The sequence below is a fragment of the Stenotrophomonas sp. Bg11-02 genome (assembly GCF_002836635.1).
In the GTDB taxonomy this organism is placed as follows: Bacteria; Pseudomonadota; Gammaproteobacteria; order Xanthomonadales; family Xanthomonadaceae; genus Stenotrophomonas; species Stenotrophomonas lacuserhaii.
Map to the genome: position 1 here is coordinate 171,944 of NZ_PJAY01000050.1, position 44,765 is coordinate 216,708.

A 44,765-nucleotide genomic window follows, 5' to 3' on the forward strand; every position below is an offset into this window, starting at 1 on the left:
GACTCTGCCACGGCGCTGGCGGGCCAGCTGGAAGGCACTGCGCAGCACCCGCTCGATTTCCACCACGCTGTAACTGCACAGGTCACTGGCGGTGTCCGCAGTGCGGGTCTTTTCGCCGAAGTAGATGCCACCGGTCAGTTCGCGCACCACCACGAAGTCGACGCCGCGCAGCAGTTCGGCTTTGATCGGCGAGGCGCCCAGCGCCGCTTCATGGGTGCGCACCGGGCGCAGGTTGGCGTACAGGCCGAGTGCGCGGCGGATCGCCAGCAGACCCTGTTCCGGACGTACCTTCGCATTCGGGTCGGACCACTTCGGGCCGCCCACCGCGCCCAGCAGGATCGCGTCCGCCGCCCGGCAGGCGTCCAGCGTGCTGATCGGCAGCGGTTCGCCATGGCGGTCGATGGCGATGCCGCCGATGTCATGTTCGTTGAAGTTGAAGGTGTGGTTGAAGCGGGTGGCGACGGCTTCCAGCACGGCCACGGCGGCGGCGGCCACTTCCGGGCCGATGCCATCACCGGGCAGTACGACGATCTCAGCGTGCATGTTCGTTCTCGTAACGTTCGATTTCGGGGACGCGGCCCAGCAGGTAACCCAGCTGGTCGACACCTTCCAGCAGGCAGGTCTGCGAAAAACCATCCAGCGGGAAAGTGTAGACGCGGCCATCGGGCGTGCGCAGCTCGCGCGCGGCGATGTCCAGGGTCAGCACGTCATCCGGGCGCTGCATCAGCGCCTGTACGTCGGCCTCGTCGAGCACCACCGGCAGCAGGCCGTTCTTCAGCGAATTGCCACGGAAGATATCGGCGATCTCACTGCTGACGATGGCGCGCAGGCCGAGGTCGGTCAGTGCCCATGGCGCGTGTTCGCGCGAGGAGCCGCAGCCGAAGTTGCGGCCCGCCAGCAGGATGCTGCGACCGGCGTTATGCGGCTGGTTGAAGGCGAAATCGGCATTGGGCGTGTCATCGGCGGTCCAGCGCCAGTCGTTGAACGCGTTGCGGCCCAGGCCGGCACGTTCGGTGGTGGACAGGAAACGCGCCGGGATGATCTGGTCGGTGTCGATGTTGGTCTGGCGCAACACCACGCTGGCCGACGCCAGGGTGCGGAAGCCGCTCATCAGGCCACCTCCTGGTTGAACAGGTCGCGGGTATCGGCGACGCGGCCATTGACGGCCGCCCACGCGGCGGTCATCGGCGAGGCCAGCAAGGTGCGCGAGCCCGGGCCCTGGCGGCCCTCGAAGTTGCGGTTGCTGGTGCTCACCGCCAGCTGGCCCGGCGCCACCAGATCGCCGTTCATCGCAATGCACATCGAGCAGCCGGGCTCGCGCCATTCGGCACCGGCGGCGCGCACGATGGCATCGATGCCTTCGGCCTCAGCCTGGCGCTTGACGATTTCCGAGCCCGGTACCACCAGCATGCGCACGTGATCGGCCACCTGCCGGCCACGCAGCACCTGGGCGACTTCACGCATGTCACTCAGCCGCCCATTGGTGCAGGATCCCACGAACACCACGTCCACCGGCGTCCCCTGCAGGGTGTCGCCGGCACGCAGCTGCATGTAGTCCAGGCCCTTCTGTGCAGCGGCATCGTTGGCCGCCGGGATCGGCGCGTCCACAGCGATCGCGGTACCCGGATGGGTGCCCCAGGTCAGGGTCGGACGGATGTCGGCCGCGTTGATCGAAACCTCTGCATCGAAGCGCGCACCGTCATCGCTGCGCAGCTGCGACCAGCGCGCCACGGCGGCATCGAAGTCGGCGCCCTTCGGCCCGCGCGGGGTGGCGGCCACCCAGTCGAAGGTGACCTGGTCCGGGGCCACCATGCCGGCGCGAGCACCGGCTTCGATGGACATGTTGCACAGGGTCATGCGCTGCTCCATGTCCATCGCCGCGATGGTGCTGCCGCGGAACTCCAGCACATGGCCGGTGCCGCCGTTGACTCCGATCACGCCGATGATGTGCAGCACCACGTCCTTGGCGCCGACGCCGGCCGGCAGCGCGCCGTCCACGGTGATCGCCATGGTCTTCGCCTTGCGCTGCAGCAGGCACTGGGTGGCCAGCACATGGCCGACTTCACTGGTGCCGATGCCGAACGCCAGCGAACCGAACGCACCATGGGTGGAGGTATGGCTGTCGCCGCAGACGATGGTCATGCCGGGCAGGGTGAAGCCCTGTTCCGGAGCGATGACATGCACGATGCCGCGGTCGGCCGAAGCCATGTCGAACAGTTCCACGCCGTACTCGGCGCAGTTGCTGGCCAGCATCGCCACCTGGGCTTCGGAGGCCGCGCTGGCATAGGGCAGGGAGCCATCGGCGCGCGCGGGCAGCGTCGGCGTGGAATGGTCCATGGTGCCCTTGGTGCGGTCCGGCCGGCGCGGCGAAAGGCCGCGTTCGCGCAGCTCGGTGAAGGCCTGTGGCGAAGTCACTTCGTGGATCAGGTGGAGGTCGATGTACAGCACGGCGGGCGCGCTGTCGGATTCGGGGACGACCACGTGGGCGTCCCACAGTTTGTCGTACAGAGTGCTGGGTGCGGGGGTCATGCGATGGCCTGGCAGGAAGGTGCGATGAAGAACATCAGGGGTAATCGGGACGGGGTCAACACTCAGCGGCGACGTGCAAGCACGCGCAGCCGCACATGGTCGGCGAGCGGCAGCCCCGACGCATCACGTGGCAGGTCGGCCAGCAGTGCTTCGGCGGCATCACGCATGCGGCAGGCAGTCGCGCTGTCCAGGTCGGCCAGCAACGGCGCGGCGAACACCCGCAGCCAACCTGCGATGCCGGTGGGCAGCGGCGTGGGGCGCTCCACGCGCTCGGCGAACTGCACGTGGAAGCCATGCTGGCGCAGGCGATCGCTGTACGCTTCCACGGTGGGGAAGTACCAGTTGAACGCGCTTTCGCCGTGGCCGTGCGCCACGCGGGCGGCCTGCACGGCACCGACGATGGCGGCGACGTTGCCATCGCCACCGAACTCGGCGACCAGGCGTCCGCCGGGTTTCAATGCACGCCGCACACCGGCCAGTACGCGGTCCGGCTCGCGCATCCAGTGCAGCGCGGCGTTGCTGAACACTGCATCGAATTCGCCATCGAAGGCCAGCGCATGGCCGTCCATGACCTGCGCATCGACCCCGCGTGCGCGCGCGGCGATCACCAGCTCGGGCGAGGCGTCCACGCCGATCACCTGCGCGCCGGTCAGTGCCAGTTCGGTGCTGAGCACGCCGTCGCCACAGCCGAGGTCGAGGACCCGTTCACCCCGGCGCGCATCGAGCAGGCGCGCGATCGCGCTGCCCAGCACCGGCACGAAGCCGGCGTCGATGGCGTAATCCTGGGCATTCCAGGCCTGGCCGGCGTCGATGCCGACGGAGGTGAAAGCGCTCATGCTGGAATCCTCAGGCGTGGGCCGCCGCAGCGGCGGTGTCAGGGGCGGCAGTGGCTTCGCGCTGGCGCAGCAGGCGGTTGGCGACGTCCAGCCAGGCCAAGGCCGAGGCCTCGATGATGTCGCGGCTGGTGCCGGTGCCTTCGAAGACGTCCTCGCCACTGCGGACGCTCAGGTTGGCCTCGCCGCGTGCGTCCGCGCCGATGCCTACGCTGTGCACCTGGTAGCTGTCCAACTGCAGGCTGACGCCGGTGGCCGAAGACAGGGCACCGAACAGCGCATCCACCGGGCCATCGCCCTGTGCGGTTTCGGCCACCCGGTTGCCATCCGGATCGGACAGTTCGACCAGTGCATTGGCACGGCTGCCGACATCGCTGATGGTCATCGAGGCCAGACGGTAGCCCGGGGTGCTGGCGCCGCCCTGCATCAGGGTCTGCAGGTCCGCATCGGTGACCACGCGCTGCTGCTCGCACAGCGACTTGAACTGCTCAAACACCAATTTCAGTTCTTCTTCTTCCAGCCAGAAGCCCAGTGCGCGCAGGCGCGCCTCGACCGCGGCGCGGCCGCTGTGGCGGCCCAGCACCATCTGCGAGTCCTCCCAGCCCACGTCTTCCGGGCGCATGATTTCGTAGGTGCCGCGGTGCCGCAGCATGCCGTGCTGGTGGATGCCGGATTCATGGGCGAAGGCGTTCGCACCGACGATTGCCTTGTTGCGCTGTACCGGCATGCCGACCAGCCGCTGCAGCAGCTGCGAGGTGCCGACGATGCGCGGGGTGTTGATGGATGTGTCCTGCTCGTAGAAGGCCTGGCGCACCTTCAGCACCATGGCGATCTCCTCCAGCGAGCAGTTGCCGGCGCGCTCGCCGATGCCGTTGACGGTGCATTCGACCTGGCGGGCGCCGCCTTCGATGGCGGCCAGCGAATTGGCCACGGCCAGGCCCAGGTCGTTGTGGCAGTGCGCGCTGAAGATCACCTGCCCGGCACCGCTGACATCGGCGACGCCGGCGATGACCTGCTGGAACATCGCGCGGATTTCCTCCGGCGTGGTGAAACCGACCGTGTCCGGCAGGTTGATGGTGGTGGCGCCGACGGCGATCGCCACGCGTGACACTTCGATCAGGTAGTCCAGTTCGGTGCGGGTGGCGTCCTCGGCGGAAAACTCGACGTCATCAATGTACGAACGCGCCAGCGCGACGTGCTTGTGCACCGATTCCAGCACCTGCTCGCGGCTCATGCGCAGCTTGTGCTCGCGGTGCAGCGGGCTGGTGGACAGGAATACGTGCAGGCGCGGGTGCGCGGCTGCGTCCAGCGAGCGCGCCGAGGTTTCGATGTCGCCGGCCAGGCAGCGCGACAGCACCGCCAGGATCGGGCGCTGTACTTCGCGGCCGATCATCGTCATCGCCTCGCGGTCGGATTGGGAGCTGGCCGGGAATCCGGTTTCGATCACGTCCACGCCCAGCTCGTCCAGCGCACGCGCCATGACCAGCTTCTGCTGCGGGCTCATGCTGCAGCCGGGCGACTGTTCGCCATCGCGCAGGGTGGTGTCGAAGATGCGGATGCGCGGCGGGGTAATTCGTTCGATGGTCGGCGTGGTCATGGGGAAGTCTCCTCGACAGCGGGCAGTGCGGCGTGCAGGTGGGAAGGGGAAGAAGCAGGTTTCAAGGCGGGTGGTGCGACCGCCACGGCGGGCGTTCGCAGGGTTTCGGGGCGGCGCCGGCGCGGTTTGCGCGGGGCGCGTGGGCGCACGTCGGTGAGCAGGCCGGCAAGCACCGAAGCATCGATGTTGCCGCCGGAGACGACCGCGAACTTGCGGCGTCCGGCGACCCGGCGACCGGCGGCCAGCGCCAGCGCGCCGGCGCCTTCGGCGATCAGGTTTTCTTCCAGCGCCAGCCGCACCAGCGTCTCGCGCAGCTCCGCTTCGCGCACGATCACCACGTCGTCCAGCAGCGAGGTGCACAGGCGGCGGGTCAGGAAGCCGGGGATCTTCACCCGCACGCCGTCGGCCAGCGAGGGCACCGGGGCGATCGGACGGACGTCGCCGCGGATGGCGCGGGCCATCGAGTCCACCCCTTCGACCTGCGCGCCGACGATGCGCACGCCCTGCGATTTCAGCGCCAGGGCGACACCGGAAGCCAGGCCGCCGCCGCCGATCGGCACGATCACCACGTCCGGCGAATGCGGCGCCAGTTCGATGCCGACCGTGCCCTGGCCGGCGATGACATCGGCATCGTCGAAGGCCGACAGGAAGCGGTAGTCATGGCGCTGGGCCAGTTCCACCGCGAAGGCCCAGGCGTCGTCGTAGCTCTCGCCATGCTGGCGCACGGTGGCGCCCCAGTGGGCGACGCCGGCGATCTTGTTGGCCGGCGCGCCGTGCGGCATGACGGTGATCGCCTGCACGCCCAGCCGATGCGCGGCCCAGGCCACGCCCTGGGCGTGGTTGCCGGCAGAGGCGCAGATGATCGGACGCAGGTCGCCGCGCTCGCGGCCGGCCAGCAGTGCATTGAGCGCGCCGCGGACCTTGTAGGAGCCGGTACGCTGCAGGTTTTCCAGCTTCAGCCAGGTGCCGAAGCGTTCGGCGTGATGCAGCGGCGTGGGCGGCAGGAAGCGGCGCAGGCGGGCCTGCGCGGCCAGCACGTCGGCGACGGTTACATCGCCTACGTCAGGTTCGGTGCCGGCGCGGTCAGCGGCAGGCATGGTGGACCACGCGTTGTGCGCACGGCCACGACGACGGGCGCCGAAGAAGACGCCTCCGTGCCGGCACCGCTTGCACGGTACGGGCGTTCATGCGGCTGCTCCCTGCAGTTCGGTCACCTGCACCGATACGCAGTCGTAGATTTTTTCGATCTGCCGGCACAGGGTTTCCGGCGGACGGGTACCATCCACCACCAACTGCAGGTGCCAACGGCCCTGGTCATCGGCATCGGGTGCACCGTGGATGGCGCGCGGGGCGAAGCCGCGTCGCTCGGCCATGCCGATCACGCGCAGCAGCGCGCCTTCGGCCGGATGCAGCACCAGGTCAAGCCGGTATTGCATTGGGAGCCTCCTGGCTGACATGGGCGGGGTTGGCTTCCAGCATCGTGCTGTTGGCGGTGTTGGGCGGCACCAGCGGCCACACATTGGCGCGCGCATCGATGGCCACGTGCAGCAGCGCCGGGCCGGGTTCGGCCAGCAGCGCCGCCAGCCCACCTTCCACGTCGTCACGCGCGTCGATGCGGGTGGCGGCGATGCCGAACACCTTGGCCAGCGCGACGAAGTCCGGGTTGTCGGACAGGTCGATCTCGCTGTAGCGCTCGGCAAAGAACAGTTCCTGCCACTGCCGGACCATGCCCAGCGAGCTGTTGTCCAGCAGCACGATCTTCACCGGCAGGCGACAGCGCGCGATGGTGGTCAGCTCCTGCACGTTCATCATGAAGCTGCCATCGCCGGAGACCAGCACCACGGTGCGCTCGGGGCAGGCGAACTGCGCGCCCATTGCCGCCGGCAGGCCGAAGCCCATCGTGCCCAGCGCGCCGCTGGTCAGGTGGTTGCGCGGGTGGTTGAAGCGGCAGTGCTGGGCCACCCACATCTGGTGCTGGCCGACATCACAGGCGATCACCGCATCGGCCGGCGCCAACTCGCTCAGTCGCTTCAGCAGCGCGGGCGCGTAGATGTGCTTGCCCGGTGCGTCGTAGCGGGCGATGAACTTCTCGCGGTGCTGCGCGCAGCGGTTGCGCCAGGCGGACTGGGTGGCCGGCGGTGCCGGGAAGGCGGCGTGCAGGGCGCGGATGGCCTGGGCCACATTGCCGGGGACGGCGACGTCGGCGGTACGCAGCTTTGAGATTTCATAGGCGTCGGCATCGATGTGCACAACGCGCGCGAAGGGCGCGAACTCGGTCAGCTTGCCGGTGGCGCGGTCATCGAAGCGCGCGCCCAGCACCAGCAGCAGGTCGGCTTCCTGCACGGCCATGTTGGCCGCGCGGGTGCCATGCATGCCCAGCATGCCCAGCGATTGCGGGTGTCCTGCCGGCAGTGCTCCCAGGCCACGCAGGGTCAGCACGGTGGGTATGCCGCTGGCCGCGGCGAAATCGCGCAGCGCATCGACGGCGTCACCCAGTGCGATGCCGCCGCCGGCGTAGATCACCGGCTTTTCCGCGCCTGCAATGGCGGCGATGGCATCGGCGATGGCCTGCCCGGTCGGCGCAGGCGGTGCCTCCACCGTGGCCGGGACATGGGCCGGCAGATGGCTGGCATCGGCGACCTGGACATCCTTGGGCAGATCGATCAGCACCGGGCCGGGGCGGCCTTCGCGCGCGATGCGGAACGCCTCGGCGACCACGCGCGGCAGGTCATCCACGCTGCGCACCAGCCAGCTGTGCTTGACGATCGGCAGGGTCAGTCCGAACACGTCCAGTTCCTGGAACGCATCGGTACCCAGCAACGGCGTGGCGACCTGGCCGGTGATGCAGACCATCGGCACCGAATCCAGCATCGCATCAGCGATGCCGGTGACCAGGTTGGAAGCGCCCGGGCCGGAAGTGGCGATGCACACGCCGACCCGGCCACTGGCGCGCGCAAAGCCGTTGGCAGCCAACGCGGCGCCCTGCTCGTGGCGCACCAGCACGTGCTTCAACCGCGAATCCACCAGGGCGTCGTAGAACGGCATGATCGTACCGCCTGGATAGCCGAACAGCGTCTGCACGCCTTCGGCCTCCAGTGCCTGGGTCAGCCAGCGCGCGCCGTTGGGCGGCGCGCTGCGTTGTGCGGGGATGTTCATGGGGAACCTTGCAGAGCGGGTGGGGGAGGGCTGCGTGGATTACGCAGCCTGGCCTTGCAGCCAGACCATCTTGGCGCGCAGTTCCTTGCCTACCTTCTCGATCGGATGGTCCAGGTCGGCCTGCTTGAACTTGTTGTAGTTCGGCAGCCCCGCTTCGTACTCGGCAACCCAGTTCTTGGTGAACGTACCGTCCTGGATGTCCTTCAGGACCTCCTTCATGCGCTCCTTGGTGCCGGCGTCGATGACCCGCGGGCCGCTGACGTAGTCCCCGTACTGCGCGGTTTCAGAGATGAACTCCAGCATCCGCGAGATGCCGCCTTCGTAGAACAGGTCCACGATCAGCTTCAGTTCGTGCAGCACTTCGTAGTACGCGATTTCCGGCTGGTAACCGGCTTCCACCAGCGTTTCGAAACCGGCCTGCACCAGCGCCGAGGCGCCGCCGCACAGCACTGCCTGTTCGCCGAACAGATCGGTTTCGGTCTCTTCCTTGAAAGTGGTCTGGATCAGGTTGGCACGCGCGCCGCCCAGGCCGGTGGCATAGGCCAGCGCATGCTTGGCGGCGTTCCCGCTCTTGTCCTGGTGCACGGCCCAGATGCACGGCACGCCGCGGCCGATTTCGTATTCGCGGCGGACCAGCGCGCCCGGGCCCTTCGGCGCGACCAGCACCACGTCCAGGTCGTCGCGCGGGGTGATCATGTCGAAGTGGACGTTCAGGCCGTGCGCGAACAGCAGCACCGCGCCCTGCTTCATGTTCGGTGCCAGCACGTCTTCGTACAGCTTCTTCTGCACCATGTCCGGGGTCAGCACGGCGACCAGGTCGGCATCCTTCACTGCCTCGGCCGGTGCCTTGACGGTGAAGCCATCGGCCTGGGCCTTGACTTCGGTCGGGCCGCCGGGCCGCAGGCCCACCACCACGTCGAAGCCGGATTCACGCAGGTTCAGTGCGTGCGCGCGGCCCTGGCTGCCGTAGCCGACGACAGCGATCTTGGTCTGGGGCAGGTCGTTGGTGCTCATCGTGGTGGTTCCTTGCAGAGGGGTCGGGTGAGGAGGAAGGGTGCTGCCATGTTCTGAAACGAAAAAACCCGCGCCGGGACCGGTGCGGGTTTTGATCGAGTACCTGTGTGTCTGTTGCTTACACGCTGGCTCGTCCCGCTCCGGTGGGCTGGCTAATAAGTACGAGTACGAGGAGCGAACGCAGCGAGGCGGCGCCGATGGCGGCGGGCTCGAAGTTCGTTGGCGGTGGCGTGTGGCGCTGCAACATGGGTCCGAGGAAAACATGCGGGCCAAGGTGTGTCAACCCTTGTCGACGGATGCGGATTGGTTGCCAATGAATCCACGCGGAAGCCTTGTGCCACCAGCATTGTTGCGCATGAAACCAGCACCGCGCTGCGCTGCGTAGCGAGCCGTTGGCGCCATTCGCGCAGTCGCGGGCGAGCCCGCGCGGCACGTCCATGACCTATGCCGGATACCCGGCAACGCGCAGACAGGCGACTATCGCGATATCCCTTTCCAGGAACTCCCCGACGTGACCCGACGACTGACCCGCTGCCTGCTGGCCGCTGCCCTGCTGGCGACGCTGCCCGCGCTTGCCCTCGCCGCTGATCGCGTGACGGGCCACGGTTTCGCCACCCGTTCGGAAGTGATCGCACCGCATGCGATGGCGGCGACGTCGCAGCCGCTGGCTACCCAGATCGCGCTGGACGTGATGAAAAACGGCGGCAGCGCAGTCGATGCCGCAATCGCCGCCAACGCGGCACTGGGGCTGATGGAACCCACCGGCAATGGCATCGGCGGCGACCTGTTCGCCATCGTATGGGATCCGAAAACCCAGCAGCTGCATGGCTACAACGGCTCCGGCCGCTCGCCGCGATCGCTCACCCTGGCCGAGTTCCAACGCCGCGGGCTGAAGGAAATCCCGGCCACCGGTCCGCTGCCGGTGTCGGTGCCTGGTGCGGTCGATGGCTGGTTCGCCCTGCACGAGCGTTTCGGCCGCAAGCCGATGGCCGACAACCTGGCGCCGGCCATCCGCTACGCACGCGAAGGCCATCCGGTGGCCGAGGTCATCGCGTATTACTGGGATCGCTCGGTGCCGCGCCTGTCGCAGTATCCCGGTTTCAAGGAACAGTTCACGATCAACGGCCACGCCCCGCGCAAGGGCGAGCTGTGGAAGAACCCGAATCTGGCCAACACGCTGCAGCAGATCGCCGATGGCGGCCGCGATGCGTTCTACAAGGGCGATATCGCGCGCACCATCGGCAGCTACTTCAAGGCCAACGGCGGTTACCTGAGCTTCGATGACATGGCCGCCCACCATGGCGAATGGGTCGATCCCGTGAGCAGCAACTACCGCGGTTACGACGTGTGGGAGCTGCCGCCCAACAGCCAGGGCATCGCCGCGCTGCAGATCCTCAACGTGCTGGAGGGCTACGATTTCTCGAAGATCCCCTTCGGCTCGGCCGAGCACGTGCACCTGTTCGTGGAAGCCAAGAAGCTGGCCTTCGCCGACCGCGCGCGCTTCTATGCGGACATGGCGTTCCAGCCGGCCGCGCCGGTGGCCAAGCTGATCTCGAAGGAGTATGCGGCCGAGCGCCGTGCGTTGATTTCGATGGACAAGGCACTGAAGGAAGTGCAGCAGGGCACGCCGAGGCAGCTGGAAGAGGGCGATACGATCTACATGACCGTCGCCGATGCCGACGGCATGATGGTGTCGCTGATCCAGTCCAACTACCGCGGCATGGGCAGTGGCATGGCGCCCCCGGGGCTCGGTTTCATCCTGCAGGATCGTGGTGAGATGTTCGTGCTGCAGAAGGGCCACCCGAACGGTTATGCGCCGGGTAAGCGTCCGTTCCAGACCATCATCCCCGGCTTCATCACCAAGGACGGCAAGCCGTATGCGAGCTTCGGCGTGATGGGCGGGGCGATGCAGCCGCAGGGGCATGCGCAGATCGTGATGAACCTGGTGGACTTCGGCATGAACCTGCAGGAAGCCGGTGATGCGCCGCGCATCCAGCACGAGGGGTCGACCGAGCCGACCGGCCAGGCCACGGCGATGAGCGACGGCGGGGAGGTCAACCTGGAAACCGGGTTTGCGTATGACACGATCCGCGCGCTGATGCGCAAGGGCCATCGCGTGGTGTTCGCCGACGGTCCGTATGGCGGCTACCAGGCGATTCTTCGCGATCCGGAAACGGGCGTGTACTACGGCGCATCCGAGAGTCGCAAGGATGGGCAGGCGGCGGGGTATTGAGGGATCGGTCGAACGGGTGGGACCCCCTCGCGGGTGGCTGCTTACAGCTCGCTACGTGTGGTTGGGGCCGGGCGGTGGGGCTGGTCGGGGGGCGGCAGAAGCTGCATCCATGCGGGCCTCGTTTCGCGCCATCCATGGCGCGGGTCCACGTCATCGCATTCGCGCTGCCGCTCCCACGCTTTGCTGCGCAAACCGCGGGCCCCGTCTCACCAACACCCACACCCCGCCGCTTCGCGGCCGCCCCTGACTCAGGGGCTCCCTCCACCCGACACCACACGGGCGCTCTGGTAGCGCCGAGCCATGCTCGGCGGAAATCATCAGATCCCATTCCCCCCACCATCCGCCGACCATGGGTCGGCGCTACCGAAGGTCCCATGGCCACCATGGACCTGTCGAAGGTGGGGCGGGGTGGGTTGGCGGGGACGCTCATCCGCATGGATGCGGATGGCGAGCCTCCATGGACGGATTCACGGCGATTCCCGCCAACCTACCCCGCCCCGCCCACAATCAGCCCTGCAGCTGTTGCTGTTGCTGTTGCTGTTGCTGTTGCTGTTGACGTCGCCTGAAGAGCAGGTGCCGGGCGCAGCCCGGCAACACACCACCTACCGTGGCTGCTTGATCGGCAGCACGATCCGGAACGTGGACCCCACCCCCGGCGTGCTGTCCAGGTCGATCCGGCCGTTGTGCTTGTTGATGATGCTGTAGGAGATCGACAGCCCCAGGCCGGTGCCGCTGCCCACCGGCTTGGTGGTGAAGAACGGATCGAAGATGCGCTGGCGCAGCTCCGGCGAAATGCCACCGCCGCTGTCCTGGAACTCCACCCACACGTGCTCGCCTTCCACCCCGGTACGCACGGTGATGACACCCCGTTCGGCAATCGCATGGCCTGCGTTGAGCAGCAGGTTCATGTAGACCTGGTTGAGCTCCGAAGGCAGGCACTCCACCAACGGCAGCTGGCCGAACTCACGGTGCAGTTCCACCTTGTACTTGAGTTCGTTCCAGATGATGTTGATGGTCGACTCCAGCCCGGAGTGCAGGTCGACCAGCTTCCACGACTCGTCACGCCCGGAATAGGAGAAGTCCTTCAGGTCGCGCACGATGCGCGTCACCCGCTCGATTCCCTCGCGCGACTCAGCCATCAACTGCGGCAGATCCCGGCTGATGAAGTCGATGTCGAGGCGATCGCGGATGTCATCGATTTCCGGGATCAACGTCTTCGGATCCGGCGCACGCAAAGCGCGCTCGTAGGCCTCGATCACCGTGAACAGGCTGCGCAGGTATTCCTGCAGGCTGCCCAGATTGGAATGCACGTAACCGATAGGGTTGTTGATCTCGTGCGCCACGCCCGCGGCCAGCTGGCCGATCGAAGCCATCTTCTCCGACTGCAGCAGCTTTTCCTGCGCGCCATTCAGCCGCAGATAGGCCTGGCGCAGCTCCGCGTGCCGCTGCTGGAGTTCGCGTTCGTAGTCTTCCTGGCCTTCGACCCGGCGGAACAAGCCCAGGTAATACCCTGCACCCTGATCACGGTGGTGGTAAAGCTGGGCGGTGACGACCGCTTCGCCCATCACCAGGCTGCCACTCCACTGCCCCTCGCGCCGCGCAACAGCCATCGCATCGGGCGGCAGCAGGGCGCGCAGCCGCTGCGCCGGACCGGCACCACTGGCCGGACCGGTGGCCAGCAACGCCTCCACCGCCGGATTGGCCAGGATCACTGAATCATCGTCGGTGAAAAGCAGCAGGCCTTCGCGCACCGGCGCAAGCAGCGCCTGCAGAAGCGCGGGCGAAGGGAGGGACGGCGTCGGGTTCGGGAAGGCGGCAGGCACGGGTGCTCGGCGTGGCAAGGATGAGTGCCACTATACGATGCCTGCAGATGCGGGCGAGCCGCAACACGGGTCGCCGTGCCGCCGGCCCGGATCAGGCGACGGCGAGCGGACGCCCGGCGGTCATCTGCTGGGACTGGCCCTTGCTGTCGTAAGCCGGCGCATCTTCGCTGCGGCCGAGCTGGCGCAACGCCCAGTTGACCTCGCGGCGTCGGCGCGACAGCAGCACACCGTTGGCGCGGTTGCGTTCGGCCAGTTCCTGCAACTGGCTGGATTCGCCGACCGGAAGCGCCTTGTCCAGTGCGCGCAGGGCGTCCAGCTTGGCCCCGGTGGCACGGATCAACGCATGCACATCGTGCGCGACCAACGCTTGGCGCTCGGCATCCAGGGCTTCGCTCAGCCGTTGCATGGGCTCGCTCATGGGCGTGCTCATCCCTGCAGCTGCTGGTCCAGATCAAGCATGCGCGATGCAATCGCTTCTGGATTGATCCGGTAGCTGCCGTTCTGCAGTGACTCACGCACCGCGGCCACGCGCTCGGCATCGATCGCCGGGGCGGCCGAAAGGCTGCGTTCCAGGGCTTGCAGGTTGGTGGCTTCACCGGTCAGCTTCAAGCTGTCGGCTGCCTGCACCGGACGCGCGGGCGCATCGGTACTGATGCCGGGCCGACTGGCCGGACCCACCGCGCGCAGGGTCTGCGCCGCCTGCAGGGTACCGTCGATTTTTTGGCTCATTGGAGCTCCAAGGGTTGCCGTACTGTAACGATAACGGCCACCGGACCGTGATCTTTAGGGGGTTTTGCGATTTTTTTCAGCGCGTCACTAAAACGTCGCCACTGGCGTCCACGGTGCCCTGCACTATCTTGCGCGAGGTCAGGTTCTCCACCGACAGGCGTTCGTTCTCGCCGGCATCGCCCAGCGCCTTGCCGGCCACCCGGACTTCCACCGATCCGCGCCGGGACACCAGCGCCACGCTGTCGCCGCGCCGGACCAGCCGCTGTGCGACCAGGTCAGAGGCGGACAGCAGGCTGCCCGCCTGCAGCGTCCGGCGTGCCACCCGGCCGACGGCAGCGGCGGGGTCGGCCAGCACGGCGCCGGCGATCCGCGCTGCATCACGCTGGGCAGTGGTCATATCGGCAGCAGCCAGCGTTTCTCCAGCGGCAATACCACGCGCCAGCACCAGCACGGTCTGCTCGCGGCGCACCTTCACCGGCACGAACAGGCGCCAGCCGCCGGCATCGGGGCAGCTCACTTCCACGGTGGTACTGGCGGTGGGCTGCGCGACCAGGCCCTGCGCGCAGGCCGGCAGGCGCAGCGCGTCGGCCACCACGGCCTCGCCCTGCTCGCCCGCGCCCAGTGTGGACAGTGCGGCCGTGCGGATGCTGTCCACCGGCTGCCACGAGGGCGCGGCCCCGGCGGGCGCGGCCATCGCCAGCATCAGCCAGCACATCGTCTTGAAGGATGGCATGCCACCTCCGGTCATGGGATCACCCGCCCTGCTGCAAGCGCCGTGCCAATGGCAACGCAGCCGCGCCGCTCAAGTCCATCGCCGGCGCGCCGATACAGCCTGCATGTCACATGACCTGCTCAACCGCATCGACCAACGCACCCGGCTGGCTGGACACAACCGGCTGGCCCTCCTGTTGTTCCGCCTGGGCGGACGCCAGCTTTTTGGCGTCAACGTGTTCAAAGTGCAGGAAGTGCTGCGGCGCCCTGCCCTGTTCCAGGTGCCAGGCCTGCCCAGCCAGTTCTCCGGCGTGGCCGATGTGCGCGGCCGCTCGGTGCCGGTGCTGGACCTTGGCGTGGCCATCGGCCATCCCGAGCGGGGCAACAACGGTGACGGCCCGGGCTATCTGGTGGTGACCGAGTTCAACCGGTCCATCCAGGGCTTCCTGGTCAGCGGGGTGGAGCGCATCGTCAACATCGCCGTACAGGACATCCATCCACCGCCGGAGCTGGGGGCCGAATCCAGTTATCTCACCGCGGTGACCCGCTTCCAGGGCGAGCTTATCCAGGTGATCGACGTGGAAAGCGTGCTGGCCGACATCGCCCAGACCCGCAGCGAAGCGGTACTCGACCCGGCGATGGCCCTGCCCGCCGACGCCCCGCCGATGCAGGTGCTGGTGGTGGACGACTCGCGCGTGGCGCGCCAGCAGATCCGCAGCGTGCTGGACCAGCTGGGCGTCGGCGCCACCCTGCTGTCCGACGGCAAGCAGGCGCTGGACCACCTGCTGCAGATCCACGCCGCCGGTGAAGACCCGGCCCAGCGCTACGCGATGGTGATCTCCGACATTGAAATGCCGGCGATGGACGGCTACACGCTGACCACAGAAATCCGCCGCCACCCGGGCCTGTCCGGGTTGTTCGTGCTACTGCACACCTCCCTTTCCGGCGTGTTCAACAACGCGATGGTCGAACGCGTGGGGGCCAACGCCTTCGTCGCCAAATATTCCCCGCACGAACTGGCCGACTTCGTCCTGGACCGCCTGCGCCGCGTCGCCGAAGCCGCCTGACCCCACGCCCCCCTGGCATCACCGCCGAGCACGGCCAAGCGCTAGCGTTCCCGCGTTCGATTAAATAATGCGGGGTGGCGGGCAGGCCTGGGCAGGACGCTGAGCCGCATGGATGCGGCGATGCAGCCTACACGGACGTACTTGCGGCGTGTCCTGCGCAGGCCTGCCCGCCACCACGCCCCCAGCCCAACGCCGCCGCTTTGGCACAAAGGTTGCAGCCTCCCCGGCACAGTTCCGTGGGAGCGCGCCATGTCCAACCTGATTTCCGACTACCTGGGTGTCCATGCCCAGGCCATGCCGTTGCGCGAGCAGCGCATGAAGCTGATCGCCAGCAACCTCGGCAACGCCGACACCCCCGGCTACAAGGCCCAGGACCTGGACTTCGACGCCGCCCTGCGCAGCGCCCAGGGCCAGTCCGGCAACGGCCTGATGGCCACCACTAACGAACAGCACCTGGCGATCGGCGGCGGCCTGAACCCGTTCCAGATCTCCCGTGAAGGCATCCAGCCCAACCTCGACGGCAACACCGTGGACCCGGACACCGAGCGCGCCGCCTACGGCCGTGCCGCGCTGGAATACCGGGCCTCGCTGAGCTTCGTCGAATCCAAGGTGCGCTCCATGCTCACCGCGATCACGGGGCAATAAACCATGAGCAACCTGCCGATCTTCGACATCGCCGGTTCCGCCCTGCAGGCGCAGTCGGTACGCATGAGCACCATCGCCTCCAACCTGTCCAACGCCGATTCGGTGGCTGGCTCGGCCGAAGCGGTCTACAAGCCGCTGGAACCGATCTTCCAGGCCGTCACCAGCCGCACCGATCCCAACATCACCACGGTGCAGGTCAAGGAAATCAGCCAGAGCAACGCGGCGCCGATCAAGCGCTACGAGCCCGGCCATCCACTGGCCGACGGCGATGGCTACATCTACCAGGCCGACGTCGACCCGGTCGCGCAGATGGTCAACCTGATCTCCACCTCGCGCAATTACCAGGCCGGCGTGGAAATGCTGAGCACCGCCAAAGAACTGGCCCTCGCCACGCTGACGATGGGCCGCTGAGGCGCGCCCGCAAGGATCTCTCCATGAGTACTGCCATCACCACCCAGTCCAGCCAGGACGTGTACGCCGCCCTCGGCCTTAACTCACCCAACAGCAGCGCCAGCAAGAAAAAAGACACGCTGGAGCAGGCCGACTTCCTGCGCCTGATGACCGAACAGCTGCAGCACCAGGATCCGCTGAAGCCGATGGACAACACCCAGATGGTCGCGCAGATGGCGCAGATGTCCACCGTGCAGGGCATCACCGACCTCAACACCACCGTGCAGGGCTTCCAGACCTCGATGGCCAGCGACCAGGTGCTGCGTGGCGCCGCGCTGGTGGGCCACGACGTGCTGGTGCCGTCGGAAAAGATGGTGCTGGAAGCTGAAGGCAGCGTCGGCGGCGTGGTCGCCGCGCCCAGCGCCGGCATGATCAACGTGGACATCACCGATGCCAACGGCTTGAAGGTCGCCCAGATCAGCGTGGAAGCCAGCGCCGCCGGCGAGACCAGCTTCGAATGGGACGGCAAGGACAGCAGCGGCAACCGCCTGCCACCCGGCAACTATTCGCTGGTGGCCAACCACACCGATGCCGCCGGCGCGCAGACCAAGCTCGGCACCTACGTGGAGGCGCCGGTGGAAAGCGTGACCGTCGGTTCCGACGGCCTGTACCTGAATCTCAAGGGATTGGGCGCCGCCCCGATCGACTACGTGCTCCGCATCAGCTGAGCCCCCAGACCGAATAATCGAGGAGTCCACCATGGCTTTCAATGTCTCGCTGTCCGGCATCAACGCCGCCAACACCGACCTCAGCGTCACCGCCAACAACGTCGCCAACGTCAACACGACCGGCTTCAAGCAGTCGCGCGCCGAATTTGCCGATCTGTTTTCGGCCACCAGCTATGGCCTGTCACGCAACGCGGTGGGCTCCGGCGCACGCGTGTCCAACGTGGCCCAGCAGTTCAGCCAGGGCAACAACAGCCAGACCGGGCGCAGCCTGGACCTGGCCGTGTCCGGCGAAGGCTTCTTCACCATGAGCATGAACGGCCAGCGCACCTACTCGCGCGCCGGCAATTTCCAGACCGATGCGCAGGGCTTCGTGATCAACCCGGCCGGTGCACGCCTGCAGGTGTTCACCCCCAACGCCGATGGCACGACCTTCGATTCCGGTCGCCTGACCGACCTGCGCCTGCTGACCACCGACAGCCCGCCCAAGCAGACCGGCAGCGTGCAGCTGGCCTTCACCCTGCCGGCCAACAGCAGCCAGCCCACCGTGACCCCGTTCGACCCGACCGATTCGAACAGCTACAGCCAGTCCAGCGGCGGCGTGACGGTGTATGACTCGCTCGGTGTCAGCCACACCCAGACCTCGTATTTCGTCAAGGGCACCGCTGCCAACGAGTGGCAGGTGTACAACTACGTCGACGGCCAGGCCGCCGGCGCACCGACCACGCTGCAGTTCAACGAGAGCGGCGCGCTGGTTGCCCCGGCCAACGGCAGGATCACCCTGGACGGCTTCACCCCGGCCACCGGCGCCGGCCAGCTCAACCTGACCCTGGACGTGGCCGGGTCGACCCAATACGGCGAGAAGTTCGCCCTGCGCAATTTCCAGCAGGATGGCTACGCGGCCGGCAAGCTCAACGAGATCAGCGTCTCCGAACAGGGCGTGGTCTATGCGCGCTATTCCAATGGCGATGACAAGGCGCTGGGCCAGGTCGCACTGACCAACTTCAACAATGCCCAGGGACTGCAGTCGACCGGTGACAACATGTGGGTGGAAACCTTCGCCTCGGGCTCGCCGCGCACCGCCGCTCCGGACACCTCCGACCTCGGCAAGATCCAGGCCGGCGCCCTGGAATCGTCCACCGTGGACCTCACCGAGCAGCTGGTGAACATGATCGTGGCCCAGCGCAACTTCCAGGCCAATTCGCAGATGCTCAGCACCCAGGACCAGGTCACCCAGACCATCATCAACATCCGTTGATGATGGCCGGCTGACCGCAGCACGGAGCTTCCCCCATGGACAAGGCCCTCTACGTCGCGATGACCGGCGCCCGCGCCTCCCTGCAGGCACAGGGCACGGTGTCGCACAACATCGCCAACACCGATACGCCGGGCTTCAAGGAAGCGCTGGCCAACACCGAGGCCTTCGCGATCCGCGGGCAGGGTTTCGCTTCGCGCGTGGACGCCATCCATGTCGATGCCGGCTTCAACCGGCGCGTCGGTGCCCAGCACATCACCGGCAATCCGCTTGACCTGTCCCTGCAGGCCGGCAGCTGGCTGACCGTGCAGGCACCGGGCGGTGGCGAGGCCTACACCCGCGGTGCGGCGCTGTCGCTGACCCCGAACGGCCAGCTGGTCACCGCCGGCGGCCACGCGGTGCTGGATGAAAACGAAAACCCGATCGCCATTCCGCCGCACCAGGCGATGGAAATCGGCAACGACGGCACCATCTCGATCATCCCGCTCGGCGAGGGTCCGCAGACGATGGCGGTGATCGGCCGGATCAAGGTGGTGGCGGCAGATGACGCGCGGCTGGAACGCGGGCTCGATGGCCTGTTCCGCAACACCGATCCGCAGCAGCCGTTCGTGCAGACCCAGGGCAAGGCACTGGAAAGCGGCCAGCTGGAAGGCAGCAACGTGGACGCCGCCGGTGCGCTGGTGCAGATGATCCAGCTGCAGCGGCAGTACGAAATGCAGGTCAAGGTGATCAAGCACGGCGACGAAAACGCACGCAGCGCCAATAGTCTGCTGCGGCTGAACGGCTGAGTTCACGCCGACGACGGAATACCGGCGCGCCGCAATGGCACGCCGCTTGCAGTACCCCTGGTGAAGCACCTGCGAGCGTTCGCAGGTACCTGCCCCGCCCCGCTGGGCCGGACACCACGCAGAGGACCCGACCATGAACCAGGCACTGTGGATCGCCAAGACCGGACTGGACGCGCAGCAGACGCGCATGTCGGTGGTATCCAACAACCTCGCCAACACCAACACGACCGGCTTCAAGCAGGACCGTGCCAGTTTCGAGGACCTGCTGTACCAGCAGGTGCGCCAGCCTGGCGGTGCCACGTCGGCGCAGACGCAGTTGCCGACCGGCCTGCAGCTGGGAACCGGCGTGCGCGTGGTGGCCACCGCCAAGAACTTCGAACAGGGCAGCCAGCAGCAGACCGGGCGCGCACTGGACGTGATGGTCAACGGCCGCGGCTTCTTCGAAGTATCCATGCCCGATGGCAGCTCGGCCTATACCCGCGACGGCTCGTTCAAGGTCAACCAGGACGGCGAGCTGGTCACCAACAGCGGTTACCCGGTGCAGCCGGGCATCCAGATCCCGGAAGGCGCACAGACGCTGACCATAGGCAGCGACGGCACGGTCAGCGTGAAGATGGCCGATGACGCGGCCACCGTGGAGATCGGCGCGCTGACCCTGACCGACTTCATCAACCCCGCCGGCCTGCAGTCGCGCGGCGAGAACCTGTACCTGGAGACCACCGCATCCGGTCCGGCACAGAACGGCAATCCCGGCCTCAACGGGCTGGGCAACGTGGTCCAGGGCGCACTGGAAGGCAGCAACGTCAACGTGGTGGAAGAGCTGGTTTCGATGATCGAAACCCAGCGCGCCTACGAAATGAATGCCAAGGCCATTTCCACGACCGACTCGATGCTCGGCTACCTCAACAACAACGTCTGATCGGACCGCCATCATGCTGCCAGCCGCTACCCTCGCCCGCCTGACCTCCGCTGCCGCCGCCATCGCGATGCTGGGCGGCTGCGTGATCGCCGGCGACGTGCGCCCCTACCCGGCCCTGGCGCCGGTACAGCCGGTGATGCCGCCGCAGGCCCAGGCAACGGCCGGGGCGATCTACGCCGCCGGTCCCTCGCTGCAGCTGTATTCGGACCGCCGCGCACGCGATGTCGGCGACCTGCTGACGATCACCCTGCTGGAAAACACCCAGGCACAGATGAGCGCGAACACCGCCACCAGCAAGGAATCCGAGCTGGCCATCGGCACCCCGACCATCTTCGGCGCACCGGTCACCCTGGGCGGCAAGGACATCCTGTCGGCCACCGCGAATGGGTCGCGGGATTTCACCGGCCGCGGCAACAGTGCACAGAGCAACCGCCTGCAGGGCAACGTGACGGTCACGGTGATGCAGCGCCTGCCCAACGGCAACCTGGTGGTGCAGGGCCAGAAGAACCTGCGCCTGAACCAGGGCGATGAGCTGGTGCAGGTGCAGGGCATCGTACGCGCCGCCGACATCGCACCGGACAACACCATTCCCTCCAGCCGCGTGGCCGATGCCCGCATCGTCTACGGCGGACGTGGCGCGGTGGCGCAGTCCAATGCGATGGGCTGGCTGAGCCGCTTCTTCAACTCCGGCCTGGCGCCGTTCTGAGCATGCCTGCCATGAACCTCCTCACTTTTTCTGCCCGCCTGTTGATCGCGGCCCTGGTCGTTGCCGGTGCCGCGTTGCCGGCGCATGCCGAACGCATCAAGGACCTGGCCCAGGTCGGCGGCGTGCGTGGCAATGCGCTGGTGGGCTACGGCCTGGTGGTCGGCCTGGATGGCAGCGGTGACCGCACCAGCCAGGCACCGTTCACCGTGCAGAGCCTGAAGAACCTGCTCGGCGAGCTGGGCGTCAATGTTCCGGCGAACGTCAATCCGCAGCTGAAGAACGTCGCCGCCGTGGCGATCCACGCCGAGCTGCCGCCGTTCGCCAAGCCGGGCCAGCCGATCGACATTACCGTCTCCTCGATCGGCAATGCGGTGTCGCTGCGCGGTGGTTCGCTGCTGATGGCCCCGCTGAAGGGCGCCGACGGCCAGGTCTACGCGATCGCCCAGGGCAACCTGATCGTCGGCGGTTTCGGCGCACAGGGCCGCGACGGCTCGCGGGTGTCGGTCAACGTGCCCAGCGTGGGCCGCATCCCCAATGGCGCCACCGTCGAGCGCGCGCTGCCGGATGTGTTCGGCGCGGCCGGCGAGATCACCCTGAACCTGCACAAGAACGACTTCACCACCGTCTCGCGCATGGTCGCCGCACTCAACAACGCCTTCGGCGAAGGCGCTGCCCGCGCCGTCGACGGCGTCACCGTCGCGGTCAACGCGCCGACCGATCCGGGCGCCCGCATCGGCCTGCTGGCACGCATCGAAAGCCTGGAGCTGACCCCGGGCGCGGCATCGGCGAAGGTGGTGGTCAACTCGCGCACCGGTACGGTGGTGATCGGCCAGCAGGTCCGCGTGGGCGCTGCCGCGATCTCGCACGGCTCGCTGACAGTCACCATCCAGGAAGGCACCAATGTCAGCCAGCCCAATGCGCTGGCGGGCGGCCAGACCGTGGTGAGCCCGCAGTCCACCATCACCGCCACCAACGATGGCAGCCGCATGTTCAAGTTCAACGGCGGCACCTCGCTGGATGAAATCGTGCACGCGGTAAATGCCGTGGGCGCCGCCCCGGGTGACCTGATCGCGATCCTTGAAGCCCTCAAGCAGGCCGGCGCGCTGAGCGCCGAGCTCGAGGTGATCTGACATGCGCATCCAGCCCTCCTTCGAGCTCAATCCTTCGCAGCGCAACGATCCGGCCCAGGTCGACAAGGTCGCGCGCCAGCTTGAAGGACAGTTCGCGCAGATGCTGGTCAAGAGCATGCGCGATGCCAGTTTCGGTGACTCGCTGTTCCCCGGCGAAAACACCATGTTCCGCGAGATGTACGACCAGAAGATCGCCGAGTCGATGACCCGCGGCAAGGGCCTGGGGCTGTCGGCGGTGATCAGCCGCCAGCTTTCCGGCGCTGCGGCGGACGGCCCGGCACTGGATGGGCGCATCAACGCCACCGAAGCCACCCGCGCCTACCAACTCAACGCCCCGGCCGCCGACGCGCCGGCGATGCCGCTGGAAGACGCCGACCAGGCCGTGCGCATGCTGCAGCAGATGGCCGCGGGCAGCTCGCCGCGCCTGTTGCAGCCGATGGAGCAGACCCTGGACCTGATCGCCGGGCGCGACAGCAGCAGCATGCACCAGGCGCTGGGCAGCAGCGATCCGTATGCCGCGCAGACGCTGGCCGCGCCGGCACCGGTGGCGGCCGAAGACCAGTGGGCGGCAACAGCAACCAACCGCGGCACCGGCCCATCGGCGATCGATACGCTGGCCAGCAGTTCGGCCGTGGCGCGCCTCGGCTCGCACACCCCCGAAGGCTTCGTCGCCGGCATCTGGGCACACGCACAGACCGCGGCCAAGGAACTCGGCGTGGATGCGCGTGCGCTGGTCGCGCAGGCCGCGCTGGAAACCGGCTGGGGCAAGCGCCAGATCACCCACGGCGATGGCCGTACTTCGCACAATCTGTTCGGCATCAAGGCCACCGGCTGGAGCGGCGACCGCGCCACCGTGGGCACCCACGAATATGTGAATGGCGCACGCCGCAACGAAACCGCCAGTTTCCGCAGCTACAGCTCGCCGGCCGAAAGCTTCGCCGACTACGTGCGCCTGCTGAAGAGCAACCCGCGCTACCAGAAGGCACTGGAAGCCGGCACCGACGTGCGCGGCTTCGCGCGCGGGCTGCAGCAGGCCGGCTATGCGACCGACCCGTCGTACGCCAACAAGATCGCCAGCATCGCTGGCGGCCCGACCATCGAACGCGCGGTCGCCGCCATCGGCGATGCCGGCGCGCAGTTGGGTCGCACCTTCGCCAGCACTGCCCAGGCAGCGCTGGGCACCGCCCGTCGCTGAGGAACCCCATGACCAGCGTGCTCTCTACCGGTACCAGTGCCCTGCTCGCCTTCCAGCGCGCACTGGCCACCACCAGCCACAACGTGGCCAACATCAACACCGTTGGCTACAGCCGGCAGCGCGTGGACTTCGCCACCGCCGATCCGCAGCAGATGGGCTACGGCACCGTTGGCAACGGCACCCGAATCGCCGATATCCGGCGCGTTGCCGACCAGCTGGCGATCTCCCGGCTGCTCGACGGCAGCGGCGAACTGGCCCGGCTGAAGCAGCTGTCCACCATGGCCGACCGCGTGGATTCGCTGTTCTCCGATGCCTCCACAAACGTAGCCGGGGTGTGGTCGAACTTCTTCGATTCGGTCAGCGGACTGTCTTCCAACGCGTCGGCCACCGCTGACCGCCAGAACGTGCTGGACAGCGCCAACACGCTGGCCAATCGCTTCCGCCAGCTCAATACCAGCCTGGACAGCCTCAACAGCGAGGTCAACAACGGCATCAGCGCAGCAGCCACCGAGATCAACCGGCTGGCCGCGGAAGTGGCGCAGATCAACGGCGCCATCGGCAGCAACGCCGCCAATGCCGCACCGGACCTGCTGGATCGCCGTGACCAGCTGATCGCCAGCCTGGTCGGCTACACCGGCGGCAACGCGGTGATCCAGGACGGCGGCTTCATGAACGTCTACACCGCCGGCGGCCAGGCGCTGGTGGTCGGCAGCACCGCCAGCAAGGTCACCACGGTTACCGATGCCTACCAGCCCGAGCGCCTGCAACTGGCGCTGGAAACCCAGGGCGCCAAGGTGGTGCTGGATTCGAAGGCACTCGGCGGGCAGGTGGGCGGGCTGATGGAGTTCCGCGAAACCGTGCTGACCCCGGCCCAGGCCGAACTGGGCAAGCTGGCGGTGGGCCTTGCGACCACCTTCAACGACACCCACCGCAACGGCGTGGATCTGTACGGACAGATGGGCACCGACCTGTTCAACATCGGCAGCCCGCGCATTACCGACAACACCGCCAACACCGGCAATGCGACGATCCAGGCCAGCTTCGGCGACCTGTCCAAGCTGGATGCGCAGAACATCGTGCTGCGCTTCGACGGTACCCAGTGGCAGGCCAACCGCGCCGACACCGGTGCGGCAATCCCGCTGACCGGCAGCGGCAGTGCGGCCGATCCGCTGGTGATCAACGGCGTGCAGATGGTGGTCGGTGGCACCCCGGCGGCCAATGACCGCTTCCTGCTGCAGCCGACCGCCAACGTGGCCGGCAGCATGAGCGTGGCGATCACCGATCCGTCGCGGCTGGCCGCGGCCGCGCCGATCAAGGGGGCGGCGGCGACCGCCAACACCGGCACCGGCAAGCTCACCGACGTCAAGGTGGCCGACGCCGCCAATGCAGCGCTGCGCAACCCGGCCGCGATCGTGTTCACCGCCGCCGGCCAGTACACCATCGACGGCGCCGGCCCGTTCGCCTACACCGCTGGCCAGACGATCACCGCCAATGGCTGGAGCTTCGTGCTGGATGGCGCGCCCAAGCCGGGCGACACCTTCAACATCACCCCGGTCGGTGCCGGTTCGTCTGACAACAGCAACGCGCTGGCACTGGCAAAGGTGGAGGACGCCAAGACCTTCAACAGCGGCACCGTCACCCTCAATGGCGCGTTGGGTGGGCTGACCACGCAGGTCGGCGCGGCCGCACGTTCGGCGCAGTACTCGCTGGATGCGCAGCAGGTGATCACCGACCAGGCGCAGGCCGCGCGGGATTCGGTATCCGGGGTCAACCTGGACGAAGAAGCAGCGGACATGCTCCGCCTGCAGCAGGCCTACCAGGCAGCGTCCCAGCTGATTTCCACCGCCGACACCATGTTCCAGACCATCCTCGGAGCCGTCTCGCGATGAATGACCGTATTTCCACCGGGATGATGTTCAGCCAGTCGGTTTCGCTGATGCTGGGCAAGCAGTCCAAGATCAACCACCTGGAACAGCAGATCGCCACCGGCAGCAAGATCGTGTCGGCCAAGGACGATCCGGTCGCTGCCGGCACCGCCGTCGGGCTGGACCGCGTGGTGGCCGGGCTGGAGCAGCTCGGCAAGAACGCCAACAACGCGCAGAACCGCCTGGGCCTGCAGGAAAACGCCTTGGCCCAGGCCAATGAACTGATGACCCGCGCGGTCGAGCTGAGCATCCAGGCCAACACGCCGGTGCCCGGCAACACCGATCTCAAGGCGATCGTCAGTGAGCTGAAAACCATCCAGGACAGCCTGCTGTCGCTGGCCAACAGCAAGGACGGCAGCGGTCGTTACCTGTTCGGTGGCAGCAACGATTCGGACGCGCCGTTCCTCAAGGCCGGCGGCACGGTCAGCTATGTCGGTGACCAGACCCAGCGCCAGGTGGAAGTGGCACCCGGCCAACTGGTCAACGATGCCCTGCCCGGCAGCGAGATCTTCATGCGCATCCGTACCGGCGATGGCACGGTGGACGCCAGCGCGGCCGCCGGCAACACCGGCAGCGGCCTGCTGACCTCGGTCAGCCGCGATGGCAGCGCGGACTGGGACGGCGGCGCGCTCAACGTGCGCTTCACTGCCGCCGGCGAAGGCGCCTACGAGGTGCTGGACGCTACCGGCGAGGTGGTGGCCACCGGCACCCACACCAAGGGCGAAGACATCGTGGTCGGCGGCGTGCGCCTGCGCATCGAAGGGGCACCGGCCGCCGGTGACAGCTTCGACGTGGTGGCCTCCAGCTCGCGCGACATCTTCGCCACGATGGACACGCTGATCGGTGCACTGGAATCGGATCCGCAGACCGCGGCCGACCGCACCGGCATGCAGAACCTGCTGCAGTCGAGCATGCGTGACATCACGCGTGCTTCGGAAAACATGATCGATGCACGGGCCAAGGGCGGTGCGCAGCTGGCCGCCATCGACGACGCCGCCAGCGCACGCGACGCCACCGCCGTAACCGTAAAGAGCACCCTTTCCACCCTGCGCGACCTGGACTACGCCGATGCCATCGGCCAGTACAAGCTCGAAAACGCGGCCCTGCAGGCCGCGCAGACGATCTTCAGCCAGATGCAGGCGATGTCCTTGTTCAACAGTATCCGCTGACCTTCATCCGGGCGCCCCAAGCGCGCCTCTACCAACAGACCCGAGCAACCCACGGAGACGCCCCATGGCACAGATCATCAACACCAACACGATGTCGCTGAACGCCCAGCGCAACCTTTCCACCAGCGGCAACTCGCTGGCCACCTCGATCCAGCGCCTGTCATCGGGCCTGCGCATCAACAGTGCGAAGGACGACGCGGCGGGCCTGGCGATCTCCGAGCGCTTCACCACCCAGATCCGCGGCATCAACCAGGCCGCGCGCAATGCCAACGACGGCATTTCGCTGGCGCAGACCGCCGAAGGCGCGCTGGGCGAGATCGGCAACAACCTGCAGCGCATCCGCGAGCTGGCCGTGCAGGCGCGCAACGCCACCAACTCCGATTCCGACCGCCAGGCGCTGAACGCCGAAGTGCAGTTGTTGAAGGCTGAGATCCAGCGCGTCGCAGAGCAGACCAACTTCAACGGCACCAACCTGCTGGACGGCAGCTTCACCAACCAGGCCTTCCAGATCGGCGCCGACCAGGGCCAGACGATCAACATCTCGCAGATCGCCAACGCCAACATCAAGGAACTGGGCAACTGGAACCAGGTCGACACCTCGGCCACGTTCACCGCCGTCGCACCAGCAGGCACCGGCGGTGGCGTGGCCGGTCCGGGCCTGGCCAGCCTGAGCCTTGCCGGCGTGGCGGACCCGACCGCGACGTTCACCTTCGAAGTGGATGGCACCGAAGTGACCGTTGCAGCCGATGGCGCGCGTGATGCGGCCGGCCTGGCGGCTGAAGTGGCCACCCAGATCAACAGCGTGCGCCCCGGCCTGGCCAGTGCCGACGGCAACGACGTTGCGCTGGAAAACACGGGTGCGGCTGCCGTGGTGGTCGATACGTTCTCCAACGGCGTTGCAGCACAGACGGTCGCCGCACAGGGCGCGGGCGGCACTGCGACCTACTCTGCCGGCAGCTTCACCCTGACCGGCGCCAAGGGCACCGCTACCATCAACTTCGCTGCGGCTGGCGGTGCAGGACAGCGTGCCAGCGATCTGGTCAAGTCGATCAACGACCAGAGCTACAACACCGGTGTTACCGCTTCGCTGGACAGCAGCGGCCGCCTGCTGCTGGCATCGCAGGATGGCGACTTCACCCTGGCCGGCGGCGCAACGCTGACCGAACAGACCGGCCTGACCGCCGGCACCACCGCCGGCGCCGCCATCGGCAGCGCGTGGGCGGCCGGTCTGCCCAAGTCGGGCTTCGCCGACTTGGACATCACCTCCACGTTGGGCGCGGACAACGCGCTCAACGCAATGGATGCGGCGCTGACCTCGATCAACTCCTCGCGCGCTGATCTGGGTGCGGTGCAGAACCGCTTCAGTTCCACCATCGCCAACCTGACCACTTCCTCGGAGAACATGTCCGCCGCGCGCAGCCGCATCCGCGATACGGACTATGCGACGGAGACCGCCGAACTGACCCGCACGCAGATCCTGCAGCAGGCCGGCACGGCGATGCTGGCCCAGGCCAACCAGGCGCCGCAGAACGTGCTCAGCCTGCTGCAGTCGTAAAACGCTGAGGCCGGGTGGCACACGCCACGCCGGCCCCGGTGGCGCCGAGCCAAGCGCAGCACCCAAAGGCCCCGCCAGGCAACCGGCGGGGCCTTTCTGCCTCCAAAGGCCGCCGAGCATGGCCCGACGCTACCGATCCTGGAAAAAAATATTGACTTGTGGCTAAAGGCTGGGCAGGCAGTGCCGTTATTGATTTCAGCAGCGGCAGCACACCCCCACCGGGGCGCCCATCCACTGCCCCCGTTACCGGCCAGGCTGATCTGCCGGACCCACTGCCAAAAAGGAAAACCGCACCATGGCACAAGTCATCAACACCAACACCATGTCGCTCAACGCACAGCGCAACCTGGGCACCAGCGGCAACAGCCTCGCCACCTCGATCCAGCGCCTGTCTTCGGGCCTGCGCATCAACAGCGCCAAGGACGACGCGGCCGGCCTGGCCATCTCCGAGCGCTTCACCACCCAGGTGCGCGGCATGAACCAGGCGTCGCGCAACGCCAATGACGGTATCTCGCTGGCACAGACCGCCGAAGGCGCGCTGGGCGAGATCGGCAACAACCTGCAGCGCATCCGCGAGCTGGCCGTGCAGTCCCGCAACGCCACCAACTCCGATTCGGACCGCCAGGCCCTGAACTCGGAAGTGCAGCTGCTGAAGGCTGAAATCCAGCGCGTTGCCGAGCAGACCAACTTCAACGGCACCAAGCTGCTGGACGGCAGCTTCCAGAGCCAGTCCTTCCAGATCGGCGCCAACCAGGGCCAGACCATCGACATCGCCCAGATCGCCAACGCGAACATCGCTTCGCTGGGCAACTGGAACAAGGTCGACACCGCCGCCAAGATGACCGGCGCGGCTCCGGCCGGCGCAGCAGGCGCAGGCGGTGGTGCCGCTACCCCGGGTACCGCGACGCTGGACCTGTCGGCGGTGGACGTGGAAGCCGAATTCAACTTCACCGTCGATGGCGAGAACGTCTCCGTCGCAGCCGGCGTCGGCCGTAGCGCCGCTGACTTCGCCACCGCCGTGGTAGCCGCCATCAACGGCGAAGCCGCTGGCCTGGCCACTGTTGACGGCACCAACGTCGCCCTGTCCAACACCACCGCCGCCGCGGTTGAACTGGCCGGCGACGTGCCGGGTGGCGTCACCACCGTGGCGGCCCAGACCGCTGGCGGCGCCGCCGGTGCCAACACCTTCTCCTCGGGCAGCTTCACCCTGACCGGTTCGAAGGGTTCGGCCACGATCAACTTCGGCGAAGCCGGCAGCTCGGCACAGCGCGCTGACGAACTGGTCAAGTCGATCAATGCCCAGAGCTACAACACCGGCGTTTCCGCTTCGCTGGATTCGGGCAAGCTGGTCCTGACCGGCGCTGATGGCAACGTCACCGTGGCTGCCGGCGGCGGCTCCGATGCCGCTGGCCTGCTGGCCCAGACCGGCCTGACCGCAGGTTCCACCGCCGCCAGCGCCGTGGGCACTGCCTGGGCCGCCGGCGCTGCCGACACCGGCTTTGACGACCTGGACATCTCCGACGTTGCCGGTGCGGACAACGCACTGAAGGCGATGGACGCTGCACTGGACTCGATCAACTCCGCCCGCGCCGACCTGGGCGCCGTGCAGAACCGCTTCACCTCGGTGGTGGCCAACCTGAGCACCTCCTCAGAGAACATGTCCGCTGCACGCAGCCGCATCCGCGATACCGACTATGCGTCGGAAACCGCTGAGCTGACCCGTAACCAGATCCTGCAGCAGGCCGGTACGGCGATGTTGGCCCAGGCCAACCAGTCCAGCCAGAACGTGCTGAGCCTGCTGCGCTGATCCTTCGGCCAAGCAATACGTAATACCGGAAAGGGGGCGAAAGCCCCCTTTTCGTTTGTGTGGCCAGTGAAGGATTGACGGCCAGCGGCCGTCATTACCGGGGTGGCACGGGGCTTGCATCACCGTCGGCAGCGCAACCGCGCTCAAGCTTGCCCGACCACGGCCGATAGCTGATGCATGGCATCGGCTCGTGCCGTCACAGCACAAGGATCCTTCCATGTCCCTCGGCACCATCGGTTCCGGCCTCGACATTCCTTCCCTGGTCTCCCAGCTGGTTGCCAGTGAGCGCGCGCCGCGCCAGAACCAGATCAATACCGCCGGAACCGCCGCGACGGCCAAGGTGTCCGCACTGGGCAGCATCAAGAATGGCATGACCAGCCTGCAGACGGCCTTGATCGCACTGGTCAAGGGCGCCGCCGCGCCGGGCATCAAGCCCAGCACGCCGACGGAATCGAACTTCACCGCCACCCTGGACACCGCCACGACCGCCGGCAAAGCGGCGGCCGGTACGCACGAGGTGGAGGTCAAGACACTGGCGCAGAGCCAGAAGCTCAGCTCCAAGGCCTATGAGAAGGACGCGGTGATCGGCGACGGCACGCTCAGCATCGGCCACGGTGACAAGACGATCAACGTCACCATTCCTGTCGGCGCCAAGCTGGCAGAGGTCGCTGCGGCGATCAACTCCGCCGCCGGCGGAAAGGGTGTCACCGCTGCCATCGTGACCGCCGATGATGGCCAGCACCTGGTGCTGAGTGCGGTGGATTCGGGCACCAAGGGCGCACTTACCATCAGCACGACTGGCGGCAATGGCGGCCTCGCCGACCTGGTCCACGATCCGGCCGGCACCTCGAAACTGACCGAGATGGTCGCGGCCCAGGATGCGGTAGTCGTGGTGGACGGCTTCACCCGCACCTCCAGTTCAAACACCATCACCGACCTGGTTCCCGGCATAAGCTTGACGCTGACCAAAGCCAAGGAAGGCGAAAAGCAGACACTGACCCTGACCCCGGACAACACGGCGCTGAAGTCAAACCTGACTGCCTTCGTCAGCGCCTACAACGCCATCCAGGGCACGCTGAAATCCTCAAGCGCCTACAACGCCGAAACCGGTACGGCCTCCACGCTGACCGGCGATGCGATGGTGCGCGGGCTGCAGCAGCAGCTGCGCAGCTCGCTCAGCGCCAACGTCAATGATCTCAAGGCCATGGGCATGACCATCGCCGCAGATGGCACCCTGAGCCTGGACGCGGCCAAGCTCGATACCGCGATCGGCAAGGATCCCGAAGCGGTGAAGGCGCTGTTCGGGGCAGAAGGCAGCATTGGCAAATCGATGACCGCCCTGCTGAAGAGCAACCTGGATACCAGCACCGGCACGCTTACCCAGCGCACCAATTCGCTCAACAAGGAAATCAAGGCGCTGGAAAAGCAGCTGGATGACCTGGATGCGCGGATGGAGAAGGTCAGCGAGCGCTACACCAAGCAATTCACCGCCATGGAAAAGATGGTGGCGCAGATGCAGAGCGCGAGCGGTTCGCTCAGCTCGCAGCTGCTCAGCAACAGCTGATCGACTCAAGTTCGTCGGCCTCCGGGCCGATATCAAATGAAACATCTGGTGCCATCGCGCGTCGCCCGCCTCCGGGACCGCACGCACCATGGGACCCCAGGAGAAACCATACATGTACGGCACAAACCGGCAGTTCGCCGAGCAGTACCGCAAGGTCGGCGTCAGCACTTCGGTGGTCGATGCGGACCCGCACAAGCTGGTGGCGCTGCTGCTGGCCGGTGCCTGCGAGCGCATCCGCACCGCCGAGGCCGCGCTGCAGCGCAGTGACCAGGCGCGCAAGGGCAAGGCGATCGGCGAAGCCTGCTCGATCGTCGGCCATCTCGACGGATCGCTGGACCATGAGGCCGGCGGTGAGATCGCCGCCAACCTGTCCGCGCTCTACGAGTTCGTGATCGTGCGCTTGACCGAAGCCAACCTGCACAACGATCCGGCTGCGCTGAAGGATGCACTGAGCCTGATGATGGAGATCGACTCGGCCTGGAACGCCATCCCCGGCGACCAGCGCCAGATCCGTGGCGCAGGGACACCATGAGCGCGCTGGTGCTGCAGCCGCTGCACGCCTCGCTGGAGACGCTGGAAGCGCACCTGCCCAGCGGCGACCATGAAGGCAGCGAACGCCTGATGGCCGAGCACCTGCAGGCGGTGGCCGCGCTGTCGCTGAGCGTCGAACGCCCCACCGATGAGGCGATCCGGACCCTGCTTGCCCATCAGCAGCGGGTGAGGGGCCGCATGGTGCAGCTCCGCGATGAAGCGGCTGCCCACCTCAACCACGGCAAGCGCTCCCTTCGCGCTGCGCATGCCTACCTGAAGGCAGAATCGCTGGCATGAACACGCCCGCCGCGCCGCTGATCCACCATCCCGCTGAAAGCGAGCTGTTCGATGAAACGCTGAGCTGCGACGTGGACCTGCCCGCGGACTTCCTGCGCGGCAGCGGCGGCGTGCGCGCCAGCGCGGCCGAGCAGCTGCTGCGCAGCATCGGCCTGGTGGAAGACAGCCGCGGCGAGGACAAAGACGACCGCGGCGAAGCCAGCCCCGGCCAGCAGCGCATCGAAGCCAAGCTCGATCTGGTGCTGCTGCTGGTGGGCCGGCTGGTACGCCAGCAGGCCGATGCCCTGCCCCTGCGTCCGCTACGCTGGTCGCGACGCGGCATCCGACTGCAGCTGGGCCCGCGCAGCGGCGCGGTTGCGGGCAGTGCCGGCACGGTGCGCCTGCAGCCCAGCGACTGGCTGCCGGACCACGTGGACCTGCCCGTGCAGGTGGTGGCCGAAGCAGCCAACGGCGCCGGCGGCCACTATCTGTGGCTGCGTTTCGACGAGCTCGGTGACGGGCTGGAAATGGCAATGGAACGCCACCTGTTCCGCCTGCACCGCCGCCAGATCGCCGACGCCCGACGCTACCGCTGAGGCGCAATACGGGATGGCCGTCGCTGTACGCGACTGTCGCTATTGGCTGCCCGGCCCCGGTCCGTTATGGTGGTCCCTTCCCTGCCTGTAGCTGCTCACCTTGCGCGTTCTGATCGTCGACGACCACACCCTAGTCCGCGCCGGCCTTGGGCGACTGCTGCAGGGATTCGCCGATGTCCAGCTGGTGGCCGAAGCCAGCAATGCTGAACAGGCGCTCCAGCAAGCGCTGCAGCATGCACCGGATGTGGTGCTGATGGATCTTTCCCTGCCCGGGCGGACCGGCCTGGAAGCACTCAGCGATATACGCCTGCATGCCCCTGGATCGCGCGTGGTGATGATGACCATGCATGACGACGTCGCCCACGTGCGTGATGCGCTGGATCGCGGCGCAGTAGGTTTCGTGGTCAAGGATGCCGCGCCTGGCGAACTGGAACTGGCACTGCGCGCGGCGCATGCCGGCCAGGTGTTCCTGAGCCCGCAGATTTCGGCAAAGATGCTTGCCCCGATGCTGGGGCGGGAGAAGCCGGTGGGCGTGGCGGCCCTGTCCCCGCGCCAGCGCGAGATCCTGCGCCGGATCGGCAGCGGGCAGAGCAACAAGGAAATGGCGGCCGACCTCGGGATCAGCGTCAAGACCGTGGAAACCCATCGCGCGCGGATGATGGAATCGCTGGGCTGCCGTCGCGCCAATGACCTGGTGCTGCTGGCCGCGCGCCACCAGAGCGATCTGGAATAGCGGGCGACGACGCTTTTCCGACGCCGTGGCCGCCGCGCGTCGAGATTCCTGCGACGGCAGGCCGGACCGCTACTGCAGATCAGGCACTTGCAACGGGCACCGTGACGGAAACCCGTTGCGATGTAGGGATTTTCCTGACCACGGGTCAGGGGCGGCCCTAGCGCGCTCAGGAACCCCCCGATTTCCCCTACCCCGGCCAACAAGCAAGATGTGTTCCATAACGCGTCGGGGATGGCGCAGGGGAATGCAGATGAAAGCCGCACTCAATGTCCAGCTGGGCCAGAACCTCCACCTGACACCGCAGTTGCTGCAGTCGATCCGGCTGCTGCAGCTCGATGGCCTGCAGCTGGAGCAGGAAATCCAGCGCGCCCTGGACAACAACCCGCTGCTGGAAATCGAGGAAGTCCGCGACAGCGTGGCCGAGGCAGGCAGCGCGGTGGACGCGGCCACCGATGCGGCCGCCTTCGACGAACTGCCCGAGAGCGGCATGTGGGACATCCCCGGCGCCAGCTGGCAGGACGGTGACGACGACCGCATGGCGCGCATCGCCGCCGGCCAGTCCAGCGATCCGCACCTGCGCATCCTGCAGGGCCTGGCACTGGAACTGGACGAGCGCGCACTGGGCATCGCCGCCTTCTGGCTGGAACATTGCGACGATGCGGGTTACCTGCAGTCTCCGCTGGCGCAGCTGCAACTGCTGGGCAGCGCCCGGCTGGACGTGCAGGCCGAAGAACTGGAGGCCATCCGCCAGCGCCTGCTGCAGGGCGACCCGGCCGGCATGGCCGCACAGCACCTGGGTGAATGCCTGCAGGCCCAGTTGGACGCCCTGCCCGGCGCGGTGGCCGCCCGCCATCTGGCACGGCGCATACTGGCCGGATCGCTGGAGTTGCTGGCCGGCCACGATTACCCCGCCCTGGCCGCGGCGCACGGCAGTGAAGAAGCCGACGTGCACGAAGCGGTACGGCTGATCCTGTCCCTGCAGCCGCGGCCCGGTGACAGCCTGCTGCCCGAGCGCAACGCGGTGGTGGTGCCCGATGTCAGCGCCTGGCACGCCGACGGCCAGTGGCGCGTTGCGCTGAACAGCCGCAGCAGCCGCCGGGTGGGCATCAACCGGGACTACGAACAGGCCCTGGCCGACTGCCCCGATGCCAGCCCGGCCATGCGCGAAATGCTCGCCGAGGCGCGCTGGCTGACCCGCGGCCTGTCGATGCGCCACGACACCCTGCTGCGCACCGCGCGGGTGATCGTCGAGCGCCAGGCCGCCTTCCTGACCCGCGGCGACGAGGCGATGGCCCCGCTGACCCTGAAGGAAGTGGCCGATAGCATCGGCATGCACGAATCCACCGTTTCGCGCATCACCACCGGCAAATACCTGCAGACCCCGCGTGGTACCTTCGAACTCAAGCACTTCTTCGCCGTGCGGCTGGAAGGGGCCAGCGTCTCCGGGGCGGCCGTGAAAGCCATGGTGCGCCGGCTGATCGAATCTGAACCGGCGGGGCGGCCACTGGCCGATGAGGCCATCGCCGGGCTGCTGGCGCGCCAGGGAGTGAACATTGCACGCCGGACCGTTGCAAAATACCGGGAACAACTGGATATCGCCCCGGCGCGCGAGCGCCGTCGGCCGGTGGTCCGGCAACCGCTGATGGCCCGGGTGGGCTGAGGACGAACTGGAATGGACAAGCTCACCGTGTTGCTGGTCGATGACCACGAGGGTTTCATCAACGCCGCCATGCGCCACTTCCGCAAGGTTGACTGGCTGGCCGTGGTCGGCAGCGCCGGCAACGGACTGGAAGCCATCGAGCGCTCGGAAAGCCTGCGTCCGCAGGTGGTGCTGATGGACCTGGCGATGCCGGAAATGGGCGGCCTGCAGGCTACCCGCCTGATCAAATCGCAGGACGATGCCCCGTACATCGTGATCGCCAGCCACTTCGACGATGCCGAACACCGCGAGCATGCCTTGCGCGCCGGCGCCGACAATTTCGTCAGCAAGCTGTCCTATATCCAGGAAGTCATGCCGATCCTGGAAGGGTTGAAGGGAAACTGAAATGAGCGAGTCACGGATCCTGCTGCTGGACAATGACGCTGTCCGCGCCGAGCACACCGTCGCCCTGCTGGAGTTCATGGATTTCAACCCGCGCTGGGTGTCCGACGCGGCGGACTTCTCCACCGGCCGCTATCGCCAGAACGACTGGATGGCGGTGATCGTCGGTGCGCTGGACGACAACGAAGCCAGCAGCGCGTTGTTCCAGTGGCTGGGCCAGAGCAGCCTGCCGCCGCCGGTGCTGTTGATCGACGGCGATGCACAGGCGTTCGCGCGCCGGCACGGCATGCATGAGGCCAACATCTGGCCACTGGAGGCGCCGCTGCGCCACGCCCAGATGGAGGCGCTGCTGCGCCGCGCCAGCCTCAAGCGGCTGGACGCTGAACACCAGGCCGGCGCGGTGCAGGAACAAGGCCCCACTGGCACCGGGCCAGCGGTGATCGCACTGCGCCAGATGATCGAACAGGTGTCGGCGTTCGACACCACCGTGCTGGTACTGGGCGAGTCCGGGACCGGCAAGGAAGTGGTGTCGCGTGCGATCCACCAGCGCTCACCGCGCCGCGATGGGCCGTTCGTTGCGATCAACTGCGGCGCGATTCCGCCGGACCTGCTGGAAAGCGAGTTGTTCGGTCACGAAAAAGGCGCGTTCACCGGTGCGCTGAGCACGCGCAAGGGCCGTTTCGAAATGGCCGAGGGCGGCACCCTGCTGCTGGACGAGATCGGGGACATGAGCCTGCCGATGCAGGTCAAGTTGCTGCGCGTGCTGCAGGAACGCAGCTTCGAGCGCGTCGGAGGAAACGAGACGATCCGCTGCAACGTGCGCGTCATCGCCGCCACCCACCGCGATCTGGAAAGCCGCATCGCCGATGGCAAGTTCCGCGAGGACCTGTTCTACCGGCTCAACGTGTTCCCGATCGACGTACCGGCGCTGCGCGAACGCATCGAAGACCTGCCGATGCTGGCCGAGAACATCGCCGCCCAGCTGGCGCGCACCGGCCGTGGCGAAGTCCGCTTCGCACCCGAAGCGCTGCAGGCACTGACCACCTATGCCTGGCCTGGCAACGTGCGCGAACTGACCAACCTGGTCGAGCGCCTGGCCGTGCTGCATCCCGGTGGCACCGTGCGCGTGCAGGACCTGCCGGTGCGTTATCGGGCCGACCTGCCGGTGCCGGCGGTAGCAGTCGCCCCCGTGCTGGACGCCCCGGCCTCCGGCGATGACCGGTTGGACCTGCGAAGCTTCTCCTTCCATGCCCCCGGCCAGGGCCATGCCCCGCCGGCACCGCCGGCCGGCCTGCCGGATGACGGGCTGGACCTGCGCAACCATATGGCGACCATCGAACTGGCGCTGATCCATGAGGCGCTGGAACGCACCCAGGGCGTGGTGGCGCATGCCGCCCAGCTGCTGGGCCTGCGTCGCACGACACTGGTGGAGAAGCTGCGCAAGTACGGTATCGAACGCGACCAGCCGGAATTGACTGGCTGACCGAAACGGCGGAGAACGCCGGCAACGCTGGTAGCGCCGAGCCGCGCTCGGCGAGCGCAGCGGCAAGGGCAACGCCGTGACGACCAACGGTCGTCACCCACCGGATGCGACGGTCGTCACCCACCACGACCAACGGTCGTCACCCACCGGATGAGACGGCCGTCACTACCGAGAAGCGCCCACGCGCCGATTGGGGCTTTTCTTAGGGCCGGCACTCATCTCCAGGCGCACGCTGGAAGCTCCGTCCTGCCGGAGCACCTCCATGCGCACTTTTTTCTGGCTTCTTCCGCTGGCCGCCGGCCTGCTCCCCGCCGCGTACGCCACCCCCTACACCGCCGAGCCCGGCTGCCGCCTGCCCGAGCATGTCGACGGCCGCCGCTTCACCAATCTCAGCGACCCCACCTGGCGTCCGGACAATCCGAACGCCGGGCGCATGGTCCGCGTGGATTTCTCGGGCAACCGCTACCTGCTCAGCGTGCTCGGCACGCGCCTGCGCTTCCACGGCAGCTATGCCTATCGGCGCATCGCCGACAACATGGCGGTCATCGACATGCATGAAGCCTTCGAAGCCGGCGACAGCCACTATCAGTTGATGCTGAGCTGCCACACCGACCTGCAGGGGCGCTTCGTGTTCACCCAGTTCGATGGCCCGATGGAACCGCGGCGCCGCCAGAACGGTGGCACCTGGACCCTGCAGCCGCGCTGACACGCAGCGGCGAGGCGGAAACCCGGCGCCGGGTTTCCGTCATCGCCTGCCCGCATGGCAGCTGAACCACTCAGCGATTCCGGCACGGCACTTGCATGAGTACCGGGGCAAGCCTCCTCGTTCCCGCTCCATGGAATCGCGCCACATGACCCACTCCGTCACCTCGATCCTTTCGCAGATCCGCAGCTTCCAGACCCAGGCCTCGCAGCCTCTGGCCAGCCCGCTGGGGGAGATGCCGCGCACCAATGCGATCCCGACCGGAGCCCCGGGCACCATCGGCGCGCCCACGCCTGCCAGTTTCAGCGACACCCTGCGTGGCGCCCTGTCCGGGGTGAACGAGGCACAGGCCAAGTCCGGCGCCCTCGCCCGTGACTTCGAACTCGGCGTCCCGGGCGCAGACCTGGCCAAGGTCATGGTCGCTTCGCAGCAGTCCCAGATCGCCTTCCGCGCAACCGTGGAAGTCCGCAACCGTCTCGTCCAGGCTTACCAGGACGTGATGAACATGCCGCTGTAAGGATCACCTGCGATGGCTTTGACCCTTTCCAAGGAAGCACTGAACGGCGAAAAGGCCGGGCAGTGGTTTGATCGCCTGCAGAGCCTGCAGATCGCCCGCCGCCTGGGCCTGATGGCGATGATCGCAGTGGCCGTGGCCGCTGGCCTGGCCGTGTTCTTCTGGTCGCAGAAGCCGGGCATGGTGCCGCTGTACACCGGCCTGGACCAGAAGGCGACCGCCGAGGCGACCGACCTGCTGCGTGCCGCGCAGATCCCGTTCGAACTGGACGCGGCCACCGGCGGCATCACCGTGCCGGAGAAGAACCTGCACGATGCGCGCCTGAAGCTGGCCAGCTCCGGCCTGACCGACAACGGCCGGCTCGGCTTCGAACTGATGGAGCGCGACCCGGGCTTCGGTGTCAGCCAGTTCGTGGAAAGCGCGCGCTACCAGCATTCGCTGGAAACCGAACTGTCGCGCACCATCAACACGCTGCGCCCGGTGCGCGATTCCCGCGTCCACCTGGCCATTCCCAAGCCCAGCGCGTTCACCCGCCAGCGCGACGTGGCCAGTGCCTCTGTGGTGCTGGAACTGCGCGGTGGCCAGCAGCTGGAGCGCGGCCAGGTCGACGCCATCGTGCACATGGTTGCTGCCAGCATCCCCGACCTGACCCCTGAGCGGGTCACCGTGGTCGACCAGAGCGGCCGCATGCTCAGCGTGTCCGATCCGAACAGCGAAGCGGCGCTCAATGCCGCCCAGTTCGAACAGGTGCGTCGCCAGGAAACCTCGTTCAACCAGCGCATCCGCGAACTGCTGGAACCGATGACCGGCCCCGGCCGGGTCAAGCCGGAAGTAACGGTGGCGATGGACTTTTCCACCACCGAAGAGGCACGCGAGCTGTACAACGGCGAGCCGGCCAAGGTGCGCAGCGAACAGACCAGCGAGAACTCCACCAGCACGGCCGGCCCGCAGGGTGTGCCGGGGGCGGCCAGCAATGCGCCGCCCGGCCAGCCGGCGCCGGCGGCCACTGCGGCCGCACCAACGGAGACCTCGCGCAATGCCACGCGCAACTACGAACTGGACCGCACCCTGCAGCACACCCGGCAGCCGGGTGGCCGCATCGAACGCGTTTCGGTGGCGGTATTGCTGGACAACGTGCCGCGCCCCGGCGCCAACGGCAAGATGACCGAACAGGCGCTGTCGGCGGCCGAGCTGACCCGCATCGAAGGACTGGTCAAGCAGGCGGTCGGCTTCAACGCCGAGCGCGGCGACACCGTGTCGGTGATGAATGCCCCGTTCGTGCGCGAAGTGACCCCGATCGAAGGCCCGAACTGGTGGGAACTGCCGTGGGTGCAGGATGGACTGCGCCTGCTGCTGGGCGCCATCGTGGTGCTGGCGCTGCTGTTCGGCGTGCTGCGCCCCGCCCTGCGTGCGATCAGCGGCGACGGCCCGAAGCCGGCGCAGCTCGGCCAGGATCCGCTCACCGCCGATGTGCAGCTGGTGGACGATGACATGGACCTGCCGGCCCTGGAGCGCGACCGCGCCAGTCTGGGCGGCGTACCGCTGGCACTGCCAGTGGACTCTTACGAAGAACGACTGCGGATGGCACGCGAATCTGTGAAGACCGACTCCAAGCGGGTGGCCCAGGTGGTCAAGGGCTGGGTGGCCCATGAGTGAGGCCCAGCTCAACGGCGTGCAGCGCGCCGCCATCCTGCTGCTGTCGCTCGGCGAACAGGAGGCAGCCGACGTGCTGCGCCACATGGAGCCGAAGGAGGTGCAGAAGATCGGCATCGCCATGGCGACCATGAGCAACGTCACCCGCGAACAGGTCGAAGGGGTGATGGACAGCTTCAACAACGAACTGATGTCCAAGACCTCGCTGGGCGTGGGATCGGACGACTACATCCGCAACATGCTGGTGCAGGCGCTGGGCAGTGAGAAGGCCAACAGCCTGATCGACCGCATCCTGCTCGGCCGCAACACCACCGGACTGGACGCGCTGAAGTGGATGGATCCGCGCGCAGTGGCCGATCTGGTGCGCAACGAACACCCACAGATCATCGCCATCGTGATGGCCCACCTGGAAACCGACCAGGCCGCCGACGCGCTGAAGCTGCTGCCCGAGCGCACCCGCGTGGACGTGCTGCTGCGCATCGCCACGCTCGACGGGATCCCGCCGAACGCGCTGAACGAGTTGAACGAAATCATGGAACGCCAGTTCGCCGGCAACCAGAACCTGAAGTCGTCCAACATCGGCGGCGTGCAGGTGGCGGCCAACATCCTCAACTTCATGGACAGCGGGCAGGACCAGGTGATCCTGGGCGAGATCGCGCGCGTGGATGCGTCGCTGAGCGGCCGCATCCAGGAAATGATGTTCGTGTTCGACGACCTGGTGGACCTGGACGACCGCGAAATGCAGCTGGTGCTGCGCGAAGTCAGTGGCGAGCGGCTGGGCCTGGCCCTGCGCGGCGCCGACATCCGGGTGCGCGACAAGATCACCCGCAACATGTCCCAGCGCGCCGCGGAGATCCTGCTGGAAGACATGGAGGCACGCGGTCCGGTGCGCCTGTCCGACGTGGAAGGGGCGCAGCGCGAGATCCTGGCCATCGTCAAGCGCATGGCCGATGAAGGCACGGTCACCCTGGGCGGCAGCGCGGAGGCGATGCTGTGAACAACACCGCGATCCGCTGGAATGCCCCCGACCTGCTGGCCGCCACGCAGCTGCTGCTCGACGAGCAGGCCCTGCACGACGAGCCGGAGATCGAACCCGAACCGATCCTGCAGCCGCCCACGCTGGAAGAAATCCAGGCCATCCAGGACGCCGCCGAGAAAGAAGGGTTCGCCCATGGCCACGCCGAAGGCTATGCCCAGGGGCAGGCCGAAGTGCGCCGCGTGGTCGCGCAGATGGAAGGCATCCTGGACAACTTCAGCCGGCCGCTGGTGCGGCTGGAAAACGAGGCCGTCGCCGCGCTGGGCGAACTGGCCGTACGCATCGCCGGCACCCTGGTCGGCCGCGCGTACCAGACCGATCCGGAACTGCTGGCGCAGCTGGTCGCCGAAGGCGTGGATGCGGTCGGCACCAGCAGCCGTGATGTCGAAGTGCGCCTGCACCCGGATGACATCGCCGCATTGTCGCCCCTGCTCACCCTGTCGCCGCAGCAGCGCCTGGTCCCCGACGCAGCGCTCAGTCGCGGCGACCTGCGCGTGCATGCCGAAAGCGTGCGCATCGACGGCACCCTGGAAGCCCGCCTGCGCGGCGCGCTGGACAAGGTGATGCGCCAGGTCGGGAGCGCGACATGAGCACCTTGGACCTGCCGCTGCCGCCGGAATGGACCGGTGCCCGCAACCTGCGCCTGGGCGCCCGCCTGGATGCCCTGAACTTCGACACCCTGCACGGACGCGGGCTGATCCGCGAAGGCGTGCTGCGCCGCGCCGTCGGCCTGACCCTGGAAGCGGTCGGCTGCGAAGCCCCGCTCGGCGCCAGCTGCAAGGTGGAAGTGGACGGCGGATGGGTGGATTCGGAGGTGGTCGGCTTCGCCGGCGAACGCACCTACCTGATGCCCAGCGCCGAACTGCATGGCCTGCTGCCGAACGCCCGCGTGGTGCCCTCGCTGCGGCGCGGCGGCGGCGTGGACGTGGGAGAAGGCCTGCTTGGCCGGGTCATCGACAGCGATGGCGTGCCGCTGGATGGCAAGGGTCCGATCCGTGCCGAAGGCTCGGTCGGGATGGCCGGCGTGTCGATGAATCCGCTTTCGCGCGAACCGATCACCCAGCCGCTGGACGTCGGCGTGCGCGCGATCAATGCGCTGCTGCCGATCGGACGCGGCCAGCGCGTGGGCCTGTTCGCCGGTTCCGGCGTCGGCAAGTCCACCCTGCTCGGCATGATGACCCGCTTCACCTCCGCCGACGTGATCGTGGTCGGGCTGATCGGCGAACGTGGCCGCGAAGTGCGCGACTTCGTCGAATCCACGCTCGGCGAAGAAGGCCTGCGCCGCGCGGTGGTGGTGGCCGCCCCGGCCGACCGCCCGCCGCTGGCGCGCCTGCACGGTGCTTACCGGGCAACGGCGATTGCCGAGTGGTACCGCGACCAGGGTCTGAACGTGCTGCTGCTGATGGATTCGCTGACCCGTTTCGCCCAGGCCCAGCGTGAAATCGGCTTGTCGGTCGGCGAACCGCCCACCACCCGCGGCTACCCGCCATCGGTGTTTGCCAAGCTGCCTGCGCTGGTGGAGCGCGCCGGCAACGGCGCCAAGGGCCGCGGCTCGATCACCGCGTTCTACACCGTGCTGACCGAGGGCGATGATCCGCAGGATCCCATCGCCGATGCGGCGCGCGCCATCCTCGACGGCCACATCCTGCTGTCGCGGCGGGTCGCCGACAGCGGCCTGTACCCGGCCATCGACGTGGAAGCGTCGGTCAGCCGCGTGGTCACCGAGATCGCCGACGAGCCGTGGCGCCTGCGCATCCGCAAGCTTAAGCGGCTGGTCTCGGCGTACTCCTCCAACCGTGACCTGATCGCCATCGGTGCTTACCAGCGTGGCAACGACGCGGCCACCGACGAAGCACTGGAACGCTGGCCGGAGATCGTCGAATTCCTCGGCCAGGACGTGGCCAAGGCTGCCGACCTTCCCCACAGCCAGGCCGCATTGAAGCGCCTGGTGGAACCGGAGAATCCCGCATGATGCAATCCAAGCGCATCGACCCGCTGCTCAAGCGCGCGCAGGAAAAGGAAGACACCGTCGCCCGCGACCTCGCCGAGCGCCAGCGCACCCTGGACACCCATCTGTCGCGGCTGGACGAACTGCGCCGCTATGCCGAGGAGTACGCCAACGCACAGATGGCCGCCACCAGCCCGGCGCAGCTGCTGAACCGGCGCGCCTTCCTGGACCGGCTGGACAGCGCGGTCAGCCAGCAGAGCCAGACCGTGGACAGCAACCGCGAAAAGGTGGAAGCCGAGCGCGCGCGCCTGCTGCTGGCCAGCCGTGACAAGCAGGTGCTCGAGCAGCTGGCCGCAAGCTATCGCGCGCAGGAACAGCAGGTGGTGGAAAAGCGCACCCAGCGCGAGATGGATGACCTCGGTGCCCGCCGCGTACGTCTGCTGCAGGCCGGCGACGGCGAATCCGGTGGCCAGTCATGATGGCATCTCCCCTCGCGAGCGGTGTGGCCACCAGCGCCGGTAACGGCACGACCACACGCACCGCATCGGCTGGCAGCGAAGCGCCCGGCAACGGGTTCGACCGCCTGCTGAAGGGTGGTGAGCGCAGCAAGCCCTCCGCCACGCCAGCCTCGCAGGCCACCGATGCAGCCCCGCCGCAGAAGGATGCGCAGGCACCTGGCGAGCACGCAGAAGCAGCCGCCGCCGACCCTGCCGCCGAAGCCACCCCGGCCAAGCCGGCCGCACCTGCCGACAACGCCGAGCCCGAACCATCCGATGAGGTGGCCGCCGCGTGGCCGCCGCCGGGACTTGCCGGCCTGCTCCTGTCCGCCGCACCGGTGGTGGCACCAGAAGCCGCGCCTGCCTCGGCCACCCCAGCGACGAACGGCACTGCGGCATCGGCGCCCGCCTCGGCATTGCCTGCACTGGCGAACCCCGGCGCAGCCGCCGTCGCGGGCGGCATCGCACTGGTGCCGGACGGCCCTGCAGCGGGCGCATTGCCAGCCGACATCGAGGCTGCGCTGGCCGCGCTGAGCGCAGAACCGGGCGAAGCCAACGACGAAGCCGCCCCTGCCCCGCTCCTGCACGCCCCCGGTGCGCTGCAGGCCGTCCGTTCGGCCGCCGACATCACCCTGGCGCGGGCGCTTGACCCGACCCCCACCCCGATACTCGGGCAGGAAGGCTTCGATGAAGCCATCAGCGCACGCGTCGGCTGGCTGGCCGAACAGAAGATCGGCCACGCCCACATCCGCATCAGTCCCGAGGACATGGGCACGATCGACGTGCGCCTGCAGATGGACGGCGACAAGGTCCACGCCAGCTTCAGCAGCCCGCATGTCGAGGTGCGCCATGCGCTGGAAAGCACTCTGCCGCGGCTGCGTGAGCTGCTCGGCGAGCAGGGCTTCCAGCTCGCCCATGCCGATGTCGGCCAGCAACAGCAGGGTGACTCCGGCCAGTCCCCGCGTGGCGGCAGCTTCCCCGCCAGCGGCGATGGCGACCCCGGCACGGCGGAGGTGACGCTCTCCAGCGCCCAGTTGATCCGCCAGCGGGGGCTGCTGGACGTACACGCGTGACGGTTTGCCGCCGCCAATAAACCGTCAGGTGGTCGCGAACGGCTGCGCCCCTCGTGGTGGGTCGCGACGAGCCTCTTCTGGTTTGGGCCGGGCGGGAGGGGCTTGGCGGGGGACGCCGTGAATCCGCCCTTGGAGGCCCGGCGCCGCATCCACCGTCTCTTCTACACATCTGACGCCGCCGACGAGCTCACGCGTCTAGCCCCCGACGCCGCCACT

44 protein-coding genes (1 of these 44 cut by a window edge) are annotated in these 44,765 nt (G+C 67.6%); 31 read left to right on the plus strand and 13 right to left on the minus strand.

The window, feature by feature from the left end; translation table 11 throughout:
• The 9 genes from leuB to ilvC all read right to left on the minus strand — a co-directional run.
• Positions 1-543 carry the 5' portion of a 3-isopropylmalate dehydrogenase gene (gene leuB, locus CXG43_RS05280; protein ID WP_101098996.1) on the minus strand. Its footprint begins 522 nt before the window's first position, so 543 of the gene's 1,065 nt are visible here — the first part of the coding sequence; the start codon lies at positions 541-543; its stop codon lies off the left edge, out of view.
• A complete protein-coding gene (gene leuD / locus CXG43_RS05285; RefSeq protein WP_101098997.1) occupies positions 533-1,111 on the minus strand; it encodes a 3-isopropylmalate dehydratase small subunit in 579 nt (192 codons plus the stop codon). The genes leuB and leuD overlap by 11 nt, the downstream gene beginning before the upstream one ends.
• Complete coding sequence (leuC, locus tag CXG43_RS05290) at positions 1,111-2,529, minus strand: 3-isopropylmalate dehydratase large subunit (RefSeq protein WP_101098998.1); 1,419 nt, start codon at positions 2,527-2,529, stop codon at positions 1,111-1,113. The genes leuD and leuC overlap by 1 nt, the downstream gene beginning before the upstream one ends.
• A gap of 62 nt (positions 2,530-2,591) precedes the next feature.
• Positions 2,592-3,365 (minus strand): class I SAM-dependent methyltransferase, encoded by a 774-nt coding sequence (locus CXG43_RS05295; RefSeq protein ID WP_101098999.1) that lies wholly within the window; start codon positions 3,363-3,365, stop codon positions 2,592-2,594.
• A gap of 10 nt (positions 3,366-3,375) precedes the next feature.
• Positions 3,376-4,959, minus strand: a complete 1,584-nt coding sequence (locus CXG43_RS05300) for a 2-isopropylmalate synthase (protein WP_101099000.1) — start codon at positions 4,957-4,959, stop codon at positions 3,376-3,378.
• Positions 4,956-6,056 (minus strand): threonine dehydratase, encoded by a 1,101-nt coding sequence (locus CXG43_RS05305; protein ID WP_101099001.1) that lies wholly within the window; start codon positions 6,054-6,056, stop codon positions 4,956-4,958. The genes CXG43_RS05300 and CXG43_RS05305 overlap by 4 nt, the downstream gene beginning before the upstream one ends.
• Before the next feature lie 87 nt (positions 6,057-6,143).
• Positions 6,144-6,395, minus strand: coding sequence for an ACT domain-containing protein (locus tag CXG43_RS05310; RefSeq protein WP_101099002.1), 252 nt, complete (start codon positions 6,393-6,395; stop codon positions 6,144-6,146).
• Positions 6,379-8,115, minus strand: coding sequence for an acetolactate synthase 2 catalytic subunit (gene ilvG, locus CXG43_RS05315; RefSeq protein WP_101099003.1), 1,737 nt, complete (start codon positions 8,113-8,115; stop codon positions 6,379-6,381). Before ilvG ends, CXG43_RS05310 begins: the two co-directional genes overlap by 17 nt.
• A gap of 39 nt (positions 8,116-8,154) precedes the next feature.
• A complete protein-coding gene (ilvC, locus tag CXG43_RS05320) occupies positions 8,155-9,129 on the minus strand; it encodes a ketol-acid reductoisomerase (protein WP_101099004.1) in 975 nt (324 codons plus the stop codon).
• Between the two features lie 523 nt (positions 9,130-9,652).
• On the opposite strand from ilvC, the gene ggt reads away from it, so the two are divergent.
• Entirely contained in the window at positions 9,653-11,362 is a 1,710-nt protein-coding gene (gene ggt / locus CXG43_RS05325) for a gamma-glutamyltransferase (RefSeq protein WP_101099035.1), read from the plus strand.
• 602 nt (positions 11,363-11,964) lie between these two features.
• Here ggt and CXG43_RS05330 read toward each other — a convergent pair.
• From CXG43_RS05330 to flgA, 4 genes are all read right to left on the minus strand, one after another.
• The gene (locus CXG43_RS05330) at positions 11,965-13,185 is read right to left on the minus strand and encodes an ATP-binding protein (RefSeq protein WP_101099005.1); all 1,221 of its coding nucleotides are present in this window, start codon (positions 13,183-13,185) and stop codon (positions 11,965-11,967) included.
• A gap of 91 nt (positions 13,186-13,276) precedes the next feature.
• Positions 13,277-13,615, minus strand: coding sequence for a flagellar protein FlgN (locus CXG43_RS05335; protein WP_101099006.1), 339 nt, complete (start codon positions 13,613-13,615; stop codon positions 13,277-13,279).
• Positions 13,612-13,914 carry a flagellar biosynthesis anti-sigma factor FlgM gene (gene flgM / locus CXG43_RS05340; RefSeq protein ID WP_101099007.1) on the minus strand — a complete coding sequence of 101 codons (303 nt, stop codon included), beginning with the start codon at positions 13,912-13,914 and terminating at the stop codon, positions 13,612-13,614. The genes CXG43_RS05335 and flgM overlap by 4 nt, the downstream gene beginning before the upstream one ends.
• 76 nt (positions 13,915-13,990) lie before the next feature.
• On the minus strand, positions 13,991-14,647 hold the full coding sequence (gene flgA, locus CXG43_RS05345; protein ID WP_101099036.1) for a flagellar basal body P-ring formation chaperone FlgA: 657 nt from the start codon (positions 14,645-14,647) through the stop codon (positions 13,991-13,993).
• A gap of 103 nt (positions 14,648-14,750) precedes the next feature.
• On the opposite strand from flgA, the gene CXG43_RS05350 reads away from it, so the two are divergent.
• The 30 genes from CXG43_RS05350 to CXG43_RS05495 all read left to right on the plus strand — a co-directional run bounded on the left by CXG43_RS05350 (position 14,751) and on the right by CXG43_RS05495 (position 44,549).
• Entirely contained in the window at positions 14,751-15,692 is a 942-nt protein-coding gene (locus tag CXG43_RS05350; protein ID WP_101099008.1) for a chemotaxis protein, read from the plus strand.
• A gap of 249 nt (positions 15,693-15,941) precedes the next feature.
• Complete coding sequence (flgB, locus tag CXG43_RS05355) at positions 15,942-16,337, plus strand: flagellar basal body rod protein FlgB (protein WP_042615442.1); 396 nt, start codon at positions 15,942-15,944, stop codon at positions 16,335-16,337.
• Positions 16,338-16,340: 3 nt separating this feature from the next.
• Positions 16,341-16,748, plus strand: a complete 408-nt coding sequence (gene flgC, locus CXG43_RS05360; RefSeq protein ID WP_042615441.1) for a flagellar basal body rod protein FlgC — start codon at positions 16,341-16,343, stop codon at positions 16,746-16,748.
• Between the two features lie 23 nt (positions 16,749-16,771).
• On the plus strand, positions 16,772-17,455 hold the full coding sequence (locus tag CXG43_RS05365; protein ID WP_101099009.1) for a flagellar hook capping FlgD N-terminal domain-containing protein: 684 nt from the start codon (positions 16,772-16,774) through the stop codon (positions 17,453-17,455).
• A 31-nt stretch (positions 17,456-17,486) separates the two neighbouring features.
• Entirely contained in the window at positions 17,487-18,710 is a 1,224-nt protein-coding gene (gene flgE / locus CXG43_RS05370) for a flagellar hook protein FlgE (protein WP_101099010.1), read from the plus strand.
• A 35-nt stretch (positions 18,711-18,745) separates the two neighbouring features.
• Positions 18,746-19,495, plus strand: a complete 750-nt coding sequence (locus tag CXG43_RS05375; protein WP_101099011.1) for a flagellar basal body rod protein FlgF — start codon at positions 18,746-18,748, stop codon at positions 19,493-19,495.
• 133 nt (positions 19,496-19,628) lie between these two features.
• A complete protein-coding gene (gene flgG, locus CXG43_RS05380; protein WP_042615437.1) occupies positions 19,629-20,414 on the plus strand; it encodes a flagellar basal-body rod protein FlgG in 786 nt (261 codons plus the stop codon).
• 13 nt (positions 20,415-20,427) lie between these two features.
• Positions 20,428-21,120 carry a flagellar basal body L-ring protein FlgH gene (flgH, locus tag CXG43_RS05385; RefSeq protein ID WP_101099012.1) on the plus strand — a complete coding sequence of 231 codons (693 nt, stop codon included), beginning with the start codon at positions 20,428-20,430 and terminating at the stop codon, positions 21,118-21,120.
• An 11-nt stretch (positions 21,121-21,131) separates the two neighbouring features.
• Positions 21,132-22,250, plus strand: a complete 1,119-nt coding sequence (locus CXG43_RS05390; protein ID WP_101099037.1) for a flagellar basal body P-ring protein FlgI — start codon at positions 21,132-21,134, stop codon at positions 22,248-22,250.
• 1 nt (position 22,251) lies between these two features.
• Positions 22,252-23,445 (plus strand): flagellar assembly peptidoglycan hydrolase FlgJ, encoded by a 1,194-nt coding sequence (gene flgJ, locus CXG43_RS05395; RefSeq protein WP_101099013.1) that lies wholly within the window; start codon positions 22,252-22,254, stop codon positions 23,443-23,445.
• A gap of 8 nt (positions 23,446-23,453) precedes the next feature.
• Complete coding sequence (gene flgK / locus CXG43_RS05400) at positions 23,454-25,334, plus strand: flagellar hook-associated protein FlgK (protein WP_101099014.1); 1,881 nt, start codon at positions 23,454-23,456, stop codon at positions 25,332-25,334.
• Complete coding sequence (gene flgL, locus CXG43_RS05405) at positions 25,331-26,539, plus strand: flagellar hook-associated protein FlgL (RefSeq protein ID WP_101099015.1); 1,209 nt, start codon at positions 25,331-25,333, stop codon at positions 26,537-26,539. Before flgK ends, flgL begins: the two co-directional genes overlap by 4 nt.
• A gap of 64 nt (positions 26,540-26,603) precedes the next feature.
• Positions 26,604-28,094 (plus strand): flagellin, encoded by a 1,491-nt coding sequence (locus CXG43_RS19590; protein ID WP_101099016.1) that lies wholly within the window; start codon positions 26,604-26,606, stop codon positions 28,092-28,094.
• Positions 28,095-28,389: 295 nt separating this feature from the next.
• Positions 28,390-29,901 carry a flagellin gene (locus tag CXG43_RS05415; protein ID WP_101099017.1) on the plus strand — a complete coding sequence of 504 codons (1,512 nt, stop codon included), beginning with the start codon at positions 28,390-28,392 and terminating at the stop codon, positions 29,899-29,901.
• Positions 29,902-30,118: 217 nt separating this feature from the next.
• Positions 30,119-31,465, plus strand: a complete 1,347-nt coding sequence (gene fliD / locus CXG43_RS05420; RefSeq protein ID WP_101099018.1) for a flagellar filament capping protein FliD — start codon at positions 30,119-30,121, stop codon at positions 31,463-31,465.
• Positions 31,466-31,577: 112 nt separating this feature from the next.
• Positions 31,578-31,997, plus strand: coding sequence for a flagellar export chaperone FliS (gene fliS / locus CXG43_RS05425; RefSeq protein ID WP_101099019.1), 420 nt, complete (start codon positions 31,578-31,580; stop codon positions 31,995-31,997).
• On the plus strand, positions 31,994-32,293 hold the full coding sequence (locus CXG43_RS05430; protein WP_101099020.1) for a hypothetical protein: 300 nt from the start codon (positions 31,994-31,996) through the stop codon (positions 32,291-32,293). The genes fliS and CXG43_RS05430 overlap by 4 nt, the downstream gene beginning before the upstream one ends.
• Positions 32,290-32,868, plus strand: a complete 579-nt coding sequence (locus CXG43_RS05435) for a PilZ domain-containing protein (RefSeq protein ID WP_101099021.1) — start codon at positions 32,290-32,292, stop codon at positions 32,866-32,868. The genes CXG43_RS05430 and CXG43_RS05435 overlap by 4 nt, the downstream gene beginning before the upstream one ends.
• A gap of 100 nt (positions 32,869-32,968) precedes the next feature.
• The gene (locus tag CXG43_RS05440; RefSeq protein WP_042615450.1) at positions 32,969-33,601 is read left to right on the plus strand and encodes a response regulator transcription factor; all 633 of its coding nucleotides are present in this window, start codon (positions 32,969-32,971) and stop codon (positions 33,599-33,601) included.
• Positions 33,602-33,851: 250 nt separating this feature from the next.
• The gene (gene rpoN / locus CXG43_RS05445; RefSeq protein WP_101099038.1) at positions 33,852-35,261 is read left to right on the plus strand and encodes an RNA polymerase factor sigma-54; all 1,410 of its coding nucleotides are present in this window, start codon (positions 33,852-33,854) and stop codon (positions 35,259-35,261) included.
• A gap of 12 nt (positions 35,262-35,273) precedes the next feature.
• Positions 35,274-35,645 carry a response regulator transcription factor gene (locus CXG43_RS05450; protein WP_057507695.1) on the plus strand — a complete coding sequence of 124 codons (372 nt, stop codon included), beginning with the start codon at positions 35,274-35,276 and terminating at the stop codon, positions 35,643-35,645.
• Between the two features lies 1 nt (position 35,646).
• Positions 35,647-37,125 carry a sigma-54 dependent transcriptional regulator gene (locus CXG43_RS05455; RefSeq protein ID WP_101099022.1) on the plus strand — a complete coding sequence of 493 codons (1,479 nt, stop codon included), beginning with the start codon at positions 35,647-35,649 and terminating at the stop codon, positions 37,123-37,125.
• A gap of 262 nt (positions 37,126-37,387) precedes the next feature.
• Entirely contained in the window at positions 37,388-37,831 is a 444-nt protein-coding gene (locus tag CXG43_RS05460; protein ID WP_101099023.1) for a hypothetical protein, read from the plus strand.
• Positions 37,832-37,976: 145 nt separating this feature from the next.
• Positions 37,977-38,345: a flagellar hook-basal body complex protein FliE gene (gene fliE / locus CXG43_RS05465; RefSeq protein WP_042615448.1), complete on the plus strand. Its 369-nt coding sequence runs from the start codon at positions 37,977-37,979 to the stop codon at positions 38,343-38,345.
• Between the two features lie 12 nt (positions 38,346-38,357).
• On the plus strand, positions 38,358-39,998 hold the full coding sequence (fliF, locus tag CXG43_RS05470; protein ID WP_101099024.1) for a flagellar basal-body MS-ring/collar protein FliF: 1,641 nt from the start codon (positions 38,358-38,360) through the stop codon (positions 39,996-39,998).
• Complete coding sequence (gene fliG / locus CXG43_RS05475; RefSeq protein ID WP_042615421.1) at positions 39,991-40,992, plus strand: flagellar motor switch protein FliG; 1,002 nt, start codon at positions 39,991-39,993, stop codon at positions 40,990-40,992. Before fliF ends, fliG begins: the two co-directional genes overlap by 8 nt.
• Positions 40,993-41,042: 50 nt before the next feature.
• Positions 41,043-41,621, plus strand: a complete 579-nt coding sequence (locus CXG43_RS05480; protein ID WP_223181854.1) for a FliH/SctL family protein — start codon at positions 41,043-41,045, stop codon at positions 41,619-41,621.
• Positions 41,618-43,003 carry a FliI/YscN family ATPase gene (locus tag CXG43_RS05485; protein ID WP_057507691.1) on the plus strand — a complete coding sequence of 462 codons (1,386 nt, stop codon included), beginning with the start codon at positions 41,618-41,620 and terminating at the stop codon, positions 43,001-43,003. The genes CXG43_RS05480 and CXG43_RS05485 overlap by 4 nt, the downstream gene beginning before the upstream one ends.
• Positions 43,000-43,458: a flagellar export protein FliJ gene (gene fliJ, locus CXG43_RS05490; protein WP_101099025.1), complete on the plus strand. Its 459-nt coding sequence runs from the start codon at positions 43,000-43,002 to the stop codon at positions 43,456-43,458. Before CXG43_RS05485 ends, fliJ begins: the two co-directional genes overlap by 4 nt.
• Entirely contained in the window at positions 43,458-44,549 is a 1,092-nt protein-coding gene (locus CXG43_RS05495; protein ID WP_101099040.1) for a flagellar hook-length control protein FliK, read from the plus strand. Before fliJ ends, CXG43_RS05495 begins: the two co-directional genes overlap by 1 nt.
• Positions 44,550-44,765: the final 216 nt, after the last annotated feature.

Bases quoted from the DNA above. Each gene is read 5' to 3' on its own strand.
- CXG43_RS05460 (WP_101099023.1), top strand. From the start codon at position 37,388: ATGCGCACTTTTTTCTGGCTTCTTCCGCTGGCCGCCGGCCTGCTCCCC.
- CXG43_RS05295 (WP_101098999.1), bottom strand. From the start codon at position 3,365: ATGAGCGCTTTCACCTCCGTCGGCATCGACGCCGGCCAGGCCTGGAAT.
- flgJ (WP_101099013.1), top strand. From the start codon at position 22,252: ATGCGCATCCAGCCCTCCTTCGAGCTCAATCCTTCGCAGCGCAACGAT.
- flgM (WP_101099007.1), bottom strand. From the start codon at position 13,914: ATGAGCCAAAAAATCGACGGTACCCTGCAGGCGGCGCAGACCCTGCGC.
- leuC (WP_101098998.1), bottom strand. From the start codon at position 2,529: ATGACCCCCGCACCCAGCACTCTGTACGACAAACTGTGGGACGCCCAC.
- flgL (WP_101099015.1), top strand. From the start codon at position 25,331: ATGAATGACCGTATTTCCACCGGGATGATGTTCAGCCAGTCGGTTTCG.
- flgA (WP_101099036.1), bottom strand. From the start codon at position 14,647: ATGCCATCCTTCAAGACGATGTGCTGGCTGATGCTGGCGATGGCCGCG.
- CXG43_RS05415 (WP_101099017.1), top strand. From the start codon at position 28,390: ATGGCACAAGTCATCAACACCAACACCATGTCGCTCAACGCACAGCGC.
- ilvC (WP_101099004.1), bottom strand. From the start codon at position 9,129: ATGAGCACCAACGACCTGCCCCAGACCAAGATCGCTGTCGTCGGCTAC.
- CXG43_RS05335 (WP_101099006.1), bottom strand. From the start codon at position 13,615: ATGAGCACGCCCATGAGCGAGCCCATGCAACGGCTGAGCGAAGCCCTG.
- CXG43_RS05390 (WP_101099037.1), top strand. From the start codon at position 21,132: ATGAACCTCCTCACTTTTTCTGCCCGCCTGTTGATCGCGGCCCTGGTC.
- CXG43_RS05310 (WP_101099002.1), bottom strand. From the start codon at position 6,395: ATGCAATACCGGCTTGACCTGGTGCTGCATCCGGCCGAAGGCGCGCTG.
- fliG (WP_042615421.1), top strand. From the start codon at position 39,991: ATGAGTGAGGCCCAGCTCAACGGCGTGCAGCGCGCCGCCATCCTGCTG.
- CXG43_RS19590 (WP_101099016.1), top strand. From the start codon at position 26,604: ATGGCACAGATCATCAACACCAACACGATGTCGCTGAACGCCCAGCGC.
- CXG43_RS05450 (WP_057507695.1), top strand. From the start codon at position 35,274: ATGGACAAGCTCACCGTGTTGCTGGTCGATGACCACGAGGGTTTCATC.
- CXG43_RS05435 (WP_101099021.1), top strand. From the start codon at position 32,290: ATGAACACGCCCGCCGCGCCGCTGATCCACCATCCCGCTGAAAGCGAG.
- flgK (WP_101099014.1), top strand. From the start codon at position 23,454: ATGACCAGCGTGCTCTCTACCGGTACCAGTGCCCTGCTCGCCTTCCAG.
- CXG43_RS05495 (WP_101099040.1), top strand. From the start codon at position 43,458: ATGGCATCTCCCCTCGCGAGCGGTGTGGCCACCAGCGCCGGTAACGGC.
- CXG43_RS05305 (WP_101099001.1), bottom strand. From the start codon at position 6,056: ATGCCTGCCGCTGACCGCGCCGGCACCGAACCTGACGTAGGCGATGTA.
- fliS (WP_101099019.1), top strand. From the start codon at position 31,578: ATGTACGGCACAAACCGGCAGTTCGCCGAGCAGTACCGCAAGGTCGGC.
- flgC (WP_042615441.1), top strand. From the start codon at position 16,341: ATGAGCAACCTGCCGATCTTCGACATCGCCGGTTCCGCCCTGCAGGCG.
- fliE (WP_042615448.1), top strand. From the start codon at position 37,977: ATGACCCACTCCGTCACCTCGATCCTTTCGCAGATCCGCAGCTTCCAG.
- CXG43_RS05350 (WP_101099008.1), top strand. From the start codon at position 14,751: ATGTCACATGACCTGCTCAACCGCATCGACCAACGCACCCGGCTGGCT.
- CXG43_RS05430 (WP_101099020.1), top strand. From the start codon at position 31,994: ATGAGCGCGCTGGTGCTGCAGCCGCTGCACGCCTCGCTGGAGACGCTG.
- fliF (WP_101099024.1), top strand. From the start codon at position 38,358: ATGGCTTTGACCCTTTCCAAGGAAGCACTGAACGGCGAAAAGGCCGGG.
- CXG43_RS05455 (WP_101099022.1), top strand. From the start codon at position 35,647: ATGAGCGAGTCACGGATCCTGCTGCTGGACAATGACGCTGTCCGCGCC.
- fliJ (WP_101099025.1), top strand. From the start codon at position 43,000: ATGATGCAATCCAAGCGCATCGACCCGCTGCTCAAGCGCGCGCAGGAA.
- leuD (WP_101098997.1), bottom strand. From the start codon at position 1,111: ATGAGCGGCTTCCGCACCCTGGCGTCGGCCAGCGTGGTGTTGCGCCAG.
- flgB (WP_042615442.1), top strand. From the start codon at position 15,942: ATGTCCAACCTGATTTCCGACTACCTGGGTGTCCATGCCCAGGCCATG.
- CXG43_RS05300 (WP_101099000.1), bottom strand. From the start codon at position 4,959: ATGACCACGCCGACCATCGAACGAATTACCCCGCCGCGCATCCGCATC.
- fliD (WP_101099018.1), top strand. From the start codon at position 30,119: ATGTCCCTCGGCACCATCGGTTCCGGCCTCGACATTCCTTCCCTGGTC.
- CXG43_RS05375 (WP_101099011.1), top strand. From the start codon at position 18,746: ATGGACAAGGCCCTCTACGTCGCGATGACCGGCGCCCGCGCCTCCCTG.
- flgG (WP_042615437.1), top strand. From the start codon at position 19,629: ATGAACCAGGCACTGTGGATCGCCAAGACCGGACTGGACGCGCAGCAG.
- CXG43_RS05365 (WP_101099009.1), top strand. From the start codon at position 16,772: ATGAGTACTGCCATCACCACCCAGTCCAGCCAGGACGTGTACGCCGCC.
- ilvG (WP_101099003.1), bottom strand. From the start codon at position 8,115: ATGAACATCCCCGCACAACGCAGCGCGCCGCCCAACGGCGCGCGCTGG.
- flgH (WP_101099012.1), top strand. From the start codon at position 20,428: ATGCTGCCAGCCGCTACCCTCGCCCGCCTGACCTCCGCTGCCGCCGCC.
- CXG43_RS05485 (WP_057507691.1), top strand. From the start codon at position 41,618: ATGAGCACCTTGGACCTGCCGCTGCCGCCGGAATGGACCGGTGCCCGC.
- rpoN (WP_101099038.1), top strand. From the start codon at position 33,852: ATGAAAGCCGCACTCAATGTCCAGCTGGGCCAGAACCTCCACCTGACA.
- flgE (WP_101099010.1), top strand. From the start codon at position 17,487: ATGGCTTTCAATGTCTCGCTGTCCGGCATCAACGCCGCCAACACCGAC.